At 66.6% G+C, this 41634-nt stretch carries 39 protein-coding genes (1 of these 39 cut by a window edge); 12 read left to right on the top strand and 27 right to left on the bottom strand.

Annotation, left to right across the window (positions count from 1 at the left end):
- The 4 genes from AC1Q6P_RS12205 to pyrF all read right to left on the bottom strand — a co-directional run.
- On the bottom strand, nt 1–1400 hold a 1400-nt coding region (locus tag AC1Q6P_RS12205; protein ID WP_492665985.1), incomplete at its 3' end, for an ankyrin repeat domain-containing protein.
- A 210-nt stretch (nt 1401–1610) separates the two neighbouring features.
- Nucleotides 1611–2336, bottom strand: a complete 726-nt coding sequence (ypfH, locus tag AC1Q6P_RS12200; protein ID WP_102768502.1) for an esterase — start codon at nt 2334–2336, stop codon at nt 1611–1613.
- 43 nt (nt 2337–2379) lie between these two features.
- Nucleotides 2380–5676 (bottom strand): PAS domain-containing hybrid sensor histidine kinase/response regulator, encoded by a 3297-nt coding sequence (locus AC1Q6P_RS12195; protein WP_492665986.1) that lies wholly within the window; start codon nt 5674–5676, stop codon nt 2380–2382.
- A 183-nt stretch (nt 5677–5859) separates the two neighbouring features.
- Nucleotides 5860–6708, bottom strand: coding sequence for an orotidine-5'-phosphate decarboxylase (gene pyrF / locus AC1Q6P_RS12190; RefSeq protein WP_492665987.1), 849 nt, complete (start codon nt 6706–6708; stop codon nt 5860–5862).
- 73 nt (nt 6709–6781) lie between these two features.
- Here pyrF and AC1Q6P_RS12185 point away from each other — a divergent pair, with 73 nt between their 5' ends.
- From AC1Q6P_RS12185 to AC1Q6P_RS12170, 4 genes are all read left to right on the top strand, one after another.
- Complete coding sequence (locus AC1Q6P_RS12185; protein WP_492665988.1) at nt 6782–7717, top strand: GNAT family N-acetyltransferase; 936 nt, start codon at nt 6782–6784, stop codon at nt 7715–7717.
- 74 nt (nt 7718–7791) lie between these two features.
- A complete protein-coding gene (locus AC1Q6P_RS12180) occupies nt 7792–8484 on the top strand; it encodes a response regulator (RefSeq protein WP_492665989.1) in 693 nt (230 codons plus the stop codon).
- Nucleotides 8485–8550: 66 nt separating this feature from the next.
- Complete coding sequence (locus tag AC1Q6P_RS12175; protein WP_492665990.1) at nt 8551–9888, top strand: ATP-binding protein; 1338 nt, start codon at nt 8551–8553, stop codon at nt 9886–9888.
- Nucleotides 9889–9954: 66 nt separating this feature from the next.
- Entirely contained in the window at nt 9955–10602 is a 648-nt protein-coding gene (locus AC1Q6P_RS12170; protein ID WP_271008011.1) for a Crp/Fnr family transcriptional regulator, read from the top strand.
- Between the two features lie 16 nt (nt 10603–10618).
- On the opposite strand, the gene AC1Q6P_RS12165 is transcribed toward AC1Q6P_RS12170, so the two are convergent.
- Both AC1Q6P_RS12165 and AC1Q6P_RS12160 read right to left on the bottom strand, forming a co-directional pair.
- Nucleotides 10619–11317 carry a glycine zipper 2TM domain-containing protein gene (locus AC1Q6P_RS12165; protein WP_492665991.1) on the bottom strand — a complete coding sequence of 233 codons (699 nt, stop codon included), beginning with the start codon at nt 11315–11317 and terminating at the stop codon, nt 10619–10621.
- A gap of 144 nt (nt 11318–11461) precedes the next feature.
- Entirely contained in the window at nt 11462–12298 is an 837-nt protein-coding gene (locus tag AC1Q6P_RS12160) for a ChaN family lipoprotein (protein ID WP_492665992.1), read from the bottom strand.
- 394 nt (nt 12299–12692) lie between these two features.
- Here AC1Q6P_RS12160 and AC1Q6P_RS12155 point away from each other — a divergent pair, with 394 nt between their 5' ends.
- Both AC1Q6P_RS12155 and AC1Q6P_RS12150 read left to right on the top strand, forming a co-directional pair.
- Entirely contained in the window at nt 12693–13016 is a 324-nt protein-coding gene (locus tag AC1Q6P_RS12155; RefSeq protein WP_492703193.1) for a hypothetical protein, read from the top strand.
- Between the two features lie 55 nt (nt 13017–13071).
- Nucleotides 13072–13602 (top strand): GNAT family N-acetyltransferase, encoded by a 531-nt coding sequence (locus AC1Q6P_RS12150; RefSeq protein WP_492665995.1) that lies wholly within the window; start codon nt 13072–13074, stop codon nt 13600–13602.
- 401 nt (nt 13603–14003) lie between these two features.
- Here AC1Q6P_RS12150 and AC1Q6P_RS12145 read toward each other — a convergent pair whose 3' ends face one another.
- Together AC1Q6P_RS12145 and AC1Q6P_RS12140 are read right to left on the bottom strand one after the other, a co-directional pair.
- Entirely contained in the window at nt 14004–14561 is a 558-nt protein-coding gene (locus AC1Q6P_RS12145) for a GNAT family N-acetyltransferase (protein ID WP_492665997.1), read from the bottom strand.
- A gap of 142 nt (nt 14562–14703) precedes the next feature.
- Nucleotides 14704–14922: a hypothetical protein gene (locus tag AC1Q6P_RS12140; RefSeq protein ID WP_492665998.1), complete on the bottom strand. Its 219-nt coding sequence runs from the start codon at nt 14920–14922 to the stop codon at nt 14704–14706.
- Between the two features lie 186 nt (nt 14923–15108).
- On the opposite strand from AC1Q6P_RS12140, the gene AC1Q6P_RS12135 reads away from it, so the two are divergent.
- Nucleotides 15109–15588, top strand: a complete 480-nt coding sequence (locus AC1Q6P_RS12135) for a hypothetical protein (protein WP_492665999.1) — start codon at nt 15109–15111, stop codon at nt 15586–15588.
- Between the two features lie 9 nt (nt 15589–15597).
- Here the strand turns inward: AC1Q6P_RS12135 and AC1Q6P_RS12130 are convergent, their stop codons facing one another.
- From AC1Q6P_RS12130 to AC1Q6P_RS12110, 5 genes are read right to left on the bottom strand one after another with little or no spacing between them, the layout of a single operon-like run.
- On the bottom strand, nt 15598–15825 hold the full coding sequence (locus tag AC1Q6P_RS12130; protein WP_492666000.1) for a formate dehydrogenase subunit delta: 228 nt from the start codon (nt 15823–15825) through the stop codon (nt 15598–15600).
- A complete protein-coding gene (gene fdhD / locus AC1Q6P_RS12125; protein WP_492666001.1) occupies nt 15815–16711 on the bottom strand; it encodes a formate dehydrogenase accessory sulfurtransferase FdhD in 897 nt (298 codons plus the stop codon). The genes AC1Q6P_RS12130 and fdhD overlap by 11 nt, the downstream gene beginning before the upstream one ends.
- Nucleotides 16701–19628, bottom strand: coding sequence for a formate dehydrogenase subunit alpha (gene fdhF, locus AC1Q6P_RS12120; RefSeq protein ID WP_492666002.1), 2928 nt, complete (start codon nt 19626–19628; stop codon nt 16701–16703). The genes fdhD and fdhF overlap by 11 nt, the downstream gene beginning before the upstream one ends.
- 18 nt (nt 19629–19646) lie before the next feature.
- Nucleotides 19647–21224: a formate dehydrogenase beta subunit gene (locus AC1Q6P_RS12115; RefSeq protein WP_492666003.1), complete on the bottom strand. Its 1578-nt coding sequence runs from the start codon at nt 21222–21224 to the stop codon at nt 19647–19649.
- Nucleotides 21224–21679 carry a formate dehydrogenase subunit gamma gene (locus AC1Q6P_RS12110; RefSeq protein WP_102768484.1) on the bottom strand — a complete coding sequence of 152 codons (456 nt, stop codon included), beginning with the start codon at nt 21677–21679 and terminating at the stop codon, nt 21224–21226. The genes AC1Q6P_RS12115 and AC1Q6P_RS12110 overlap by 1 nt, the downstream gene beginning before the upstream one ends.
- Nucleotides 21680–21942: 263 nt before the next feature.
- Here AC1Q6P_RS12110 and AC1Q6P_RS12105 point away from each other — a divergent pair, with 263 nt between their 5' ends.
- Entirely contained in the window at nt 21943–22296 is a 354-nt protein-coding gene (locus AC1Q6P_RS12105) for a hypothetical protein (RefSeq protein ID WP_492666004.1), read from the top strand.
- A gap of 262 nt (nt 22297–22558) precedes the next feature.
- On the opposite strand, the gene AC1Q6P_RS12100 is transcribed toward AC1Q6P_RS12105, so the two are convergent.
- Genes AC1Q6P_RS12100 through modB form a run of 3 tightly spaced genes read right to left on the bottom strand, consistent with a single transcriptional unit; the run spans nt 22559 to nt 24944 of the window.
- Complete coding sequence (locus tag AC1Q6P_RS12100; RefSeq protein ID WP_492666005.1) at nt 22559–23530, bottom strand: LysR family transcriptional regulator; 972 nt, start codon at nt 23528–23530, stop codon at nt 22559–22561.
- Nucleotides 23527–24276: an ABC transporter ATP-binding protein gene (locus AC1Q6P_RS12095; protein ID WP_102768482.1), complete on the bottom strand. Its 750-nt coding sequence runs from the start codon at nt 24274–24276 to the stop codon at nt 23527–23529. Before AC1Q6P_RS12095 ends, AC1Q6P_RS12100 begins: the two co-directional genes overlap by 4 nt.
- Complete coding sequence (gene modB, locus AC1Q6P_RS12090) at nt 24273–24944, bottom strand: molybdate ABC transporter permease subunit (RefSeq protein WP_102768481.1); 672 nt, start codon at nt 24942–24944, stop codon at nt 24273–24275. The genes AC1Q6P_RS12095 and modB overlap by 4 nt, the downstream gene beginning before the upstream one ends.
- 251 nt (nt 24945–25195) lie before the next feature.
- Between modB and AC1Q6P_RS12085 the strand changes: the two genes are divergently transcribed.
- The 3 genes from AC1Q6P_RS12085 (at nt 25196) to AC1Q6P_RS12075 (ending at nt 28975) form a co-directional block, all read left to right on the top strand.
- Complete coding sequence (locus AC1Q6P_RS12085; protein ID WP_492666006.1) at nt 25196–27775, top strand: patatin-like phospholipase family protein; 2580 nt, start codon at nt 25196–25198, stop codon at nt 27773–27775.
- 5 nt (nt 27776–27780) lie between these two features.
- Nucleotides 27781–28263 (top strand): GNAT family N-acetyltransferase, encoded by a 483-nt coding sequence (locus tag AC1Q6P_RS12080; RefSeq protein WP_492666007.1) that lies wholly within the window; start codon nt 27781–27783, stop codon nt 28261–28263.
- 151 nt (nt 28264–28414) lie between these two features.
- Complete coding sequence (locus AC1Q6P_RS12075) at nt 28415–28975, top strand: Lrp/AsnC family transcriptional regulator (protein WP_102768478.1); 561 nt, start codon at nt 28415–28417, stop codon at nt 28973–28975.
- Here the strand turns inward: AC1Q6P_RS12075 and AC1Q6P_RS12070 are convergent.
- Nucleotides 28962–29366, bottom strand: coding sequence for a nuclear transport factor 2 family protein (locus AC1Q6P_RS12070; protein WP_165794610.1), 405 nt, complete (start codon nt 29364–29366; stop codon nt 28962–28964). The two genes, AC1Q6P_RS12075 and AC1Q6P_RS12070, sit on opposite strands and share 14 nt — an antisense overlap.
- A 169-nt stretch (nt 29367–29535) precedes the next feature.
- Here AC1Q6P_RS12070 and AC1Q6P_RS12065 point away from each other — a divergent pair, with 169 nt between their 5' ends.
- Entirely contained in the window at nt 29536–30474 is a 939-nt protein-coding gene (locus AC1Q6P_RS12065; protein ID WP_492666008.1) for a sensor domain-containing diguanylate cyclase, read from the top strand.
- A 9-nt stretch (nt 30475–30483) separates the two neighbouring features.
- Here the strand turns inward: AC1Q6P_RS12065 and AC1Q6P_RS12060 are convergent, their stop codons facing one another.
- The 10 genes from AC1Q6P_RS12060 to AC1Q6P_RS12015 all read right to left on the bottom strand — a co-directional run.
- A complete protein-coding gene (locus tag AC1Q6P_RS12060) occupies nt 30484–33741 on the bottom strand; it encodes a type I restriction endonuclease subunit R (RefSeq protein WP_492666009.1) in 3258 nt (1085 codons plus the stop codon).
- A gap of 138 nt (nt 33742–33879) precedes the next feature.
- Nucleotides 33880–34050, bottom strand: a complete 171-nt coding sequence (locus AC1Q6P_RS12055; RefSeq protein WP_492666010.1) for a hypothetical protein — start codon at nt 34048–34050, stop codon at nt 33880–33882.
- Between the two features lie 150 nt (nt 34051–34200).
- Nucleotides 34201–34794, bottom strand: coding sequence for a hypothetical protein (locus AC1Q6P_RS12050; protein WP_492666011.1), 594 nt, complete (start codon nt 34792–34794; stop codon nt 34201–34203).
- Nucleotides 34791–36065 carry an AAA family ATPase gene (locus tag AC1Q6P_RS12045; RefSeq protein WP_492666012.1) on the bottom strand — a complete coding sequence of 425 codons (1275 nt, stop codon included), beginning with the start codon at nt 36063–36065 and terminating at the stop codon, nt 34791–34793. The genes AC1Q6P_RS12050 and AC1Q6P_RS12045 overlap by 4 nt, the downstream gene beginning before the upstream one ends.
- Nucleotides 36066–36140: 75 nt before the next feature.
- Nucleotides 36141–36506, bottom strand: a complete 366-nt coding sequence (locus tag AC1Q6P_RS12040; RefSeq protein ID WP_492666013.1) for a hypothetical protein — start codon at nt 36504–36506, stop codon at nt 36141–36143.
- Nucleotides 36499–36780 (bottom strand): hypothetical protein, encoded by a 282-nt coding sequence (locus AC1Q6P_RS12035; protein WP_492666014.1) that lies wholly within the window; start codon nt 36778–36780, stop codon nt 36499–36501. The genes AC1Q6P_RS12040 and AC1Q6P_RS12035 overlap by 8 nt, the downstream gene beginning before the upstream one ends.
- Nucleotides 36781–36833: 53 nt before the next feature.
- On the bottom strand, nt 36834–38267 hold the full coding sequence (locus AC1Q6P_RS12030; protein WP_492666015.1) for a protein NO VEIN domain-containing protein: 1434 nt from the start codon (nt 38265–38267) through the stop codon (nt 36834–36836).
- Nucleotides 38268–38392: 125 nt separating this feature from the next.
- Nucleotides 38393–39676 (bottom strand): restriction endonuclease subunit S domain-containing protein, encoded by a 1284-nt coding sequence (locus AC1Q6P_RS12025; protein WP_492666016.1) that lies wholly within the window; start codon nt 39674–39676, stop codon nt 38393–38395.
- Between the two features lie 22 nt (nt 39677–39698).
- Nucleotides 39699–41267 carry a class I SAM-dependent DNA methyltransferase gene (locus tag AC1Q6P_RS12020; protein ID WP_492666017.1) on the bottom strand — a complete coding sequence of 523 codons (1569 nt, stop codon included), beginning with the start codon at nt 41265–41267 and terminating at the stop codon, nt 39699–39701.
- A gap of 8 nt (nt 41268–41275) precedes the next feature.
- On the bottom strand, nt 41276–41634 hold the end of the coding sequence (locus tag AC1Q6P_RS12015) for an NYN domain-containing protein (protein ID WP_492666018.1). 475 nt of this gene lie beyond the right edge of the window; the window shows 359 of its 834 coding nt (coding positions 476–834); its start codon lies off the right edge, out of view — the gene reads right to left on this strand; its stop codon occupies nt 41276–41278.

Raw genomic sequence — 41634 nt, 5'->3', positions numbered from 1 at the left:
GCGCCATGCGCCAGCAGCCGCTGAATCAAGGCCGCATCGCCGTTGAAGGCGGCCTGGTTCAGGGCGCTGGCCTCCCAATCGCCGGGTGTGGCCACCGGCCAGCCGAGAGACAGCATCAGCGCCACCGAGTCCCGGGCGCGGCGTTGCGCCTGGTCGGGCAGCAAGCGCAGCGCCTGCGCGCTCAAGCTTTGCAGCAGCCCGGGCTGTTCTTCAAGCAAGGCCCGCGCCTGGTGCGCATCGGCGGCGGCGCAGGCGGCCAGAAAGCGCTCGCGCGCCGAGGGCAGCTCAGGCCGCGCGCCGCGGGCGGCCAGCAGCTCCAGCGCGGCGGATTCGCCCAGCAGGGCGGCCAGGGTGGCGGGCGTGTGGCCTTGCGCGTCGCGGGCCGAGAGCTCGGCGCCCTGATCGAGCAGCAGGCGCAGGCAGGCCGTTGAGCGGCCCCGGCGCAAGGCGTGGTGCAGCGCGTGGCCGCCTTGCGGCCCGGCCTCGTTGACCTCGGCGCCCAGGCTCAGCGCCAGGGCCAGGCCCTCGGGGTCTTCGAAATCCAGCAGGCGCAACAGGGCCCTGGTGCCGGCCCAGCGCGCGCCGTGGGCGCAGAGTTGCTGGATCTGCTGCGCCGCCCGGCCGCGCTCGGGGTCTTCGCAGGCGTGGTACAGCGATTCCCCGTCGTTGGGCTCGGCGCCGGCGGCGAGCAGGGCCGCGGCCAGCTCGGGGTTGCGCGCGCGGGCGATGGCACCGTAGAGCAGGGACAGTTGCAGCAGCGTGCCAGTGCCGGGCTCTTCGTCCGGCATGTGCAAGCGGTTCAGCGTTTCGCGCGGGGTGCCGGCCAGCAGGCTCTGCGCGCTTTGCCGCAGCTGTCCAGCCCAGGGTTCGCCGAGGCGATGCAGGCTGGAGAAACAGACGTAGGCCAGGGCCGGTGCGTCGAAGGGCGGCAGGCGCAGCGCCGCTGCGGGCAGGCTGGGGAGGGCGCTCAGATCGCCCTGCACCAGGGCCAGGGCCGGGCGCAGCTCGGGCGGGCAGGCGCCGGCTTTCACCCGGGCCGCTTGCAGCAAGGCCAGGGCACGCTCCGGCTGCGGGCTGTCCCAGCCGCGGCCCAGGGCCAGCGCCAGGGCGCGGGTGATCAGGGTGGCCTGGTCGAGCTGCCGGGCTTGCGTCTGCGCCATGACCGCGCGCTGCAGGGCCGGCCAGCTGGCAAAACCCAGCTCGCGCGCGATCACCAGCTGGGCTGCGCTGAGCTTGGGCGTTTGGCCCGTCTTCGGGTGCTGAAAATAGGGCGCGGCGCGCGCCAGGCTGTCGGCCTCGCCGGCCTGCCAGGCGCGCAGCAGTTCGCGCGCGCGGCGTTTGAGTTGCTGCAGATCGGCCTGCTCAGGGAGCTGGGGCCGCAGGGCTTGGGGGGTGTTCAAGGCTGTCCTCCATGCGAGTTCATGCCCGTGATCCGCGCGACCGGGCCGCACAAAGGGGGATGCAGAACGCTGAAGCCCGGCGTGATTCACGCCGCACCGGGTGGCCTCGGGCCTGTCTGCGGATCCAGCAGCGCCCCGGCGGGCGCTGTGGCGGCCAGTGTGCCACGAGGCTCAGGCCTTTTGCTCCTGCCGCAGCCGCAGCTACAGCGCTCAATGCCGGGGCTGGGCGTCCTCGTCAGCGGCGGCCTGCATGGCCTCGCGCCACATGCGTGCAGGCACGAAGGTGCGCAGCTGGTGCAGGGCGCGTTCGATCAGCTCGGCGTGCAGCTCATGGCCGGGATCGGGCAGCACATCGGCGGTGACATCGGCGCCCAGATGGACCAGGCGGCGCGCGGCCGTGACCTGGTCCTGGAAGGGCAGCACCGGGTCGCGCTGGCCATGCAGGATGTGCACGCTGACCTCTTGCGGCGCATGGGCCGGCGGCGTGGCGTAAGCACCCGAGAAGGCCAGCACGCGGCCGGCCAGTTGTGGTTCGGCCTGCACGGCCTCCAGGGCCATCACCGCGCCTTGCGAGAAGCCGGCCAGGGCCACGCGCTCCCAGGCCATGTCGAACTGCTCGGCCCAGGCGCGCACCGTGGCGATGAAGCCCGGCAGGGCCTCGGCCACGCGCTGGGCATGGTTGTCGTCGTTGGCACCTTGCAGTGAGTACCACTGGTGGCCTTGTGCCGATGCCGCGTCATCCGTGACCTGGTCAAAGGCCTCGGGTGCGTTGATGGACACCACGGCCGCCTGCGGGTACTGGCCGCGCAAGGCCTGGGCCAGGGGCCGCATCTGCGAGGCATCGCCCCCGGCGCCATGCAGCAGCAGGAAGAGCAGGTCGGGCAGGCCTTTGTCGGGCAGCAGGGCGAGGGCTTGGGAGCGTTGCGGGGTACTCATGATGGGCCGATTGTCCCTCGCTCCGCGGCTACCCGGCGGCGGCTCAGGAACGCGTCTGGTCGTTGTCCTTGTGGCCGATCAGGCGCACCAGGGTGGCGCGCAGCTTGGGGGCGTCGATCGGCTTGGTCAGGAAATCGTTCATGCCGGCGGCCAGGGCCTCGTCGCGCTCGGAGACGAGTGCGGCCGCTGTCAGGGCGACGATGGGCAGCTCTTCGGCGCTGAAGCGCTGGCGCACATGGCGGGTGGCTTCGTGGCCGCTCATCACCGGCATCTGCACATCCATCAGCACGGCGTCAAACGGCCGGCCCATGCTGGCGGCGGCAAAGATGGCCTCCACCGCCTGGCTGCCGTCGTTGGCCTGCGAGACCTCCAGCCCCCATTGCTGCAGCTGGGCCACGGCAATCATCATATTGACCGGGTGGTCTTCCACCATCAGCACGCGCAGGCCTTGCAGGTCCTGGTTGTCGCGCGCTTCGCGCGGCTGGCTGCTGATGGGGGTGGGGGCGGCGGGCAGGGGCAGCTCGGCCCAGAAGGTCGAGCCCTGGCCCAGCTGGCTGTTGACGCCGACCACACCGCCCATCAGGGTGGCCAGCTCGCGGCAGATGGACAGCCCCAGGCCGGTGCCGCCGTAGCGGCGGGTGGTGGATTCATCGGCCTGCGTGAAGGCTTCGAACAGGCGCTCGTGCAGCTCAGGGGCGATGCCGGGGCCGGTGTCGCTCACCTCAATGCGCACGCGCTCGCCGTCCAGGGTGCTGACGCGCACCGCCACCGAGCCCGACTCGGTGAACTTCAGCGCATTGCTCAGGTAGTTGCTGAGGATCTGGCGGATGCGCACCTGGTCGCCCACCACCCAGGCGGGGATCTCGGGCGCCACGTCGATCTTGAAGGCCAGGCCATGGGCTTGAGCCAGGGTCAGGTAGGCCATGCGCATGGTGGACAGCATGTCGCGCAGGGCAAAAGGCGAGGCTTCCAGCGTCAGGCGGCCGGCCTCGATCTTGGACAGATCGAGGATGTCGGAGATCAGGCCCGAGAGGCTTTCGGCGCTGTCCAGCATCTGGTCCAGGTACTCGCGCCGCGTGGCCTCGGGCAGGTCGGGCTGCTGCAGCATGCGGGCCAGGCCCAGCAGGCCGTTCAACGGCGTGCGGATTTCGTGGCTGGTGTTGGCCAGGAAGGCGCTCTTGGCGCGGCTGGCGGCCTGGGCTTCGTCCTTGGCCTGGGCCAGGGCGGCTTCGACGCGGCGGCGCTCGGTCACGTCTTCCATGATCCAGATGGTGCCGCCGCGGCTGGGGTGGTTGGGGTCCACCGCGCGGGCCAGCAGGCGGCAGAGGAATGTGCTGCCGTCGCGGCGGCGCATGGGTCGCTCGGTCTCGACCTGTTCGCCCAGGGCCAGGCGCGGGCCGAGGTCGCGGCCGACGGCGGCATAGTCCTCGGCGCTGGGCCAGACCACGCTGCCATGCTGGCCGATCAGGCCGCCCGGCGGCCAGCCGAACATGGTTTCGATCAGGCGGTTGGCCTGGATGAAATGCTGCTCGCGGGTCAGCGAGATGCCGATCGATGCATTCTCCAGAATCGCCTGGTGGACCAGGCGGGTGCGCTCGGTCTCGGTCACGTCGCGGGCGTTGATGACCACGTACTGCTGGCCGTCCAGCGCAAAGGGCGCGGCCGACATCAGCATGGACAGGGGCTCGCCGGACTTGGTGACGAAGGTGACGGGCAGTTCCGAAACCCGGCCCTGGCTGCGCAGCAGTTCCAGCATGTGGTCACGCTCGGCGCGGTTCTTCCAGATGCCCAACTCCTCGGCGCTGCGGCCCAGCACCTCTTCGCTGCTGTAGCCGCTCAGCCGCTCGAAGGTCTTGTTGACCATGGCGTAGCGGCCCGAGCTGATCTCGGTCAGGGTGATGACGTCGGGGCTGGTGGCCACCAGATGCGAGAGCAGGCCCTCGCTGCGGCGCAGGGCCTCCTGGGCGCGCGATTGCTCGGTCTGGTCGATGAAGAAGGACAGGGTGGCCGGGCCGCTGGCGGCGTCCACGCGCACGCTGGTGGCCTGCACCAGGCGGTGGCGGCGCGACAGGGTGCGCAGGCGGAACTCGGCCATGGGCAGCATGCCGCCCACGGGCATGGCCTCGATCTTGGCGGCGCGCTGGCGGGCACGTTCGTCATCGCCGGGTTCGTAATGCGAGAACAGATCCTGCCCGATCATGCTCGAGCGCTGGGTGTAGCCGAACATGGCCATGGCGGCCGGGTTGGCGTCCAGCACCCGGCCCCAGCGGTGCAGCACCAGGGGGCTGGGCGAGCGGCGGAACAGCTCGCGGTAGCGGGTCTCGGTGGCGTGGATGGCCTGCTCGGCCTGCACTTCGGCGGTGACATCGCGGCCCACGCCCCAGTAGCCGCGGAAATTGCCCTGCGCATCGAAGCGCGGCTCGCCGCTGATCGACACGTACAGCACGCTGCCATCGATGGCGCGGCGGCGCGCCACCAGGCCGTGGAAGGCGCGGTGCGATTCGAGGTCGGCGCGGTGCGCGTCCATGTCCTCGTCGTTCAGGCCGATCTGCTCCACCTCCCAGGGCGTCTTGCCCAGGCGGGCCTGCAGGTCCAGGCCCGAGCTGCCAGGCTTGTCTTCGGCCAGGTGGGTGAAGCGGTAGTCGCGGTTCATCTCCCAGTACCAGTCGGCCGCCATGCTCAGCAGGCCGCGGAATCGGGCGTTGCGGTCGCTGGCCGCCTTGGTTGAGCGCTTGACCATGCGCTCGGTCGCCACACCCACCAGCAGGCCCGAGAACAAGAGCAGGCAGTGGATGGCGATGCGCGTGCCCAGGGGCTCGATGGCGGCGGTGCTGGCCGGCCAGCCCTGGTACTCGGCCCAGGCCAGGCCCAGGATGGCCGCCAGGCTCAGCGCACTCAGGCCCAGGCCGATGCGCAGGCCCAGCATGCCGGTGCCGAAGGCGGCGATCAGGCCGACCACGGCCATGGCGATGGAATACAAGCCCACGCCGCGCGAGACGGCGATCAGCACCGCCACCCCGATCACCAGCGACAGCAGCAGCACCACGGCCTTGGGGCCATGCTGGCGCGGCAGCTTCCACAGGCTCAGCAGGCTCAGGCTGCCCAGCACAAAACAGGCGGCCGGTGGCAGCAGGCCTTGCAGGGGCTCGTTGCCAGGCCGGCTCAGCATCAGGACCAGGGAGCCGGTCAGCATGATCAGCCCGCAGGTCATCAGGAACAGGCGCACCGCATGCCAGCGCACCTTGCGTTCAATCGCGGCCTGTTGCTCGGCCGGACTCAGATCCTGGCCGACCAGGCTGCTCAAATCATCGAGGGAATCGGTACCGCTGCTGCTGCTCACGTCTGCGCCCTGGCTTGGCGGCATGAAAACGTGCCGCACACGACGGGGCCTGCCCCCGACAAACACCGCAGTCTCCCCGACTCCGCGCGGGCTGAACATCGGGACTGCACCGGTAAAGCGGCGCTATTTCGCCGCCGGGCCACGGGCGTGCGAACAGCGTGCAGGAAGTCGCGCGGGGGAGGCTCAGCGGCGCGCGGCGTTCAGGGTCTCGCGGGTGGCCAGGGCCACGCGGCGGGCGGCGGCGGCAAAGTCCTCACCGGCGCTGGCGTAGAGCACGGCGCGCGAGCTGCTGACGATGATGGGGCCGCCCGGGCCTTCGCGGCCACCGGCCCCGGCGCGCCAGCCGGCCTTGACCGTGGCCTCGGCATCGCCGCCCTGGGCGCCCACACCGGGGATCAAGAGGGGCACGGTCGGTGCCAGCTCACGCACGCGGGCGATCTCGGCCGGGTAGGTGGCGCCCACCACCAGGCCCAGCTGGCCGTTCTGGTTCCAGTCGGTCTGAGCCAAACGGGCCAGGTGCTCGTACAGGCGCGGCTGGCCGGCCACATCGGCCAGGCGCTGGTTCTGCCAGTCGCTGCCGCCTGGGTTGGAGGTGCGGCAGAGCAGGATGGCACCCTTGTCGCGGTAGCGCAGATAGGGTTCGATCGAGTCGAAGCCCATGAAGGGCGAGAGCGTCACCGCATCGGCCTGGTAGCGCTCGAAGGCCTCGCGGGCGTACTGCTCGGCGGTGGAACCGATGTCGCCGCGCTTGGCGTCGAGGATGACGGGCACGCTGGGCGCCACGCGCTTGATGTGGGCCATCAGCTGCTCGAGCTGGTCCTCGGCGCGGTGGGCGGCGAAGTAGGCGATTTGTGGCTTGAAGGAGACCACCAGGTCCTTGGTGGCGTCGACGATGGCGGCGCAGAAGTCGTAGATGCGTGAGGCATCGCCCTTCCAGGCGCCCGGAAACTTGCTCGGCTCCGGGTCCAGCCCCACACACAGCAGCGAGTCGTTCAGGGTTTGTGCGGCGTGCAGTTGCTGGATGAAGTTCATGGGGGCTATGACCTTGAGGTGGGGGCAGGGCAGGGTGGCATATTGTCCAATTTTTCAAGCAGGGAGCCCAATCATGCGGGTCTTGAAGACGGAAAGGCTGTGTCTGCGCTGGTTCGAACCCAGCGATGTGGACTACGTGCTGGAGCAGATCAGCGAAGCGGGCTGGAAGCGCAATATCAGCGACCCCGGCGTCAACGACCTGGCCGCCGCACGCGACTGGATGGAGGCCAAGCTCTTCAACTGGTACTGGCCCCAGGGCCTGGGCCTCTGGGCCATGGAGCGGCTCAGCGACGGCGTGGTGGTCGGCATGTGCGGCCTGCTGCAGCGCGACCATCTGCAGGCGCCCGACATCGGCTACGCCCTGCTGCCGCGTTATGAAGGCGCCGGCTACGCCCGCGAGGCCGCCCAGGCCTGCCGCGCCTATGCCCATGATGTGCTGGGAGAGCCGCTCTTGTTCGGCACCACGGCCACCTTCAACGAGGCCTCGGGCCGGGTGCTGCAAGCCATCGGCATGCTGCGCCTGTCCACCGGCCCGCTGGGTGACAGCACGGAGGACAGCCACCTCTACGGCGTCGGCGAAGCCAACCGGCTGAGCGAGGACGGGCAGGTGCGCGATCTGCTGGCCCGTTTCTTTGCCGTCTTCGACAACCGCATCGGCCGCCATGCGCCGCTGGCCGCCCTGCCTTACTTCTTCCTGCCCGAGGCGGTGATCAGCCGCGCCAGCCTGCCCGGTGAGCCGGCGGGCGTGCAGCGCATGAGCGTGCGCGAGTTCGTCGAGCCGCGCGTGCAGATGCTGGCTCCGGGTGGCCGCCTGCAGGAGTTTTCCGAGTGGGTGAGCGAGCAGCAGGTGCAGGTCAGTGGCCGCGTGGCCCAGGTCTGGCTGCGTTACCGCAAGAGCGGCATCCTGGACGGCCAGGCCTTCGAGGGCGGCGGCGAGAAAACCGTGCAGCTGGTCAAGCCCGGTCGGCGCTGGAAGATTGCCGCCATCGCCTGGCAAGACCGGGATTAAACCCGCCCCAGCGGCCGCAGCGGGCTGGCTACACTTCGGGCTCTCACGACATCCTGCCCTGAAGCCTCCGAACTATGGCCTCCTCCATCCTGCTTGTGGAAGACGACGAACGCCTGGCCGAGCTGGTGGCCGAGGCCCTGCGCAAGGCCGGCTACGAGGTCAGCCTGGCCGCCACCGGCCCCGAGGGCGAGCGCCTGATGCGCGAACAGCCTTTCGATGTGGTGCTGCTGGACGGACACCTGCCGGGCAAGGACGGCTTCGACGTGCTGCGCGATGTGCGGCCGGTCTTCCATGGCCGCATCGTCATGCTGACCGCGCGCAATGACGACATCGATCAGGTCCTGGGCCTGGAGGGCGGCGCCGACGACTACATCACCAAGCCGGTGGCGCCGCGCGTGCTGCTGGCCCGCCTCAAGGCCTTGCTGCGCCGCGAGGTGGCGCCGGCCGGCGAGGCGGACGAAGACGCCGACTTGCGCTTCGGTGAGTTGCTGATCCGCCCGGCGGCGCGCGATGTGCTGCGCGCGGGCGAGCGGGTCGATCTGACCACGGCCGAGTACGAGCTGCTGCTCTTCCTGGCCGAACGGGCCGGTCAGGTGGTCAGCCGCGACGACATCATGCAAGGCCTGCGCGGCCTGGAGTTCGACGGTCTGGACCGCGCCATCGATGCCCGCGTCTCGCGCCTGCGCAAGAAGATTGGCGACGACCCGCAGGCCGCCGAGCGCATCAAGACGGTGCGCGGCCAGGGCTATCTGTTCGCCCGCGACTGATTCGAGGCCGGACATGCCCACCGCCCCTGCCGCATCCGCCGTCTCGGTCGCCCTGCTGGACGGGCCATGCCTGCACTGAGCATGCGTTCGCCCATGACCCGGGTGGCCCTGGGTCTGGGGGTGTCGGTGCTGGCCCTGGTCCTGCTGGTGCAAGGGCTGTTGATGCTGGCCGTGGACGGCGTGACCGATGACTATGTGCGCCGTTTCATGCGCGGCACCGTGGACATGCTGCAGCATGAGCTGGCTCCGTTGGCGCCCGAACAGCGCGCGCGCCGGGTGCAGGTGCTGGACCAGCTCTTCGCCTATCCGGTGACCCTGGTGCCCGCGTCCGGCCTGCGGCCCGAGGATCTGGTGATCTTGAGCCGTGGCGAGCTGGTGGTGCAGGGTTTCAATCGCCGCATCTACGCTTCATTGCCGGGCCTGAACGAGGCCGGGGGGCAGGTCTTGCTCCTGGGGCCGCTGAATGCCGATGGCCACCCGGCCGGGCAGTTGCAGGTGCCGCGTGAGCTCTGGCTGCAATTGGCGGCCTCCGTGCTGCTGGGCCTGGCAGTGTTTGCCTTGGCCGCCTGGTTGTTGCGCCCGGTCTGGCGGGACATGCGGGCCCTGCAGCTGGCGGCCGAGGGCATGACAGCGGGCCGCTTTGACATCACCATCCGCGAGCCCGAGAGCCGCCTTTTCGCCCCGCTGGCCGCCGGTGCCCGCGCCACGCTGGAGCGCCTGGCCACGGCCCTGGCCACCCAGCGCGAGCTGACCGGCGCGGTCTCGCATGAGCTGCGCACGCCGCTGGCCCGCCTGCGCTTTGCCATCGATGCCCTGGTGGACGAAGACGATGCCGGCCGGCGCGAACTGGCGGTCCAGGCCTGCGAGCGCGACATCGACGAGCTCGATGCCCTGATCGACGCCAGCCTGATGCTGGCCCGCCTGGACATGGGGGCGCTGGAGGTCAGCAAGACGCCGGGCGATCTGGGGGCGCTGCTGCAGCAGGAAGCGGCCAGCCTGGCGCCGCTGCTGGACGGCAAGCAGCTCAGCACCGACATCCGCCTCGGCCCGCAGGCCCTGCATTTCGATGCGCGGCTCCTGCCCTATGCCCTGCGCAACGGCCTGCGCAATGCCGCCCGCCATGCCCGCGAGCGCATCTGCCTCTCGGCCTGGCAGGACGAGGCGGGGCGCATTTGCCTGGCCGTGGACGACGATGGTGAAGGCGTGCCCGAGGCGCTGCGCGAGGCCGTGTTCACCCCCTTCAAGCGTCTGGACGGGCCCAAGGAGCGGGGCAGCCGCGGCTTCGGCCTGGGCCTGGCCATCGTGCGGCGGGTGGCCGAAGGCCTGGGCGGTGAGGCGCTGATGCAACAGGCCCCCAGCCTCGCCGGCGCTCGCTTGCTGATGCGCTGGCCTGACGGACAATAGCCACTGACCCCGAGCCCTGAGCCCCGTGCGCTCTTGCACCGAGTTTTCACCTCAAGCACTGACATCATGACATTGACACTGACGCCCTACACCGATGTGATCAAGGACGAAATGCTGCGTGAAATCGCCCGGCGCGGCGATGTGCGCGCCTTCCCGGCGCTCAGCACCCTGCTGCGCGAGGGGGACACCACCGACGCCTTCTACATCCTGCTCTCGGGCCGGGTGAAGGTCTTCGGCACCGACAGCAAGGGCCGCGAGGTGGTCTACAACACCATGGGCCCGGGCGAGTACTTCGGTGAGCTGAGCCTGGACGGCTCCAGCCGCTCGGCCTCGGTGCAATGCCTGGAGCCGGTCAAGTGCGTGATGGTGCGCGGCACCGATATGCGCGAGTTTCTGGGCCAGCACCCCGATTTCGCCCTGCACCTGATCCGCCACCTGATCGCCCTGCTGCGCCGCTCGACCGACAGCGTCAAGAGCCTGGCCCTGGACGATGTCTATTCCCGCCTGGCCAAGCTGCTGCAGGAAATGGCCGAGCCCGATGTCAGCGGCCGCCTGGTCGTGCCGCACAAGCTGACCCAGCAGGACCTTGCCGAGCGCGTCGGCGCCTCGCGCGAGATGATCAGCCGCATCCTGCAGCAGCTGGTCAAGGGCGGCTATATCGAGCGCCAGGGCCGGCGCATGGTGCTGCTGAAGAAGCTGCCGCCGGGCTGGTGAGCCCCGGACATCCGCCTCAAACGGGCTGAACGGTGTGGCTGATGTTCAGCTTGAGCCACTGGCCTGGTTGCTGAGGCAGTTGCACCTGGTACTCCTGACCTTGGTGCTCGTAGCGCACCGTGTAGTCGCGCACCTGCTCGCGCTGCACGCTGACCGGGCGGCAGACCTGCACCTGCTGCTGGCTGTAGCTGGGATAGTTCGCCGTCGAGCCTGAGGGTTCGGCCATGCTTTTGCCGATCAGGGCGCCGGTGGCGCTGCCGGCGGCGATGGCCACATGCTTGCCATTGCCCTTGCCGATCTGGCTGGCCAGCAGACCGCCGGCCAGGGCGCCGAGCACCGCGCCGCCGGTGCCGCTCATGCCGGCCTGGCTGGCCACGGGCGGTTGCACCACCTGCTGGGTCTCATAACTGCATTGCTGGCGCGTCTCGGTGATGCGCTCCAGATTCGGGGTGGACGAGATCACCCGCACCAGGGTGCTGCTGTTCGCCTGCGGACCCAGGGATTGGGCGCGCACCTCGGCCGGCAGGCCGGCGAACAGCACGGCGCTCAAACCCAGGGCCAGGGCGCTGGCGGCGATGTTCTGGGCCGGGCTGCGTTCGGCGATGCTTTGCTCGGCCAGGGTCGGCAGCTGCTGCAGCGGGCGCGCCTCGGGGCGGGCGCGGCGGCTGTTGAACTTACGCTGGAAGGGGCTGAGGGTGGTGGCCAAGGCGTGCATGGTTTCGGTCTCCGTTGCTGATCGCGGGATGGATCTGTTGTCGATGAACGGAATTGTCAGAAACCCGGGCCGCCAGGTCTGTAGCGCTTGCGTGCGCTGAGTTTGACGATCTGTGACCGTCTGTCCCGATCTTGAGGCTGGGCTTCAGCGCCGCAGCGACTTGCAGGGGTCCTCGCGCTCGGCCGGCGTCGTCAGCACGCGGCTGTCGAAGCGGCCCGGGCCTTCCTGGCCTTGCTCCAGATAGCCGATGGTGCGGATCTCGCTCGCCGGCACGCCGGCCGCTTCCAGGTAGCGCGGCACACCGAGCTCGCGGTCGACATGGCCGTTGCCGGCGATCAGGACCACGCGTTCGGCGCCGCTCTCGCGCGCGGCCAGCATGGCGCGGGCCATGGCTGCATCGCGGGCGCGCTGGGCCAGGGCCATCGGGGCCTGCATGGCCGCAGGCAGGGCGCCGCAATGGCCTTCGTCGATGGCGCGGATCATGGCGCTCTGCTGGGCTTCGCCCCAGGGCGTCTGCTCCAGCAGGCGGCGCAAATCGGCCGGCCAGGTTTCGGCCGACACGCCCTTCATCAGCGGGCGCAGTTCCTCGCGGCTGAGGTTGCCGCCGGCCACCGTGGCGCCGGCCTGCAGGCTGGCTTCAAACAGCGGCTTGTGCAGGGGCCAGCGCCAATTCTTCTTGTCCAGCTGGGCCAGCTCCACCAGGGCCTCGGCATCGTGGCGCGTTTCGGCCGGGAGGCTGGCCAGGGCGGGCGTGCGTTGGGCCGGGATCTGCTCGAACACGACCGTGCTGCGCCGCCCGTCCTTCATCAACTCGGCCAACCAGGCCGCCCGCAGGCGGTGTTGCTCGGCGTTGTCATGCACCTCGCCGAGCAGGATGAAGCGAGCCGAAGTGGCCGGGGCGTCCGCAGCGGTGGCAGGGGCGGCGTGCAGCCCACTCAGTGCGAGCAGCAGCAGGCTCAGTGTCAGGGTCAGCGCTTTCATCGGGTTCCTTGGCTTGAGACGGTAGGCGGGCTGATCTTGCCATGAGCGAGCCGCACTCAACCCTGACGAAACGCCGTGGGCAGCTCGCCCGACCAGCGCTTGAAGGCGCGGCGGAAGGAGCGCGGGTCGGCATAGCTCAGGGTCTGGCTCGTTCAGTTCGCGCTGCACGCGCGGGATCAGGGCTCAGGTCTGTTGGCGCGACATCGGCACCGGTGTCACCGAGGGCCGCAGACTGGCCTGGCTGCGCGGCTGGATTGGCGTTAGGTCGCAAGTGAAGCCAAGTTCTCATGCTCAAATGCCTGTGAGAGCCTGGCGCCATGCTGGCTTCATCTCAGGGATGAGTTTCGCCGTGGGAACGCCTGGCGGAGCGAGATTGCAGGATAGAGAAAGAAAGATGAGATTCTTTGAACTTTTCATGGTCATGGTTTTGGCCGGCGCGTCCTCGTTCACCAGCGCGGCACCATCCAAATTGGAGCCCGGGCGCTGCCCGGTCAAACCGCCGCCGCAGCTGAGCGACAAGCGGCTGCCGAACGGCGAGTTCTTCATGACGGCGAGGTATCTGTTGAAGGCCGACGGTGCCATCGAGCAGATCACGGTGGAAGGCAAGGGCCCCGAGAGCCTACGCCGTGCCATTGCGGAGTCCATCCGCGCCTACGAGTGCGTGCCCGCTGCAGCGGATCAGGAGATCGAATCCGAGTTTCGGATCCGGATTTCCTAGGCCTCTGCACAGATCCCAAGTTTGCAGGGGGCTTCGTGGGTTCCCTGTCTCCGCCATGCAGTTCATCGAGCCCGGCATGTACCCGATCCGCATCCTCACCGCCGCTGACGCCTCCGCCTACCGCAGCCTCATGCTCGAGGCCTACGAGCAAGCGCCGGATGCGTTCACGGCCACGCCGGCCGAGCGCCGCGCGGAACCCGAATCCTGGTGGATCCGGCGGATCGGCAGCGCTGACGGCCTGGCCACGAGCTTGGGGGCATGGCAAAACGAGCAGTTGGTCGGCACGGTGGCGCTTGAGTATTCGGCCAAGCCCAAGACACGGCACGCCGCGCTGGTGCTGGGCATGTATGTCCAGGCGGCGCAGCGGGGCCAGGGCTTGGGTCTGGCGCTGATGAAGGCGGCTGTGGCGGCGGCCTCGTCGCGACCTGAGATCCTGGCTTTGAACCTGACCCTGACCGAGGGCAATGAGCCGGCCCTTCGCCTGTATCGCTCGGTGGGCTTTGTCACCTGGGGTGTTCAGCCGCAGGCGATTCGCATCGAGGCGGGCCTCAAGGGCAAAGTGCACATGTCGCTGTCACTGTCCTGAGTTCGCCGCGCCGCCTGAGTTTGCGGCTCAGGGCTGCGAACTTGCTGCAAGGGCCGGTCTGTCGGCGCCTTGAGTGTCTGCAGCATGGGCCACCTTGCTGAAGAGCAAGAGGGCGCAGACGGCAGAGGCGCCCGACAAGGCCAGCCCTGCAGCAATAAGCGCCAGTGTCTTGCGGGCTGAAGCGGGCAGCTTGGCCCAGGAAAAGTCGAACTGCTTGTGGTGGGGGGTCAGGATTTTCATGTGCTGTCTCCGCACGCATGTCGCCCACGACGTGGACCCACAGCGTGCATCAGGAAAGAAGGAGACGCATTGTCAAAAGCTGGGCCGGCTTTGTCCGTGGCCCTTGTGTGCCGAGACTTTGACGAAATGTGACGGCAGGTAGTGGGCAGTGGGCAGCAGGCTCAGCGCGGCAGAGTGGCGTCCAGCGCCGCCGGCCCTTGGTGCCGGTACACCAGGCCCTCGCCGCCGCGGAATGGGATGCTGCGCTCCAGCGTGGCGCCCAGGCGCTCAGCCACCTGGACCGATGGCCGATTGCCCGACGCGATCACGCTGACCGCCGTCTGCCAGCCGAATTGGTGGTACGCGGCCCGCAGCGCCGCACGGGCGGCCTCGGTGGCATAGCCCTGGCCCTGGGCCTCGGGCAAAAGCGCCCAGGTGATCTCGGGCTCCAGCCAGCCTTCAGGGAACCAGAGCCCGGACAGGCCCAGAAACACACCGTCGGATTTGCGCTCCAGCGCCCAGGGCCCGTAGCCGCGCAAGGCCCAGTGGCCGAAGTAGGCCGCGAACTTGCGCCAGGCCTCATCGCGCCCGCAGGGCCCGCCGTAGCTGGCCGACACGGGGTCGGCAAAGAAACGAGCCATGCCTTCGAAATCCGCCTCGGCAAACGGCCGCAGCCACAGGCGCTCGGATTCGAAGCTGGGGATGGCGGCGATGAAGTTGCTGAAACGAGGGGCGGTCATGGAAGCGGCTTGAAGAGCAGAGCAGAGCACAGTAGAAGGGCGTGTGGGTGTGAACGACCGACCTCACAAACCTGCGCCCAGCTTAGCCGCTTGCTGCCCGCAGCAGCCCGCCCCTCAAGCCATCCGTCCCACCGTGGGTCCATCAGTGGGAGCGAGGGTTCGACACGGGGCCGGTGGCCAAGGCACTCGACCATTGCGCTTGCCGGGCCAGTTCCGAGGCCGTGGCTTCATCGGCGGTGACCAGGAACTCCGTGCTGCTGCGCTCGACGAAGTAAGCGCTCTTGAAACGCAAGAGCAGTTCACCCAAGGCCTGGCGAGCCTGACGCGGAGCGCCGTTGAAGGTGAGGGTCAGCGTGGTCATGGTGCTTTGGCTTTCTTTCAATCGTTGCTTCGAACTGCCGGCTCAGAAACATGGCGCCGGTGACTCCACAACGCTACAGGCACACACAGGTTGACCGCCCTTGCCAGTCCTGTGCCGATACCATCGAACGTGTGACCCACTGTAGGCTCGCCTCGGGGCGACCATGACTTCATTGCGGATGCATTCATGAAAAAGCTCATCGCCTGGTGTCTGATCGTCTTGCCGCTGGGCTTTGCGCAGGCGGATGTGCCCAGCGCGGAAGCTCTGGAGGCCCGCGCGAACCTCTACCGTTTTGGCGAGGGGTACACCCAGGCTGCCATTGACCTGGTTGCTGCGCCCAAAGTGACAACGACGGTTTCAGCAGGATGGGTCAAGAAGGAGTACCGTGACCCAGGTCTGCAAGTCAGCTGGCTGGAGGCGTCAGAGTCGTCGAACAAGCCAGTTCCGCTGAAGCTGAGCGTTCGCCGCAAAGGCCACCTGGCGAGCGACATCGTCATTGGTACCTCGGATGCCGCCCAACTGCGACGGCTGCTGGGTGAGCCAGACGCACGCGGACCCAACTGGATCTCCTACCAGGGCCTGGCGGAGGTCTGCAGCGACAAGTTTGTTTTCAGATTTGCCAGCGGGAAGCTCAGCGAAGTGGAATGGCAGTGGTGCACCGACTGAGGCCTGGGCTCAGCCCAAGCTCGCCCGGCGCAGCTCAATCGCCTCTTTGACGATGGGCAAGAGTTCGCTGGCTGCCCCCGAGCCCTCCATCGCCGCCAGCAGTTCCCGCCGCATGCGCGGCTCCCAGAACTTTTGAATGTGGGTGGCGATGCCGTCCAGGGCTTCGGCGTGGTCGGGCATGGCTTGGAAGAAGGTGCCGATCTGGTTGGCCATGCGGACGAGTTTTTCAATGTCCATGGGAGGGCTTGAGCTGGGGTTCGGGGACGTGGAGGTCGAGCCGCTCGGGGTGGCAGTAGACGACCAGGTCCTGGCGGCGGGCGAAGCCGACCAGGGTCATATTGGCGCGCGCGGCGGTGGCCACGGCGAAGGAGGTGGGGGCGGACACGGCCGCGAGCAGGGGCACGCCGGCGCTGGCGGTCTTCTGTACCATTTCGAAGCTGGCGCGGCTGGTCACGGCGATGAAGCCCTCACCGGCTTTGACCTCATGCCGAGCCAGGGCGCCGATCAGCTTGTCCAGCGCGTTATGGCGGCCGACGTCTTCGCGCAGCCATTTCACCTCGCCCTCGGCCGAACACCAGGCGGCCGCGTGCACGGCGCCGGTGGCCTGTTGCAGGGTCTGGTGCTCGACGAACTGGCCCATGGCCCGGGCTATCGCTGCGCGGCTGAACAGCCGGCCCTGGCCCGGCGTGGCCAGCTCCGGCAGGTGGCGCGCCACCTGGGCCAGGCTCTCGGTGCCGCAGAGCCCGCAGCCGGTGCGGCCGGTCATGGAGCGGCGGCGGTCTTTCAATCGGGCGAAGGCCTCGCCGGCGATGCGCAGGTGCAAGGTGATGCCTTGTTCGCTGCTTTCTTCCTCGACACTGAACAGCTCATGCGGTGCACTGAGGATGCCTTCGCTGAGCGAAAAGCCGAGCGCGAACTCTTCCAGGTCCAGCGGCGTGGCCAGCATCACCGCATGCGAGATGCCGTTGTACTCCAGGGCCACCGGCACTTCTTCGGCCACCCAGTCGTCCACCGCAAAGGCCGCGCCCGCGCGCACGCCCTGCACGGGCAGCACGCGAGCGCCCTCGCAGAACGTGGGCCGCGAGGCCGGCTCGGCGCCGGCCTTGGGGGCCTCATTTGCCATGGGCGCCCTCGGGCTGGCGGGCCTGTTGCAGCGCGTCTTGCTGGGCCTGGTTGAAGCGGCTGTACTCGCGCTGCCAGTCGGACGGCTGCTGCACCGGCATGACCTGCACGGCGGTCACCTTGTACTCGGGGCAGTTGGTGGCCCAGTCGGAGTTGTCGGTGGTGATGACGTTGGCGCCGGACTCGGGGAAGTGGAAGGTGGTGTAGACCACGCCCGGCTGCACCCGCTCGGTGACGGTGGCGCGCAGCACGGTGTCGCCGGCGCGGCTGGCGATGCCCACCCAGTCGTCGTCCTTGATGCCGCGTTCCTCGGCGTCATGCGGGTGGATCTCCAGGCGGTCCTCGCTGTGCCACTGGTTGTTGGGCGTGCGCCGGGTTTGTGCGCCCACGTTGTACTGGCTCAGGATGCGGCCGGTGGTCAGCAGCAGCGGGAATTTGCGCGTTACTTTCTCATCGGTGGGCACGTACTGGGTGATGATGAAACGGCCCTTGCCGCGCACGAACTTGTCCACGTGCATGATGGGCGTGCCGGCCTCTTCGGTGTGCTCGTTGCAAGGCCATTGCACGCTGCCCAAACGTTCGATCTTCTCGTAGCTGACACCGGCGAAGGTCGGGGTCAGCGCGGCGATCTCGGCCATGATCTCTTCGGGATTCTTGTAGTCCATCGGGTAGCCCAGGGCCTGGGCCAGCTTTTGTGTCACCTCCCAATCGGCATAGCCGGCCAGCGGCGGCATGACCTTGCGCACGCGGCTGACGCGGCGCTCGGCATTGGTGAAGGTGCCGTCCTTTTCCAGGAAGCTCGATCCGGGCAGGAAGACATGGGCGTACTTGGCGGTTTCGTTCAGGAAGATGTCCTGCACCACCACGCATTCCATGGCCATCATGGCCGCGGCCACGTGTTTCGTATTGGGGTCGGACTGCACGATGTCTTCGCCCTCGCAGTACAGGCCCTTGAAGCTGCCCGAGAGTGCCGCGTCGAACATATTCGGGATGCGCAGGCCCGGCTCGGGGTTGATGCTCACGCCCCAGGCCGCTTCGAACTGCGCACGCACGGTGCTGTCCGAGACATGGCGGTAGCCTGGCAGCTCATGCGGGAAGCTGCCCATATCGCAGCTGCCCTGCACATTGTTCTGGCCGCGCAGCGGGTTCACGCCCACACCCTCGCGGCCGACATTGCCGGTGGCCATGGCCAGGTTGGCAATGCCCATCACCATGGTCGAACCCTGGCTGTGCTCGGTGACGCCCAGGCCGTAGTAAATGGCGGCGTTCGGCCGCCGCGTGACGGCGGCCGTTCCATCGCTCGCGCCGGTGGCGTACAGCCGCGCCGCGCCGCGCAGCTCGGCCGCCGGCACGCCGCTGGCGGCCTCCAGCGCCTCGGGCGAGTTCTCGGGCCGGGCCACGAACTCACGCCACTGATTGAAACTCTTGGGGTCGCAACGCTCGGCCACATAGGCTTCATTGACCAGGCCCTCGGTGACGATGACATGGGCCAGGGCGGTGATCACCGCTACATTGGTGCCGGGCTTGAGCTGCAGATGGTGGGCCGCCTGGATGTGGGGCGACTTGACCAGGTCGATGCGGCGCGGGTCCACGACGATGAGCTTGGCGCCCTCGCGCAAGCGGCGCTTCATGCGCGAGGCGAACACCGGGTGCGCCTCGCTCGGGTTGGCGCCGATGACCATGATCACATCGGCCTTCTCCACCGACTTGAAGGTCTGCGTGCCGGCCGAGGTGCCCAGGGTCTGGCCCAGGCCGTAGCCGGTGGGCGAGTGGCAGACACGGGCGCAGGTGTCGACATTGTTGTTGCCGAAGGCCGCGCGGATCAGCTTCTGCACCAGGTAGGTTTCCTCGTTGGTGCAGCGCGAGGAGGTGATGCCGCCGATCGAATCCTTGCCATGCTTGGCCTGGATGCGGCGGAACTCGCTGGCCGCGTGGTTCAGCGCCACCTCCCAGCTGACCTCTTGCCAGGGGTCCTGGATGCTGGCGCGGATCATGGGCTTGGTGATGCGGTCCTGGTGGGTGGCATAGCCCCAGGCAAAGCGGCCCTTGACGCAGCTGTGGCCTTCGTTGGCCTTGCCGTCCTTCCAGGGCACCATGCGCACGACTTGCGTGCCCTTCATCTCGGCCTTGAAGCCGCAGCCCACACCGCAGTAGGCGCAGGTGGTGATGACGCTGTGCTCGGGCTGGCCCAGCCAGATGACGGACTTTTCCTGCAGCGTGGCCGTGGGGCATGCTTCGACGCAGGCGCCGCAGCTCACGCATTCCGATTCCATGAAGGGCTGGTCCTGGCCCGGCGACACGCGCGATTCAAAGCCGCGGCCCGAGATCGTCAGCGCAAAGGTGCCTTGCGTTTCTTCGCAGGCGCGCACGCAGCGGTTGCAGACGATGCACTTGCTCGGGTCGTAGGTGAAGTAGGGGTTGGATTCGTCCTTCTTCGAGTCGCAATGGTGGGCGCCGGCCACCCCATCCACAACAGCCCCCCCCACGCCGTAGCGCACATTGCGCAGCCCCGTCACGCCGGCCATGTCCTGCAGCTCGCAATTGCCATTGGCCGAGCAGGTCAGGCAGTCCAGCGGGTGGTCGGAGATGTAGAGCTCCATCACGCCCTTGCGCAGATCCTGCAGCTTGGGCGTCTGGGTCTTGACCTTCATGCCAGCCTCGGCCGGCGTGGTGCAGCTGGCTGGGAAGCCCTTGCGGCCCTCCACCTCCACCAGGCAGAGCCGGCAGGAGCCAAACGGCTCGAGGCTGTCGGTGGCGCAGAGCTTGGGCACCTTGATGCCGGCGTCCACAGCGGCGCGCATCAGCGAGGTGCCCTTGGGCACGGTGACCGGGAAGCCGTCGATTTCCAGCGTGACTTCTTCGCTCGGCTCACGGCGCGGGGTGCCGTGATCGATGTCTTGCTTCAGATGGTTCAACATGATGATCTGCTCCTGGGCTCAGGCGGCGGCCTGATCGGGCTCGGCAAGCCCGAAGTCCTGCGGGTAATGGTTCAGGGCCGAGAGCACCGGGAACGGCGTCATGCCGCCCATGGCGCAGAGCGAACCGTGGGTCATGGTGTCGCAGAGGTCGCGCAGCAGGATCACCTGCTCGGCGCGGTTCTGGTCGTTGTTTCGGTTGAAGCGGATGCGGTCGATCACTTCCACGCCGCGGGTCGAGCCGATGCGGCAGGGTGTGCACTTGCCGCAGGACTCGATGGCGCAGAACTCCATGGCGTAGCGGGCCAGCTGGGACAGGTCGGCCGTGTCGTCATGCACGACGATGCCGCCGTGGCCGACCACGGCGCCCATGGCCGCGTAGGCCTCGTAGTCCAGCGGCACATCCCATTGCGACTCGGGCACGTAAGCCCCCAGCGGGCCGCCGACCTGCACCGCCTTGATCGGCCGGCCGCTGGCCGTGCCGCCGCCAAAGCCGTAGAGCAGCTCGCGCAGCGTCAGGCCGAAGGCCTTCTCGACCAGGCCGCCATGCTTGATATTGCCGGCCAGCTGGAAGGGCAGGGTGCCGTGCGAGCGGCCCACGCCAAAGTCACGGTAGGCCTGGGCGCCGCGCGCCAGGATGATGGGCGCGCTGGCAAAGGTGATGACGTTGTTGATGACCGTCGGCTGGCCGAACAGGCCCGAGAGCGCCGGCAGCGGCGGCTTGGCGCGCACCACGCCGCGCTTGCCTTCGATGCTCTCCAGCATGGCGGTCTCTTCGCCGCAGACATAACTGCCCGCCGCCTTGCGCACTTCCAGATGGAAGGCCTGGCCGCTGCCGCAGACGCTGTCGCCGAGGAAGCCGGCGGCCGTGGCGCGGGCAATGGCCTCCTTCATCGTCGCGATGGCATGCGGGTACTCGGAGCGGATGTAGATGTAGCCGCGGGTGGCGCCCACCGCCAGCGCGGCGATGGTCATGCCCTCGATCAGCATGAAGGGATCGCCCTCCATGGTCATGCGGTCGGAGTAGGTGCCGGAGTCGCCTTCGTCGGCGTTGCAGACCACATACTTTTGTGCCGATTGCGCCTCGCGGACGGTCCTCCACTTGATGCCCGCCGGGAAGGCCGCGCCGCCGCGGCCACGCAGGCCCGAGTGCAGCATCTCCTGGATGATGGCGCTGCCGTCCAGGCTGAGCGCGCGGCGCAGGCCGGCCCAGCCCTCGTGGGCTTCGTAGTCGGCCAGCGAGAGCGGGTCGATCACGCCGACGCGGCGGAAGGTCAATCGCTCTTGCAGCGCGAGGAAAGGGATCTGCTCGGTCACGCCCTGGCGCAGCGGGTGCTCGCCGCCCTGCAGCAGGCCGGCATCGAGCAGGCCCGGCACATCGGCGGCCTCGACCGGGCCGTAGGCGATGCGGCCTTGCGGCGTCTGCACCTCAACCAGGGTCTCCAGCCAGAACAGGCCACGCGAGCCATTGCGCACCAGCTCGACGTTCAGGCCACGGCATTGGCACTCGTGTCGCAGGGCTTCGGCCACCTCGTCGGCGCCCACGGCCAGCGCGGCGGAATCGCGCGGCACGAATACTTTCACGATGGCGCTCGTCATCACAGGCCCTCCTTGGCCAGCAGGGCGTCGAGCTTGGCCGGCGTCATGCGGGCGTGCAGGCGCTCGTTGATCTGCAGGGCCGGTGCCGAGGCGCACAGGCCCAGGCAGTAGACCGGCTCCAGCGTCACCGCGCCATCGGCCCGTGTGTGGTGCGAGGCGCAGCCCAGGCGCGCTTCGGCATGGGCCAGCAGCGCTTCGGCGCCGCGGGCCTGGCATGCTTCAGCGCGGCAGACCTGCAGCACCTGCTTGCCCGGCGCTGAGCTGCGAAAGAAATGGTAATAACTGATCACCCCATGGACCTCGGCCCGGGACAGACTCAGGTGCTCGGCAATCAGGGGCACGGCGGCCGGCGGCACATGGCCCAGGGCCTCCTGCACGGCATGCAGCAGGGGCAGCAGGGCGCCGTCTCGGGGCGGGTGTGCGGCCAGCAGTTCGGACAGGGAGAGATCGTTCATGGCTAGAGGCTGTTCAGACAGAGGCGCATGGCTGTGTGGCATCCATGGCTGCGGGCGTTGCGAGGGTCGCTCAGACGGCTCAGATTGTCCAATTCAATCCGGAAATGGGGCGATCATTTTGGGGAATCAGGGCTGAGCGGTCTGTGCCTGCCTCCGAGCCGCCAGACTGCCGCTACCCCGGCTTGGTAAGCGCTCCGGAGTGCCATTTCCGCCGAGAAGACCGCGCGTCTGCTCAGGTGGCGGGTTCGAACAGCAGCCCACGGGTGCTCGAACTGAACTGCACAGCCAAGCCGACCTCAGGTCTTGATGAGAAGAAGCCCATGGCGGCGGAGTTGATGCAGTGCCAGGCTTCCGCATCGCCTGGGCTGCGCGACTCCAGTCCCAGCGAACGGCGGAACCACATCGTTCTGAACTGGCGCTGCGGCCAGCATTCAGGAGAAAAGGCCAACCGCGAGTTCAGCCCACACCACGGCGAGGCCGAAGGCAAGGGCAAGCACGAGGGCGAGCCGACGACCCTCACCCGAGACCTGTCTCAGCCCCAAGACTGCGATGGAGCCGGAAGCAAACAGAAGAACTGCGGCAGCGAGGAAATCACCGGGGCCCCACGAAACCTCTGAGCTGATTTGCATCGCGACAGCCGGCACGAGAAGCAACAGTGCAGTTCCAAGCGCGACGCCGAGAAGTGAATTCTTCAAAGTTGCCATGGACATCACCTTTCCTGAGCAGTCAGCACGCACAGCGCCGAGTGTAGAGGGACGCTCCTGCTTGGTGTGTGCGGTGCCCGGGCTGTCGCCTTCGCTGTTGCATGCACGCCTGGTTTCACGCTTGCGGGCTTCACACGGCCATTCAACCGTTGGAAGTCGACAAGCGCTAGCGCTTTCAGCGCCCCTGCAACAAGCCGCTGTGTTGCGCCGCCTCTGCCAACCATGCCGGATCTTCCGCCAGCGCCAAGGCCGCTTCCAGTGTGCGTGAGGGGCGGCTGCCCTGGTGCAGCATCAGGGCGATGGGCACGGCCACTTGGGGCGCCACCAGGGGGCGCGCCTGCAGGCCGCATGTGGATGGGCCGTAGGCCTGGAGTTCGCCGAGCAGGGCGCCGGGCAGCACGCTGCTGACCTGGCCGGCCAGCACACAGCTGACCAGCGCAGCGGTGGAATTGGATTCGATCGCCGCCTGCACCTTGGGGACGCCGGCGTCGGCAAAGGCGCGGTCGATGATGCGGCGGTTGTGCATTTCGGCGCTGAGCAGGCACAGGGGCAGTGCGGCGGCGGCCTGCCAGCCCAGCTCTGCGCCGATGGACAGGCCGATCCCGCTGCGGCCCGGAGTTTCGGCGTGCCGCTGCAGCAGGAAGTAATGTTCGATGTACTGAGGCAGCAGGCGCAGCTGGGCGCGGCTGCGCTCCAGGCGCTCGCTATAGCCCAGAGCCAGGTCGAGCGCCAGGCTTTCCAGCCCCGCCTCCAGCTCGACCGAGCTCATCGAGCGCAGCGTCGGCCGTATGCCCGGATGCAGGGCCTGCAGGCGCGCCACAAAGCGGGCCGCGATGGGCATGGCCGTGGGCACCGAGCCGATCAGCAGGTTCCCGCAGGGCGAGCCGCTGCGGCTGTCCAGCTCCTGCTGCAGCAGCTCCTGCTCGTGCAGCATGCGGCGCGCGCTGGCCAGCACGCGCTCGCCCTCTTCGGTAAAACCGGCGAAGCTGCGGCCGCGTTTGACGATGGCCGTGCCATAGCTTTCCTCCAGCGCCCGCAAGGCGTTGGAGAGCGCCGGCTGGGTGACATGGCAGGCCAGCGCGGCACGGCCGAAATGCTTGTGGTCGTCGAGCGCGACCAGGTATTTGAGCGAGACGAAGAGGTTCACGCGGCCAGCCCTTGTTCGAACTCGCTGTCGATCTCGGCCTCGCCGCCCACCAGGCGGCCGGCGCGCAGCTGCAGGGCCAGGCCTCCGAAGAAGGCCAGGTCCTCGGGGTCGTGGGTGATCATCAGCATGGGGATCTGCAGGCGCTGCAGCAGGGCGGCCAGCTCCTCGCGCAGGCGGCCGCGCAGGGCCGGGTCCAGGGCCGAGAAGGGCTCGTCCAGCAGCAGGGCGCGCGGCGCACCCACCAGGGCGCGGGCCAGGGCGGTGCGCTGGCGTTGCCCCCCAGACAGCTGCTCGGGCCGCTGGCCGGCCACGGCGTCCAGCTCGAAGGCCTGCAGCCAGTGCTCGACGCGTGGGTCGCGCCAGCGCCTGCTGGGGTTGAGCCAGCCGCGGCGCAGGCCAAAGGCCACGTTCTGCCGCACATCGAGGTGCGGGAACAGGGCGTAGTCCTGGAACAGATAGCCAAAGCCGCGCTGCGCCGCGGGCACATCGATGCCGCGCACGCTGTCGAGCAAGACCTGACCCTGGCAGCTGATGCGGCCCTGGTCGGGGCGGTTCAGGCCGGCGATGGCTTGCAGCGTGAGGCTCTTGCCGGCGCCCGAGGGGCCGTAGAGCACTGTGTGCATGGCCTCGCTGCGAAAGCGCAGGTTCAGGCTGAAGCGGCTGCCCGAGCGCTCGCGGCTGCGCAGGGTTTGCTGGATCTGCACATCGAAGCAGGCGCTCGGTGTGTTGCTGACTGTCGTGCTCATGCCGCGCTCCGCGAGGGTTGCAGCCGGCCGGCGGCCAGCAGCACGGCCACACAGGTCAGCGAGGTCAGGCCGACCAGCAGGCTGGCGCTGCCGTCCTGGCCCGCCTGCACCGCCTCGAAGATGGCGATGGACAGGGTTTGCGTCTGCCCCGGGATGCTGCCTGCCACCATCAGCGTGGCGCCAAACTCGCCGAGCGCGCGCGCAAACGCCAGCAGCAGCCCGGCCAGCACCCCGCGCCAGGCCAGCGGCAGGCTGACGCGGAAAAACAGCGCCCAGGGCCCCAGGCCCAGCACGCGCCCGGCCTGCTCCAGCTGGCGGTCCACGCCCTCGAAACCGGCCCGGGCCGATTTCATCACCAGCGGAAACGACACCAGGGCTGCGGCGATCACCGCACCCTGCCAGGTGAAGATCAGCTGGATGCCGAGATGGGTGTCCAGCCACTGGCCGATCGGCCCGCGCCGACCCAGCAGCACCAGCAGGTAGTAGCCCAGCACCGTGGGCGGCAGCACCATGGGCAGGGTCAGCAAGGCATCGAGCAGCTCGCGCCCCGGAAAGCGGCGCCAGCGCGCCAGGCCATAGCCGGCCGCCGTGCCCAGCACCAGATTCACGGCCGTGGCCCAGCCGGCCACTTTGAGTGACAGGGCCAGGGCGATCCAGGCGGCATCCATGGGCAGGGGCGGGGAGGGCGAATCCGGGAGAAAGTGGCGGCGGGGTGCGGCGCAATATAGCGCAGGCCTGGCTGTCTGTTTTGAGCCCACCAGCGGGCGATCTGCCACGGCGCGGCACCCGGCAACCCAGAGAAGCAGGCCCAGCCGGGGCTAACCGTGATTTCCCTCAGTGAGTTCTCTGGAGACTGCTGCGGCTGTTTGCAGGCCTTACAGTCGCGGCCCGAGGAGTCGATGCATGAGCCCCACACATCATGACTGAGCTGTCTCCTTCGTCAGATCACCCACCGCGCCACAAGCTGGGCCTGGCCCTGGCCGGCGGGGGCTTCCGTGCCTCGCTGTTTCATGTCGGCGTCTTGCGCCGCCTGGCGGAGCTGGACCTTTTGCGTTATGTCGAGGTGCTGTCCACCGTGTCCGGCGGCTCGGTGGTGGGGGCGCTGTACTTGATGCATCTGAAGGCGGAGCTGGAGCAGCCGATGCTGGCGCAGCTGCCGCCGCGTTTGGGCGGGCTCAGCCGCTATGCCTATCTGCAACTGGTGCGACGTGTGGAGCAGGACATGCGCCGTGCCGCGCAGCTCAATCTGCGCACCCGCTTGCTGATGCATCCCTGGACCTTGTTCAAGGTGTGCCTGGGGCCGGATTCGCTGGCCACGGCGATGGCCAAGCTGTACGACGAGCATCTGCTGAAAGGGGTGGCCCAGCGCCTGCGCAGCACAACGGGGCAGCCCGAGTCGGATCGCCTACCCCTGCTGGCTTTGCGCCTGCGGGCGGAGGCATCGTCCCGCGCCGGCGGATCGGAGAACTACAACCACCAGGCCTTGTGGGAGGGGGCAGCCGACGCCAAGCCGGGCTCGGCCCTGACCCGCTGGATCATCAACGCCACCTCGCTCAACTCTGGCGCGCGTTTCTGGTTCTCGCACGCGGAGCTGGGCGAGTGGTACTTCGGGCATTTGCGCTACGGCGAGATCGAGACCGAGCTTCTGCCGCGCAAGGTGCTGCTGTATCCGGAAGACACTGCCTTGAAGCCGCGCGTGACATTGAGCGCGAAGGACAAGGCATGGGCCGAGTCGGTGCTGTCGGTTTGGAGCCGAAGTGATGCTTCTGGTTTGCGCCAGCGCTGCCGGGCTCTGCAAACGTTGATGGACCAGCTGGCACCGGGTGTGACGCTGGAGACGCTGGTGCAGTGGCTCAGCGATGCCGAATCGGGCCGATTGCGTGCGCTCAAAACGCCCGCCTGGTTTCTGCTGCGAGGCCGCCGGCTCCGCCCCAAGGTCACCGATGGGCTCAGCCTGAGCCAGCATGTCGCCAGCTTGCGCGAAGCGTTTTTCAGCCTGCTGCCGGACGGCCAACGAGATTCGCAGTTCAACTGGGACCAACTGCGCGCGCTCCATCCCATGCGTCTTGCGCGGGCGCAGCAGCAGGCCTGTCGACTGATCCTGGAAATCTACAACCTGCGAGCTGCCTGGATGGTGTCCCCGCAGGCCAGCCAGGAATGGCAGCGGCTGCCGCTGGCCCAGGCCGTCACGGCCTCGGCCGCCTTTCCGCCGGTGTTCCCGCCCTATTTGCTGTCGGACTTCTACGACGACCGCCGCGTGCGCACCCTGGGCCTGACCGATGGTGGCGTTTTCGACAATATGGGCACGACGGCGCTGCTGGATGAGCAATGCAATCTCATCATCGCCAGCGACCCCGGCGGCATTTTCGAGACCGAGCAGCAAGAGGCCTCCGTCGGCCGCCTGGGCCTGAGCGCGCGGCTGACGGCCATCTTGTCCGAGCTGCCGCTCAATCTGTTCCGCCATGAGTTGCGCGAGCGCGTGCGTCTGACGGAGCGGCTTTCGGGGGAGTCTTTGGGCTCCACCGCGAAGGAGTTTCTGAGCCTGCGTGCGCTCAAGGTCTTGATCAACTTCCGCATCGATTCCGGTGTGCCTCTGTTGCGCGGGCGGCAGATGCTGGAGGAGCGGGCGCCGGGCGAGCGCTCGCCGGAGCCAGCCCTGACCCTGGCCCAGGCCGACGAGCGCGAGCGCCGCCTGCTGGCGCGCCTGCGCACCGATCTCGATGCCTTCAGCGATCTCGAAGCCGAGGCGCTGATTCGCCAGGGCTATCTGCAGGCCGAGGAGAACCTGGCGCCGCTGCGTCAGGCGGGCTCGCCGCTAGAGCATCATCCGGGCTGGCAGCACGAGGCCGCGGTGCCGTACGAGCCGCCGTTTCGTGACGAGGCGGCGATGCGCCGGCGCGAGCGTTTGCTGCGCGCCGGCCGGCATCGTTTTCTGCGTTTGCTGGCGGCCGGCGGCGAAGGCTGGCGTCCTGCAATCCATGGCTTGGGCTTGCTGGTGCTGCTGTTCGGCCTCAGCCGTGATGGCCTGTGGCAGTGGGTGTCCAATGCTGGGCTGCCGTGGGTGCACGAGGCTTGGCAGCAGGCGAAACCAAGCGCGCTGCGCTGGTGCACCGAACGCTTGGGAGCCTGGCTTCCGTGGACCCTGGTGGTGCTGATTTTCGGGCCAGGTGCACTCTGGCGCTGGCGTAGCGCCGACCGTGCGCGCCGCCGCGAGTTTGGCTTGCCTCCGCCCTCGCCCTGGCCGCTTCAAGCGTGGTGGCGCAGCTACATGCCTACGGTGTGGCGGAACTTGCGCTACTACCGCAACACCTGGTTGTACCCGAGCCTGCTGCTCCTGCTGCCCATGAACTGGGCGCTTTGGGCTCTTCTCGCGACCGCGACATTGATCGTGGCGGTTCCGCTCCTGGCATGCCTGGCCGATGCCTGTTTCAGCAAGCCCTTGCTACTCTTGGCCCGGCGCGGCACCGGCGTGCAAGGCATCCCCGACAGCTACCCCTGAAACCGATGCCGACCCCAACACCTGAAGTCACCCTGCAGCCCGTCACCCGCGCCAACTACGAGGCCATTTGTGACCTGCCCCTGAGCGAGGCGCAGAAGCCCATGCTGGCGAGCAACACCTGGTCCTTGCTGGAGGCGGCTTACAACCCGGGCTACCAGGTGCGGGCCATCCACGCCGGCGCTGAGCTGGTGGGCTTCATGATGTGGGTGCCGCAGTCGGCGCAGCGCGTGTCCATCTGGCGCTTCATGATCGCCCTGCCGCATCAGGGTCAGGGTCTGGGCAGCCTGGCCTTGCAGGCGGCCATCCGTGAGATCGCGGCCGACCCGGCTGTGCGCGAGGTGGAGATCTGCTACCACCCCGAGAACGAGGGCTCGCGCCGGCTCTACGCCCGCCATGGCTTTGTCGAGCAGGGCCTGGACGAGGAGGGCGAGGACATGCTGGCGGTGTTGACCTTGCCCTTGCCTCTGACTTCCCCTCTGGCGCGCTGAGCGCCACGCCGGCGCTTTCCGCTGAACGCCCGGCAGGCGCTCTCCTTTCACAGCACCGTCACAGGCGCGGCAGAGACTGGCGGCCCCGTGCTGCTGGGCACGCTTGGCGGCTGAGGCATGAAGCACAGCTGCCGCATCGAGCGCCACTGCCATGAAGTACCCCCGCAAGACCGATTCGGGCCGCGAGGCCCTGCGCCTGCGCGACCCCGCGCTGAGCGCCCGCGACCGCCAGATTCTGGTGCTGGCCAATGGTGAGCGCGCGTTTCAGGAGCTGGCCGGCATGGTCGGCCTGGGCGGCGCGGCCGCCATGGAGCGCTTGGCCGAGTTGGGTTTCTTGAGCATCGAGTGGCCCGCGGCCACGTCGCCATCCGCCGAGGTGAGCGCCGCCGAGGCAAGACCTGACCCTCAGCCCGAAGCGCCCGCGCCCGAGCGCCGCTCCTCCGCAGCCGCCAAGATGTACCTGATCGACATGCTGGCCATGATCCGCGGCCCCGAGGCCAGCACCCTGGCCGCCCTGGTGCATGGCAGCCGCAGCGAAACGGAGCTGCTCGATCGCCTGGAGCCGGTGCTCGAGCGCATCGCCCAGCTGACCCGGCCCAGCTATGCCTTGCGCATCTGCCAGCATCTGCAAACCCTGCTGCCGCAGAGCGCCCAGGCGCGCCTGGCGGCCCTCGCTCAGGGCCTGGAGCAGGAGCACCTCAGCCTGCCGTGAGGGGCGTTGCCGCCGCTGCCTCCGGCGGAAAGGCCGTGGCCTGTGAGCGCAAAGCCAGCCATTGACCTTGGTGCAGGGCGTAGAGGTCGCTGTGCCAGCAGCGCAGCTGCCGCTCCGGAAAACTCAGCAAAGCCTCATAGCGCAGCAGCACCAGCGTGTCCGAGAGCTGCAGCTGCGGCGCTTCGATCTGCCAGGCCCGGTAGTTCAGCCGGCCCTCGGCCACGGCCCGCAGATAGCCGGCCTTGTCCATGCACCGACCGCCGGGGGTGATGAGCTGGTAGTCGGGCGCATGCAGTCGCTCGGCGGTGGCCATGTCCTTGCGCACCAGGGCCTGGGTGCGCTCGGCCTCCAGGCGCAGGATCAGGGCGGAGAGATCGGCATGGGTGTTCATGCGGCTGATTCTCCTCGCGCCGACGTTTTCCGGGCCGAAGTGCACATGCGGCGGCAGGTTCGCGCTTGCAACGGCGGCGTTTGCGGCGATGATGGGGCCTCGTTCTGGCTTTGTCCTTTGCACTCGACCCGACCCAAGCCACCTGTCTGTCTGCCAGCCTTCCTGTCTCATGGACCCCGCCGAACTCTCACGCGACGATGCCGAACAGGCCTTGATCGCCCAGCGCCTGCTGGCGCTGCATGAAGCCAGCCCCAAGCTGCTGGCTTTGTTCGACAACCATGATGTGCTGCGCTTTGCCAATGAGGCCTTCTGCCAGTCCTTTGATGTGCAGCCCGACGGTTGCATCACCTGGTTGGACATGATGCGCCGCAATCTGGCCAGCGGCCGTGGCAGCAAGGTCAACGCGCCCGAGCCCGAGACCTGGCTGGCCGGTGCCGCCTCGCGCCGTGGCAAGGAGCCCTTCCGCGCCTTCGAGGCCGATCTGATCGATGGCCGCTGGATCTGGATGACCGAGACCGTGGATGAGCAAGGCTGGATGCTCTGCAGCGCCAGTGACATCACTGCGCTCAAGATCGAAGGCCGCGCCCTGCGCCAGGAGCGCGACCGCGCCCTGCGCGCCGCGCAGACCGATCCCATGACCGGCATCAGCAACCGCGCCCATGTGCTGCAGCAGATGCAGGAGCAACTCAGTCGTGTGCAGATCGGCGCCGGCCAGCTGGCCGTGGCCTTGCTGGACCTCGATCACTTCAAGCGCATCAACGACACCCTGGGCCACGGCGCCGGTGACGCCGTCATCTGCGATTTCGCCCGCCAGCTGCAAGCCAGCAGCCGCCGCGTCGACGCCTGCGGCCGCATGGGTGGTGAGGAGTTCGTGCTGCTGCTGGTCGATGTCAGCGCCGAGCAGGCCCAGGCCGTGGTCGAGCGCCTGCTCGCCCGCACCCGCCAGGCCAGCCCCCTGGCCGAACAACCCGGTCTGCACTACACCGCCTCCGCCGGCCTCACCCTGGCCCGCCCTGGCGACACCATCGCCGAACTCTGCCACCGCGCCGACGAGGCCCTGTACCAGGCCAAGGCAGCGGGGCGGGATCGGTGGCAGTGGGCGGATTGATCGGCTGCGCTAGCTCCAGCTCTCTCCCAAGGCCTGCGCCTGCTGCAACACCAACTCCACCGCCGCATCCTGCATGTCCGGCGGGTACTTGTACTTGCGCAGGATGCGCTTGACCATCAGACGCAGGCTGGCACGCACGCTCTCGCGTTCGGACCAGTCCACACTCAGGTTCTTGCGCAGGTTCTCGGTCAGCTCGTGGGCGACTTTCTTCAGCGTTTCGTCGCTCAGCTCCCGCACAGCCGATTCGTTGTTGGCCAGGGCGTCGTAAAAGCGCACCTCGTCCTCGCTCAGCCCCAGCGCCTCGCCGCGTGAGGCCGCGTCGCGGAACTTCTTGGCCATCTCGACCAACTCTTCCATCACCTGCGCCGTCTCGATCGAGCGGTTCTGGTAGCGCGTGCTGACGTTGCCCAGCAGCTCGGAGAACTTCTTCTGCTGCACCACATTGCTGGCGAACTTGGACTTGATCTCGCCTTCCAGCAGCCGCTCCAGCAGCTCCACCGCCAGATTGCGCTCGGGCAGGTTTTTCACCTGAGCCAGGAACTCGTCATCGAGCAGGCCGATATTGGGCTTGTCCAGGCCGACCGCATCGAAGATGTCCACCACGGCGTCGGACACGACCGCCTGGCTGATGATCTGGCGGATCGCCTGCTCGCGCTGCTCGTCGGTTTTCTTTTGCTGCGAGATCTCACGCTTGGTCAGGATCACCTTCACCGCTTGCAGAAAGGCCACTTCCTCGCGCACGGCCTTGGCTTCGTCCAGCGTGCAGCACAGCGTGAAGGCCTTGCTCATCGCCAAGGCCGCGTCGGCGAAGCGCTTCTTGCCGTCGCGATTGCCCTCAGTCTTCAGGCCCAGCACATGGTTGGCCGCGCCCGCGAGGGTCTTGTGGCCTCCCGTGAGGAAGCTACTCCAGTCATAGCCATGCAACATGGCTCGCAGCACATCGAGCTTTTCGGCCAGTACGGCATAGGCCTCATGCGCATCCACGGTCGGCCGGCCGCGCCCGTGGCTGGCCGTGTACTCGCGCATGGCCGCCTTCAGCTCGTTGCCGATGCCGATGTAGTCCACCACCAGGCCGCCCTGCTTGTCCTTGAACACGCGGTTCACGCGGGCGATGGCCTGCATGAGGTTGTGGCCCTTCATGGGTTTGTCCACGTACATGGTGTGCACGCATGGCGCGTCAAAGCCGGTCAGCCACATATCGCGCACGATCACCAGCTTGAGCGGGTCGGTCGGGTCCTTGAAACGCTTCTCCAGCCGCTTCTTGACCTGGCTGCTGTAGATGTGCGGGCGCAGCAGCGCCTTGTCGCTGGCTGAGCCGGTCATGATGATCTTGATGGCGCCCCGCTCAGGATCGGCGTCATGCCAATCCGGCCGCAGCTTGACGATCTCGTCGTAGAGGTGGACGCAGATGTCCCGGCTCATGGCCACCAGCATGGCCTTGCCGCGCTGGGCCGCATCCCGCGCCTCAAAGTGAGTCACCAGATCGGCCGCAACGCTGGCCACGCGCGGCCCGGCGCCCACCACCTTCTCCAGCGCCGCCCAGCGGCTCTTGAGCTTGGCCTGGGTGCTTTCCTCTTCATCCTCGGCCAGCTCGTCCACCTCGTCGTCGATGGTGGGCAGCTCTTCGTCCTTCAGGCGCAGCTTGGCCAGGCGCGATTCGTAGTAGATGGCAACCGTGGCGCCATCTTCCTTGGCCTGCTGCATGTCGTAGACATGGATGTAGTCACCGAACACCGCGCGCGTGTCGCGGTCTGCCGCCGACACCGGCGTGCCGGTGAAGGCGACGAAGGTGGCATGGGGCAGGGCGTCGCGCAGATGCTGGGCATAGCCGACCTGGTACTTGGTCTTGTACGCGGGGGACTCAAAATCCCCCGCCGCGTGCGCTGGCGCTGCGCCGTCCGTGGTCAAGGCGCTTGCTGCTGGCTCACTGCGAACCTTCACCTCCTTCAGCTTGGCCTCAAAGCCGTACTGCGTGCGGTGCGCTTCGTCGGCGATGACCACGATATTGCGCCGGTCCGAGAGCATGGGAAACAAGTCCTCATCCTCGCCCGGCATGAACTTCTGGATGGTCGCGAAAACGATGCCGCCCGAGGGCCGATTGCTCAGCAGCGCGCGCAGCTCTTGCCGCGTGCTCGCCTGCACCGGCTGCTCGCGCAGCAGGTCCTGCGCCAGACTGAACACGCCGAACAGCTGGCCGTCCAGGTCGTTGCGGTCAGTGATCACGACGATGGTCGGGTTCTCCATCGCCGGCTCTCGCATCACCCGCGCCGCAAAGCAAGTCATGGTGATGCTCTTGCCGCTGCCCTGGGTGTGCCAGACCACACCACCCCGTCCTGTGTGCCCCCACGTCGCTTCGCTCCTGCCCCCCGAGGGGGCGCCATCTGTCTTGGGGCGGCCCGGCGACAGATGTGGGGCGTACCCTGCGGCGGCAATGACGCTTGTGATGGCCGCCCGCACCGCGTGGAACTGGTGATAGCCCGCGATCTTCTTGATCAGCCGCCCGTCATCCTCGAAGAGCACGAAGTAGCGCAGATAGTCCAGCAGCATGGCCGGGGCCAAGGCGCCGCGCACCAGCGTCTCCAGCTCGTTGAACTGCCCCAGCGGGTCCAGGTCGCTGCCATTGATCGTGCGCCATTGCTGAAAGCGTTCTTCATCGCTGGACAGCGAGCCCATGCGAGCCTCGCTGCCGTCCGAAATGACTAGCAGCTCGTTGTACTGGAACACATCGGGGATCTGCGCCTTGTAGGTCTGGATCTGGTCGAAGGCCTTCCAGATGTCGGCCTGCGTGTCGGCCGGGTTCTTCAGCTCGATCAGCACCAGGGGCAGGCCGTTGACGAACAAGATGATGTCCGGCCGGCGCGTGTGATGCGGCCCCTTGATGGTGAACTGATTGACCGCCCACCATTCGTTGGCTACCCCATCACCCCAGTCGATCAAGCGGACGAAGTCGCCGCGCGTCTCGCCGTCCTTCTGGAACTGCACCGGCACGCCGCTCACCAGGAGCTTGTGGAAGGCGCGGTTGGCTGACAGCAGCGCAGGGATGCCCAAGTCCAGCAGCTGCGCGAGCGCATCCTCGCGGGCGCTGGCTGGGATGCCGGGGTTCAGTCGATGGATGGCCGCGCTGAGCCGGCCGCGCAGCAGCACCTGGCGGTAGTCGCTGCGCTCGGGCGCCGGGCTGTCGGGCGCGATGTCAGCGCCATGGCGATGGCGCCAGCCTTTCTCGACCAGCCAAGACAGCGTTTCTTTTTCTAACTGGTCTTCAGTCACGCGCGCCTCCCCAGGCGATGGCTCTTGTTTGAATTCACATGTCGATGTGATCGACATGAAGCCAGAATGCGTCGAAATTTAACAAGAATTTCGACATGTCTGGCGCATCCGTCGATTGCATCGACAGATGCTCCCCCCTTAAGCCACCAGCTCCGCGAACGGGGCATCGTTGATGTAATGCATCTCCCGACCCTGTTTGCTGGCGCGCAGCAGTCCCAAACCTGCCAGTGTTTGCAAATAGCTGGATGCCGTCTGACGCTTGGCAATGCCCGCATCGACCAAGAATTGAATCTTGGTATAGGGGTGCACGAAGATAGGTCTGGTGGTGGTCGGTATGAAAGCAGTCTTGAATGGGGGCGGGCTTGTTAAAGCATTCTTTAATGAGCGAGGGCGCAATCAAAGCGGATCGAGCACGCCTTACCCGGCAAGGCATGCGAATAGAAAACGCAGAGTTCCAAATCAGGCCACGGCATCTCTTTTCTCGATCGCCGCAGCAATCAACGGGGCCTTTTTCCTCAAGCCTTCGAGGTTGATCTCTTGGTCTTCATACATCCGCAGCCACTCCCGCCTTAGGCGCACGATGCGCTCGTCGTCGACCAGATGGAGATCATTCAGTGTTCGGTCCACCAGCGAATGGAGCCTGAGCGGGATGTTCGCTTTGATGGCTACCAATTGCAGCGAGGGCAGCAGCACTTCGAACCAACCGGCCTTGATTTGAAGCGCGTCCAGCACCTTGGGCCGCTTGTTCTTGCTGCTGTTGATCCAGCCTGTGACGTAACGGTAGTTGCTCCACTCGTAGGCCAGCGACTCATCGGTGTTGACAGGCTTGAAATGGTCCACCGTGCCATTCGGTTCGTACATTGCGCTGTAGGCACAGCGGTCTGTGAAGGCCTCCGCCAGGGCTGGCCGGAATGGGCTCCAAAAGTCCTTGGGGCGTTTGGCTTTGCGCGTCGCCTTGGGGTTACGGGCCAGCCAGCCGGCACCCTTTTTTCGGCATTTCTCATCAAAGCCGACGGGCTCCTTCTTGAGCACGCTGCGCGAGACCGGGATCATGCCTTGCCCCCCTTGGGCTCGGTCCGCACCACCCAACGCGGCCAAAAGATGTCATGGCCCGGCACGCTCTTGAGCAGCGCTTTGTGAATCTTGTCCCGTGTATTGAGTTCTTGCGGCAAATTGTCCGTGTCGCCCCGCATCCAGGCCTCGGCAGCCTCAATCGCTTGCTCGGCTTCGACCGATCGGGCCTGCTGCAAACCAAAGGCCGGCGACACCAGCCAATTGACCACGTCGCCCTCGGGTGCCCAGAGCTCGGCATTGATCACGGCCTGATGGTCTTTCAGACGGATGTTGAAGATGGCGTCTTTTTCGATGTCGAACGCGGGTTCCACCGATGCCAGCACCAGCGGCGAATGCGTGGCCACAATCAGTTGCACCGGCACCTTTTTGCCTGTGAGCGCTTCCATGACACGCAGCAAGGCCGGCACGATGCGGCGTTGCCATTGCGGGTGCAAATGGCACTCGATCTCATCGATGAGAAAGATGACTTCCTTGGCCTTGTTCTGCCGCGTGCGCTCGCACGCACGCTCGTGTTCGCGCCAAGTCCACACCAATAGATAGGCCAGGGCGGCAATACGCCGCATGCCTGCCGAAGCATGGACCAGGGCCACATCCTGGCCGTAGGGCATGCGCAGCGAGGGGTGGTCGGTCACATCTTCACCCAGGCGCACCGGGTCACCCGGCGTGAGCTTCTCGATCCCTGAAGGGGACAAGGCATCCAAGACCGTGACCAGATCCTTGAACGCCGGGTCCTTTCCTTTTTGCCAAAGCACCCAGTCGTGAATCAGGCCCTTGCAGTACCAGGTCCCATCGGGCCCCTGCAGCCCCTTCCAGACTTGTTCCGGCGAGAAGTTGAAGCCGCGTGGCTTGACCGAGGGCGATGCGTCTTTGTCCTTCCAGTAATTGCGGGCGGGGTCCCAGGCCGAGAAGCTGCCGTCCACTCCCGCGTAGATGACCACGCCGGGGATCGGGGGGCGCCCCTGCTTGAGCGGCCAGACCCCGTCAAGGTGGTCAAAAGTGACCGACTCGTCATAGGCCCCGGGTGTGGACTTGCTGTAGCGAAACGCAATGCTGGAACTCTTGGCCGCTTTCTGAGGGGCCGCTGGTACGCCTCTGGACCAGGTTCGCGTCAAGGCCCACCAGGCGGCATCCAGCAAAAAACTCTTGCCCAGGCCGTTGTCGCCGGTCAAGAAATTCATGCGAGGCGCGAACTCCACCGGTCCAAGTTGCTTGGCCGGTCCAACGCCTTTCAGGGTCAGGGATTGCAGCATGTCGGGCTTTCTACAGGGGGGATGCAGGCGCGGCGCCCAGACAGGGCAATGCGGCCGACGCGTATTGTGCGGGACTCATGCCACCGCTTCCTCGTTGAGCGCCTGCGCTCCCGGCAGCAGATCGACGTTCTGACTCATATCCTGCGCATCCCTCAGCCGCCGGCCTTTTTCAAGGTAGCGGCTCACGTCCATACCTTGAGGTACCGCAAAGATGCCGATGGTGTCGTACCAAGTGCCACGGGTGTGGGTTGCACCAAGCGATTCGCAGCCGTACTTCACCCAGGTCGAAAGGCAGTTCTCGCGGTCTTCGGTCCGGGTGTAGTCCTGCAGCGTCAGTTGCTCAAGCGTCTGCAGGGGCCACCGGGTGAGGAAGGCCGTCCAGAACTCTTGGCGGTCTTTTGAATCGAAACCCTTGTTACGCGCGCGCTCAGCCTCAGTCATTCGACAACATCCGCTGAATGTGGCTCCTGGGGAAGGCCCGGACATCGCCTGGTTTGCAGACCACACGGCCTCGGTTCCCATTGGCGTTCTTCCGTCTGAACTCCGGCTGGCCGAAACTCATGACATGCGCGAGCGCAGCCCAGTAGTCGGTGTGATACGTCGCGGCCTCTTTGGGGCCTACCTTGTAGCCCTTGCTGTCTCGGCAGTCTGGGAAGAAGTAGGTGAGTGAGCCATCTTCTTCAACCTTGAATGGCACTCGAACGGTGTCTTCCATGGGGTCCTCCTCAGCTTGTGATGATTTGAAAGGGGCTAGCTAGCTTTCTGTTCTCAGCTTTTGGATTCCTTGGCTTTGCATTGCCAAGCGAGGGCGTCCATCTCAAAGGAATCTTGAAGTTCCGACCATGTGTAGCGATGCAAGGTCGGTTCGTCCAATGCTCTGGTTACCAAGTACAGACGCCAGCTCCCAGATTTCTCTGCGGACTCCTCTGCATGCTGGCGCTCGTTTCGAGTGATGAAGAAGTTCCGGGCCACTCCGCTCGTGCCTTTGACCTCAACTTCTAGTTGAGCCCCTTCGCGTTTCGCCAGCAGGTCAAAGCCGCAGTTCTCTGCCTGCCGGTCTTCAATGTCATAGCCTTCCGCTTCGAGCACCTCAATCACATGGTCCACTGCGGCCTTCTCGACTGCCCTTCGAGTTTCAGCATCGGCAAATCCGCCGCCGCGAACTTGGATCTCTTCAACATCCGTCCGTTCCAACAGAAGAACGCCTGCAACGCTCCCCGCAGGCCAATGCGCGGCGTACCGGCGTTTCGATGCTTTGTCCGTCAAGTTCTTGATTGCGCGGTAGTGCCCTACAAAAGCCCAGGCGTTCACATCGCGCTTGAGATAAGTCGGCACCGAAGTTCCTTGCTCGAAGAAGCGTGCCGCGCGGGCCATGATCTGTGGGCCGGAGCCGTAGGCAACAACGCTCGGGGCGTTTGGGTTGACATCTGACCTCAAGGCCAGCCCTTTGACGATGTTGCCCTTGGTCCGAATGTAGTCGTCACCGCCTGCGGTGGCCTCGGCCAACTCCTTGGTCGAGAGGAGCTTCTCTTCGGAATGAATGCCATTCCATGTCCGCTCCACTGGAGTTGCCTCCTCTGAGCCCTGCTCGAAATGTCCCAGCGTGGCCTGCTGGTCAACTTCAATGCCCTCGTCCAACGACGCATCAACAGAGGCCTCGACGCGCAAGACGCTCGGTCGATCCAGTTCTGCCATGACCGTCGGCCGATTGCTTTGCGTCGCGCCGCTGGAGCCGGCATCGACGTTGCCGGTCGAAGTCAGGCCAATCGAACGAAGGGATTGAAGCCAGCCTTCTATACCCTGCTCACTCCCCGTCAGCTTGCGATAGATCCAGGTGATGCCTTCCTCGTGGGTGCACCCCCGATTCGTCAGATAGGTGGATGCAACTCGGAGATGGATGATCTGCGGTTGGTTTTTATCCCTAGGCACGGCGAAGCCAGCACCGTCGTTCTTGTCGAGCCGGAAAGCAAAACGCCGGTTTTCCTGCTTTTCAGGTTGCTCTGACTCGCCAAACACCAGCGCCTTGTTCTTGTCGCCAAGGCCCACCTGCAAGCCTGGGAACAGGCGATGGACGACAACAGCGGCCTGGATACCCCATGCCTTGTCCTTCTCCGTGAGGCGCTGCCAGCCTTGCAACTGTTTCAGTTGGCCTTCCAAGTCGGCGCGCTTGAGTCGTTTGGTTTTTTGTTCGAGATCAGACATGAGTGACTTTCCAAATTTCCTTCTGATTGAAGTGTGGGCCTTGAAGTAGGTCGGGCTTGCTTTCGCTCAGCATGATGCGCTGCGAAGATGACCGCAGTTGGACCCTGCATGACTGAAATCTGCGCTTAGTGTTTTGCAGTGAGTTCAGACACCAAGTCCGGCAGCCGAAGTTGGCCGGAGATCAGGCGGGGGAGAAGGGTGTCGCGCAGCCCGGTAAGGGTCATGACTTGAGCACTGTTCTCGTGGATGCGCCGCCATATTGGCGCCGCTATGCGCTCGAAGGCGTCCCGTAGTTCAAGGGGTGGAACGAGCACAGGCAAGTCAGGGAAGGACTTCAACGCAATCCGGTTGACCGTCGCCCCGTGAATCGTGTGTTTTTCGAGCAAGCGCTGAAACGGGGATGCGACGAACTGATGGAACCAAAAGTGAGGCGTTCCGCCATCCGGCAGTGGTCGCACCAAGGCCAAACGACGGCCCAAGCAGCAACGTAGCTCAGGCGGCACCAGGGCAAAGAAGCCCAAAGTCGCCTCGTAGCTGAACACGATATCGCCGTGATGCGGCGTGACGCGCTTGGTCCATTGCGCCCAGTCAGCATCCGAAATGTGGCGAACCTCGGTCAAGTCCAGGCCGGTGCCAGTGAGATTCTTGATGCCAAGGAATACGGCGCCCTCATTCGCCTCGGGCGGCGTTGCATGGGGCCCGTCGTAGACGCCCTGCACCATCTCGCGCAGAGGGGCGTAGCGCCAGCCCTCAGGGATCTCGCCGTGCTCAGTGGATTCAGTGTCGTCAGGAAACCGGGCGGCGACAGTTGCATCAATGCCGGCATGCTGCAGGTTGGCCATGTTGGCACGCACGGGGTCGAAATCCACGAACCAGGACTTGAACAGCGCCTGGGCGATGGCTTCCAGCGTGGCGTTGGTTTCGCGGAGGATTCGGATTCGTTCGCAGATTTCGTAGTAGAGATCGCCGACTACAGCCTCTTGGGGACGGTCTAGTCGCGGAATCAAGAGCTTGCCGAAATCGCCCTTCTTAAAGTGCGGGATCATGGTGCCAACGTGCATGTTGGCAATCTGGTCCTGGACAGTCTTGGATCTCAGTGCTGCAAATAAATACCTCGGGCTCACTTTTCGTTTGTCAGCCCTTACAGCGACCATGTCCTGAGCGATGCAAAAATCGACTGGATCAGGCGCCACTGCCGTCCGACCTGGACTGCCTTTGCATACGAACAGGATGTCACCCGGCAGCGGATGGCCTCGGAACCAACTTGCGTACGTAGATTCATCGACGAAACGGGTGGTGTCGTACCGGGGGTGCAAGGCCTCGCCATCAATGCAGTTCGTCGCAATCAACGGGCGGCCAACCTCACCTACGGGGCATGTCTTTCCGCGGTTGTCCACGATGGCAGTCAAGAGCTCCGTGAAAGCAGTCCATTCAGAACTCATACCCGAGCCCCCCCAGCTTCGCCCGGATCAACGCATCCAGCTCCGCCCCCTTGGCCATCTGCTCGCCCAACTGCTCGGTCAGCCGCGTCATCTTGTCTGCAAAGGCCTCGTCGTCGTCCTCCACGGCTTCGGCGCCAACGTAGCGCCCCGGCGTCAGCACATGGCCATGCTGGGCGATTTCGGCCAGCGACACGCTGCGACAGAAGCCCGGCACATCGGCATATCCCCCCACGGCCTCGCCGGCTGGTGCTTCACCACGCCACGCCGCCACCACCGCCGCAATACGCTCAATTTCTTCGTCAGCAAATTCGCACTGCACACGAGAGATCATGCGGCCCAGCTTGCGCGCATCGATGAACAAGACCTGACCCTTGCGCGCCGCGGGCTTGGTCTTGGCCAGGAACCACAGGCAGGCCGGAATCTGCGTGTTGAAGAACAGCTGACCGGGCAGGGCGATCATCACCTCCACCACATCGGCGTCCACCATGGCGGCGCGGATGACGCCTTCGTTGTTCTGGCTGGAACTCATCGAGCCATTCGCCAGCACGATGCCGGCGCGGCCGCTGGGCTTCAGGTGGTGCAGCATGTGCTGCAGCCAGGCGTAGTTGGCATTGCCTTGCGGCGGGTCGCCGTATTGCCAACGGGCATCGCCCTCCAGGCTGCCATGCCACCAGTCGCTGATGTTGAAGGGCGGGTTGGCGAGGATGAAATCGGCGCGCAGATCGGGGTGCTGGTTGCGCGTGAAGGTGTCGCCGGGCTCGCGGCCCAGGTTGAAGTCGATGCCGCGGATGGCCAGGTTCATGGCGGCCAGGCGCCAGGTGGTGGGGTTGGCTTCCTGGCCGTAGATGGACACATCGCCGAGCTTGCCGCCGTGGGCCTCGATGAAGCGCTCGCTCTGCACAAACATGCCGCCCGAGCCGCAGCAGGGGTCATAGACCTGGCCGTGGTGCGGCGCCAGCACAGCGACGAGTGTTTTCACAATGCTGGCCGGCGTGTAGAACTGCCCGCCCCGCTTGCCCTCGGCGCTGGCGAACATGCCGAGGAAGTATTCGTACACCTGGCCCAGTACGTCGCGGGCGGCGCTGGGGTTCTCGCCGAAGCCTATTGTTGAGACCAGATCGACCAGCTCGCCCAGTTTGCCGTCAGGCAGCTGGGCGCGGGCATAGCGCTTGTCCAGGATGCCTTTGAGCTTGGGGTTGTCCGCCTCGATCAGGCTCAGGGCCTCGTCGATCAGCTTGCCGATCTCGGGCCGCTTGGCTTGGGCGCGCAGCGTTTCCCAGCGCGCGTCCTCGGGCACCCAGAAAACGTTGACGGCGGTGTAGTAGTCGCGGTCATCGGCTTCAGCGGCCAGGTCCTCGGGGCTGGCGTCGCCGTAGAAGTACTCGTCGGCCGGGTCCGCCAGCCGGGCCACCACCTCGGCGCGGCGCGCCGCAAAAGTGTCGGAGATGTACTTCACAAAAATCAGGCCCAGCACCAGGTGCTTGTATTCGGCCGCGTCCATATTGGCGCGCAGCTTGTCGGCCGTGGCCCAGAGGGTTTTCTTGATGTCGTCGAGCATGAATGAGTTCAGGAGGCGGTCTTCGAAGTCGGTGCCGTTGCGACGGCCTTGGGTTTGAGGCTGACCCAATGAACTGAGTTGCTCTCCTGCGTCAGCAGCAGTTCAGGGTAGGCACGGACCAAATCGGACAGTGCGGTGTAACCGTAAGTCTTTGGCGAAAAGCCGGGGTCGGTGCGCTTAAGGTACTGGCCCAGGGCGCCCAGGCCGATACGCCCATCTGGAGCATCGGCAGCCAGCAAGCTCACGGCGCCGAGCAGGGTTTTGGGGCGCTTCTTCGCGCCGGGTTTGGGCGCAGGATTCTCGGCTGCCGCCGTGGAGGCCGGCATCAGCTTGCTGTTCGCGGGGTTGGTTGCAACAGCTGGTGCGG

The organism is Roseateles sp. GW835-FHT13E02 (genome assembly GCF_058794035.1).
The sequence above is the reverse complement of the archived record's forward strand: the minus strand, read 5'-3'. Positions and strand labels throughout refer to the sequence as shown.

Coding starts and splice junctions, on each gene's coding strand:
- fdhD (WP_492666001.1), bottom strand. CDS start 16,711: ATGGCAAATGAGGCCCCCAAGGCCGGCGCCGAGCCGGCCTCGCGGCCC.
- ypfH (WP_102768502.1), bottom strand. CDS start 2,336: ATGAGTACCCCGCAACGCTCCCAAGCCCTCGCCCTGCTGCCCGACAAA.
- AC1Q6P_RS12110 (WP_102768484.1), bottom strand. CDS start 21,679: ATGAACGATCTCTCCCTGTCCGAACTGCTGGCCGCACACCCGCCCCGA.
- AC1Q6P_RS12070 (WP_165794610.1), bottom strand. CDS start 29,366: ATGAACACCCATGCCGATCTCTCCGCCCTGATCCTGCGCCTGGAGGCC.
- AC1Q6P_RS12030 (WP_492666015.1), bottom strand. CDS start 38,267: ATGTCTGATCTCGAACAAAAAACCAAACGACTCAAGCGCGCCGACTTG.
- AC1Q6P_RS12140 (WP_492665998.1), bottom strand. CDS start 14,922: ATGACCACGCTGACCCTCACCTTCAACGGCGCTCCGCGTCAGGCTCGC.
- AC1Q6P_RS12155 (WP_492703193.1), top strand. CDS start 12,693: ATGAGATTCTTTGAACTTTTCATGGTCATGGTTTTGGCCGGCGCGTCC.
- AC1Q6P_RS12130 (WP_492666000.1), bottom strand. CDS start 15,825: ATGGACATTGAAAAACTCGTCCGCATGGCCAACCAGATCGGCACCTTC.
- AC1Q6P_RS12080 (WP_492666007.1), top strand. CDS start 27,781: ATGCCGACCCCAACACCTGAAGTCACCCTGCAGCCCGTCACCCGCGCC.
- AC1Q6P_RS12045 (WP_492666012.1), bottom strand. CDS start 36,065: ATGCTGCAATCCCTGACCCTGAAAGGCGTTGGACCGGCCAAGCAACTT.
- AC1Q6P_RS12040 (WP_492666013.1), bottom strand. CDS start 36,506: ATGACTGAGGCTGAGCGCGCGCGTAACAAGGGTTTCGATTCAAAAGAC.
- AC1Q6P_RS12085 (WP_492666006.1), top strand. CDS start 25,196: ATGACTGAGCTGTCTCCTTCGTCAGATCACCCACCGCGCCACAAGCTG.
- AC1Q6P_RS12160 (WP_492665992.1), bottom strand. CDS start 12,298: ATGAAAGCGCTGACCCTGACACTGAGCCTGCTGCTGCTCGCACTGAGT.
- AC1Q6P_RS12135 (WP_492665999.1), top strand. CDS start 15,109: ATGAAAAAGCTCATCGCCTGGTGTCTGATCGTCTTGCCGCTGGGCTTT.
- fdhF (WP_492666002.1), bottom strand. CDS start 19,628: ATGTTGAACCATCTGAAGCAAGACATCGATCACGGCACCCCGCGCCGT.
- AC1Q6P_RS12180 (WP_492665989.1), top strand. CDS start 7,792: ATGGCCTCCTCCATCCTGCTTGTGGAAGACGACGAACGCCTGGCCGAG.
- AC1Q6P_RS12170 (WP_271008011.1), top strand. CDS start 9,955: ATGACATTGACACTGACGCCCTACACCGATGTGATCAAGGACGAAATG.
- AC1Q6P_RS12075 (WP_102768478.1), top strand. CDS start 28,415: ATGAAGTACCCCCGCAAGACCGATTCGGGCCGCGAGGCCCTGCGCCTG.
- AC1Q6P_RS12165 (WP_492665991.1), bottom strand. CDS start 11,317: ATGCACGCCTTGGCCACCACCCTCAGCCCCTTCCAGCGTAAGTTCAAC.
- pyrF (WP_492665987.1), bottom strand. CDS start 6,708: ATGAACTTCATCCAGCAACTGCACGCCGCACAAACCCTGAACGACTCG.
- AC1Q6P_RS12065 (WP_492666008.1), top strand. CDS start 29,536: ATGGACCCCGCCGAACTCTCACGCGACGATGCCGAACAGGCCTTGATC.
- modB (WP_102768481.1), bottom strand. CDS start 24,944: ATGGATGCCGCCTGGATCGCCCTGGCCCTGTCACTCAAAGTGGCCGGC.
- AC1Q6P_RS12020 (WP_492666017.1), bottom strand. CDS start 41,267: ATGCTCGACGACATCAAGAAAACCCTCTGGGCCACGGCCGACAAGCTG.
- AC1Q6P_RS12175 (WP_492665990.1), top strand. CDS start 8,551: ATGCCTGCACTGAGCATGCGTTCGCCCATGACCCGGGTGGCCCTGGGT.
- AC1Q6P_RS12050 (WP_492666011.1), bottom strand. CDS start 34,794: ATGATCCCGGTCTCGCGCAGCGTGCTCAAGAAGGAGCCCGTCGGCTTT.
- AC1Q6P_RS12145 (WP_492665997.1), bottom strand. CDS start 14,561: ATGACCGCCCCTCGTTTCAGCAACTTCATCGCCGCCATCCCCAGCTTC.
- AC1Q6P_RS12035 (WP_492666014.1), bottom strand. CDS start 36,780: ATGGAAGACACCGTTCGAGTGCCATTCAAGGTTGAAGAAGATGGCTCA.
- AC1Q6P_RS12095 (WP_102768482.1), bottom strand. CDS start 24,276: ATGAGCACGACAGTCAGCAACACACCGAGCGCCTGCTTCGATGTGCAG.
- AC1Q6P_RS12115 (WP_492666003.1), bottom strand. CDS start 21,224: ATGACGAGCGCCATCGTGAAAGTATTCGTGCCGCGCGATTCCGCCGCG.
- AC1Q6P_RS12185 (WP_492665988.1), top strand. CDS start 6,782: ATGCGGGTCTTGAAGACGGAAAGGCTGTGTCTGCGCTGGTTCGAACCC.
- AC1Q6P_RS12150 (WP_492665995.1), top strand. CDS start 13,072: ATGCAGTTCATCGAGCCCGGCATGTACCCGATCCGCATCCTCACCGCC.